Annotated in this window: 50 protein-coding genes and 1 riboswitch (1 of these 51 running past the window's edge); of the genes, 26 read left to right on the forward strand and 24 right to left on the reverse strand. The window is 67.6% G+C overall.

Annotated elements, in window-relative coordinates; translation table 11 throughout:
• The 3 genes in view from ACVWZN_RS15650 to ACVWZN_RS15660 are tightly spaced (at most 32 nt apart) and all read right to left on the reverse strand, a layout consistent with a single transcriptional unit that may run on beyond the window.
• Positions 1-70, reverse strand: the 5' end (the start) of a protein-coding gene (locus ACVWZN_RS15650) for a protein-disulfide reductase DsbD domain-containing protein (protein ID WP_456954622.1). 2,198 nt of this gene lie to the left of the window's left edge; only the first 70 of its 2,268 coding nucleotides appear in the window; it begins with the start codon at positions 68-70; the stop codon falls past the left edge of the window.
• Positions 63-386 carry a divalent-cation tolerance protein CutA gene (cutA, locus tag ACVWZN_RS15655; protein WP_456954623.1) on the reverse strand — a complete coding sequence of 108 codons (324 nt, stop codon included), beginning with the start codon at positions 384-386 and terminating at the stop codon, positions 63-65. Before cutA ends, ACVWZN_RS15650 begins: the two co-directional genes overlap by 8 nt.
• A 32-nt stretch (positions 387-418) precedes the next feature.
• Complete coding sequence (locus ACVWZN_RS15660; RefSeq protein ID WP_051235513.1) at positions 419-820, reverse strand: helix-turn-helix domain-containing protein; 402 nt, start codon at positions 818-820, stop codon at positions 419-421.
• A 589-nt stretch (positions 821-1,409) separates the two neighbouring features.
• Between ACVWZN_RS15660 and groES the strand changes: the two genes are divergently transcribed.
• From groES to ACVWZN_RS15685, 5 genes are all read left to right on the forward strand, one after another.
• Positions 1,410-1,697, forward strand: a complete 288-nt coding sequence (groES, locus tag ACVWZN_RS15665; protein ID WP_456954624.1) for a co-chaperone GroES — start codon at positions 1,410-1,412, stop codon at positions 1,695-1,697.
• 62 nt (positions 1,698-1,759) lie between these two features.
• Entirely contained in the window at positions 1,760-3,400 is a 1,641-nt protein-coding gene (gene groL / locus ACVWZN_RS15670; protein WP_027083773.1) for a chaperonin GroEL, read from the forward strand.
• A 262-nt stretch (positions 3,401-3,662) separates the two neighbouring features.
• Positions 3,663-6,278 (forward strand): S8 family serine peptidase, encoded by a 2,616-nt coding sequence (locus tag ACVWZN_RS15675; protein ID WP_456954625.1) that lies wholly within the window; start codon positions 3,663-3,665, stop codon positions 6,276-6,278.
• Positions 6,279-6,471: 193 nt separating this feature from the next.
• A complete protein-coding gene (gene glnE, locus ACVWZN_RS15680; RefSeq protein WP_456954626.1) occupies positions 6,472-9,261 on the forward strand; it encodes a bifunctional [glutamate--ammonia ligase]-adenylyl-L-tyrosine phosphorylase/[glutamate--ammonia-ligase] adenylyltransferase in 2,790 nt (929 codons plus the stop codon).
• A 4-nt stretch (positions 9,262-9,265) separates the two neighbouring features.
• Positions 9,266-9,706 carry a GNAT family N-acetyltransferase gene (locus ACVWZN_RS15685; protein WP_456954627.1) on the forward strand — a complete coding sequence of 147 codons (441 nt, stop codon included), beginning with the start codon at positions 9,266-9,268 and terminating at the stop codon, positions 9,704-9,706.
• 3 nt (positions 9,707-9,709) lie between these two features.
• On the opposite strand, the gene ACVWZN_RS15690 is transcribed toward ACVWZN_RS15685, so the two are convergent.
• Positions 9,710-10,690, reverse strand: a complete 981-nt coding sequence (locus ACVWZN_RS15690; protein ID WP_456954628.1) for a mitochondrial fission ELM1 family protein — start codon at positions 10,688-10,690, stop codon at positions 9,710-9,712.
• Positions 10,691-10,777: 87 nt separating this feature from the next.
• Between ACVWZN_RS15690 and ACVWZN_RS15695 the strand changes: the two genes are divergently transcribed.
• From ACVWZN_RS15695 to waaA, 8 genes are read left to right on the forward strand one after another with little or no spacing between them, the layout of a single operon-like run.
• The gene (locus ACVWZN_RS15695; RefSeq protein ID WP_456954629.1) at positions 10,778-11,368 is read left to right on the forward strand and encodes a malonic semialdehyde reductase; all 591 of its coding nucleotides are present in this window, start codon (positions 10,778-10,780) and stop codon (positions 11,366-11,368) included.
• Between the two features lie 24 nt (positions 11,369-11,392).
• Positions 11,393-12,001 (forward strand): YceI family protein, encoded by a 609-nt coding sequence (locus ACVWZN_RS15700; protein ID WP_456954630.1) that lies wholly within the window; start codon positions 11,393-11,395, stop codon positions 11,999-12,001.
• Between the two features lie 5 nt (positions 12,002-12,006).
• Positions 12,007-12,714, forward strand: coding sequence for a pirin family protein (locus ACVWZN_RS15705; RefSeq protein WP_456954631.1), 708 nt, complete (start codon positions 12,007-12,009; stop codon positions 12,712-12,714).
• A gap of 58 nt (positions 12,715-12,772) precedes the next feature.
• Positions 12,773-12,985 (forward strand): zinc-finger domain-containing protein, encoded by a 213-nt coding sequence (locus tag ACVWZN_RS15710; protein WP_027083766.1) that lies wholly within the window; start codon positions 12,773-12,775, stop codon positions 12,983-12,985.
• A 22-nt stretch (positions 12,986-13,007) separates the two neighbouring features.
• A complete protein-coding gene (locus ACVWZN_RS15715; protein WP_456954632.1) occupies positions 13,008-14,129 on the forward strand; it encodes a glycosyltransferase in 1,122 nt (373 codons plus the stop codon).
• The gene (locus ACVWZN_RS15720) at positions 14,110-15,435 is read left to right on the forward strand and encodes an O-antigen ligase family protein (RefSeq protein ID WP_456954786.1); all 1,326 of its coding nucleotides are present in this window, start codon (positions 14,110-14,112) and stop codon (positions 15,433-15,435) included. The genes ACVWZN_RS15715 and ACVWZN_RS15720 overlap by 20 nt, the downstream gene beginning before the upstream one ends.
• The gene (gene lpxL / locus ACVWZN_RS15725) at positions 15,432-16,352 is read left to right on the forward strand and encodes an LpxL/LpxP family Kdo(2)-lipid IV(A) lauroyl/palmitoleoyl acyltransferase (RefSeq protein ID WP_456954633.1); all 921 of its coding nucleotides are present in this window, start codon (positions 15,432-15,434) and stop codon (positions 16,350-16,352) included. The genes ACVWZN_RS15720 and lpxL overlap by 4 nt, the downstream gene beginning before the upstream one ends.
• Positions 16,352-17,656 carry a lipid IV(A) 3-deoxy-D-manno-octulosonic acid transferase gene (gene waaA / locus ACVWZN_RS15730; RefSeq protein ID WP_456954634.1) on the forward strand — a complete coding sequence of 435 codons (1,305 nt, stop codon included), beginning with the start codon at positions 16,352-16,354 and terminating at the stop codon, positions 17,654-17,656. The genes lpxL and waaA overlap by 1 nt, the downstream gene beginning before the upstream one ends.
• Before the next feature lie 84 nt (positions 17,657-17,740).
• Here waaA and ACVWZN_RS15735 read toward each other — a convergent pair whose 3' ends face one another.
• From ACVWZN_RS15735 to ACVWZN_RS15745, 3 genes are all read right to left on the reverse strand, one after another.
• The gene (locus ACVWZN_RS15735; RefSeq protein WP_456954635.1) at positions 17,741-19,159 is read right to left on the reverse strand and encodes a TolC family outer membrane protein; all 1,419 of its coding nucleotides are present in this window, start codon (positions 19,157-19,159) and stop codon (positions 17,741-17,743) included.
• 94 nt (positions 19,160-19,253) lie between these two features.
• Positions 19,254-19,907 (reverse strand): protein-L-isoaspartate O-methyltransferase family protein, encoded by a 654-nt coding sequence (locus ACVWZN_RS15740; RefSeq protein ID WP_456954636.1) that lies wholly within the window; start codon positions 19,905-19,907, stop codon positions 19,254-19,256.
• Between the two features lie 134 nt (positions 19,908-20,041).
• The gene (locus ACVWZN_RS15745; protein ID WP_456954637.1) at positions 20,042-20,707 is read right to left on the reverse strand and encodes a TetR/AcrR family transcriptional regulator; all 666 of its coding nucleotides are present in this window, start codon (positions 20,705-20,707) and stop codon (positions 20,042-20,044) included.
• An 87-nt stretch (positions 20,708-20,794) separates the two neighbouring features.
• Here ACVWZN_RS15745 and ACVWZN_RS15750 point away from each other — a divergent pair, with 87 nt between their 5' ends.
• Together ACVWZN_RS15750 and ACVWZN_RS15755 are read left to right on the forward strand one after the other, a co-directional pair.
• Positions 20,795-21,889, forward strand: coding sequence for an efflux RND transporter periplasmic adaptor subunit (locus ACVWZN_RS15750; protein ID WP_456954638.1), 1,095 nt, complete (start codon positions 20,795-20,797; stop codon positions 21,887-21,889).
• A 10-nt stretch (positions 21,890-21,899) separates the two neighbouring features.
• Positions 21,900-25,112, forward strand: a complete 3,213-nt coding sequence (locus tag ACVWZN_RS15755) for an efflux RND transporter permease subunit (RefSeq protein WP_456954639.1) — start codon at positions 21,900-21,902, stop codon at positions 25,110-25,112.
• Here the strand turns inward: ACVWZN_RS15755 and ACVWZN_RS15760 are convergent.
• Genes ACVWZN_RS15760 through ACVWZN_RS15790 form a run of 7 tightly spaced genes read right to left on the reverse strand, consistent with a single transcriptional unit; the run spans position 25,104 to position 33,208 of the window.
• Positions 25,104-26,096 carry an alpha/beta fold hydrolase gene (locus ACVWZN_RS15760; RefSeq protein ID WP_456954640.1) on the reverse strand — a complete coding sequence of 331 codons (993 nt, stop codon included), beginning with the start codon at positions 26,094-26,096 and terminating at the stop codon, positions 25,104-25,106. The genes ACVWZN_RS15755 and ACVWZN_RS15760 overlap by 9 nt on opposite strands.
• A 1-nt stretch (position 26,097) precedes the next feature.
• Positions 26,098-27,147 carry a hypothetical protein gene (locus ACVWZN_RS15765; RefSeq protein WP_456954641.1) on the reverse strand — a complete coding sequence of 350 codons (1,050 nt, stop codon included), beginning with the start codon at positions 27,145-27,147 and terminating at the stop codon, positions 26,098-26,100.
• Positions 27,144-29,396: an FAD-binding protein gene (locus ACVWZN_RS15770; protein WP_456954642.1), complete on the reverse strand. Its 2,253-nt coding sequence runs from the start codon at positions 29,394-29,396 to the stop codon at positions 27,144-27,146. The genes ACVWZN_RS15765 and ACVWZN_RS15770 overlap by 4 nt, the downstream gene beginning before the upstream one ends.
• A complete protein-coding gene (locus tag ACVWZN_RS15775) occupies positions 29,383-29,760 on the reverse strand; it encodes a DUF805 domain-containing protein (protein WP_456954643.1) in 378 nt (125 codons plus the stop codon). The genes ACVWZN_RS15770 and ACVWZN_RS15775 overlap by 14 nt, the downstream gene beginning before the upstream one ends.
• 54 nt (positions 29,761-29,814) lie before the next feature.
• Positions 29,815-31,098, reverse strand: coding sequence for a threonine synthase (gene thrC / locus ACVWZN_RS15780; protein ID WP_456954644.1), 1,284 nt, complete (start codon positions 31,096-31,098; stop codon positions 29,815-29,817).
• A complete protein-coding gene (locus tag ACVWZN_RS15785; RefSeq protein ID WP_456954645.1) occupies positions 31,095-32,063 on the reverse strand; it encodes a homoserine kinase in 969 nt (322 codons plus the stop codon). Before ACVWZN_RS15785 ends, thrC begins: the two co-directional genes overlap by 4 nt.
• Entirely contained in the window at positions 32,060-33,208 is a 1,149-nt protein-coding gene (locus ACVWZN_RS15790) for a homoserine dehydrogenase (RefSeq protein WP_456954646.1), read from the reverse strand. The genes ACVWZN_RS15785 and ACVWZN_RS15790 overlap by 4 nt, the downstream gene beginning before the upstream one ends.
• A gap of 329 nt (positions 33,209-33,537) precedes the next feature.
• Positions 33,538-33,632, forward strand: a riboswitch (TPP riboswitch).
• A gap of 72 nt (positions 33,633-33,704) precedes the next feature.
• Between ACVWZN_RS15790 and thiC the strand changes: the two genes are divergently transcribed.
• From thiC to ACVWZN_RS15805, 3 genes are read left to right on the forward strand one after another with little or no spacing between them, the layout of a single operon-like run.
• A complete protein-coding gene (gene thiC, locus ACVWZN_RS15795; RefSeq protein ID WP_456954647.1) occupies positions 33,705-35,579 on the forward strand; it encodes a phosphomethylpyrimidine synthase ThiC in 1,875 nt (624 codons plus the stop codon).
• Between the two features lie 43 nt (positions 35,580-35,622).
• Positions 35,623-37,329, forward strand: coding sequence for a sulfotransferase family protein (locus ACVWZN_RS15800; protein WP_456954648.1), 1,707 nt, complete (start codon positions 35,623-35,625; stop codon positions 37,327-37,329).
• A gap of 29 nt (positions 37,330-37,358) precedes the next feature.
• Positions 37,359-38,303, forward strand: coding sequence for an aspartyl/asparaginyl beta-hydroxylase domain-containing protein (locus tag ACVWZN_RS15805; RefSeq protein WP_456954649.1), 945 nt, complete (start codon positions 37,359-37,361; stop codon positions 38,301-38,303).
• A gap of 54 nt (positions 38,304-38,357) precedes the next feature.
• Here the strand turns inward: ACVWZN_RS15805 and ppa are convergent, their stop codons facing one another.
• The 3 genes from ppa to ACVWZN_RS15820 all read right to left on the reverse strand — a co-directional run bounded on the left by ppa (position 38,358) and on the right by ACVWZN_RS15820 (position 42,914).
• Positions 38,358-38,906, reverse strand: a complete 549-nt coding sequence (ppa, locus tag ACVWZN_RS15810) for an inorganic diphosphatase (RefSeq protein WP_027083751.1) — start codon at positions 38,904-38,906, stop codon at positions 38,358-38,360.
• A gap of 140 nt (positions 38,907-39,046) precedes the next feature.
• A complete protein-coding gene (locus tag ACVWZN_RS15815) occupies positions 39,047-40,702 on the reverse strand; it encodes a mechanosensitive ion channel (RefSeq protein WP_456954650.1) in 1,656 nt (551 codons plus the stop codon).
• Between the two features lie 148 nt (positions 40,703-40,850).
• Positions 40,851-42,914, reverse strand: a complete 2,064-nt coding sequence (locus ACVWZN_RS15820) for a sodium-translocating pyrophosphatase (RefSeq protein WP_456954651.1) — start codon at positions 42,912-42,914, stop codon at positions 40,851-40,853.
• Positions 42,915-43,115: 201 nt separating this feature from the next.
• Between ACVWZN_RS15820 and ACVWZN_RS15825 the strand changes: the two genes are divergently transcribed.
• Entirely contained in the window at positions 43,116-43,619 is a 504-nt protein-coding gene (locus tag ACVWZN_RS15825; protein ID WP_456954652.1) for a hypothetical protein, read from the forward strand.
• A gap of 95 nt (positions 43,620-43,714) precedes the next feature.
• Here the strand turns inward: ACVWZN_RS15825 and ACVWZN_RS15830 are convergent, their stop codons facing one another.
• Genes ACVWZN_RS15830 through ACVWZN_RS15840 form a run of 3 tightly spaced genes read right to left on the reverse strand, consistent with a single transcriptional unit; the run spans position 43,715 to position 46,205 of the window.
• Entirely contained in the window at positions 43,715-44,245 is a 531-nt protein-coding gene (locus ACVWZN_RS15830; protein WP_456954653.1) for a hypothetical protein, read from the reverse strand.
• A 16-nt stretch (positions 44,246-44,261) separates the two neighbouring features.
• Complete coding sequence (locus tag ACVWZN_RS15835; protein WP_456954654.1) at positions 44,262-44,924, reverse strand: carboxypeptidase-like regulatory domain-containing protein; 663 nt, start codon at positions 44,922-44,924, stop codon at positions 44,262-44,264.
• Between the two features lie 27 nt (positions 44,925-44,951).
• Positions 44,952-46,205 carry a 6-phosphofructokinase gene (locus ACVWZN_RS15840; protein ID WP_456954655.1) on the reverse strand — a complete coding sequence of 418 codons (1,254 nt, stop codon included), beginning with the start codon at positions 46,203-46,205 and terminating at the stop codon, positions 44,952-44,954.
• Positions 46,206-46,317: 112 nt separating this feature from the next.
• On the opposite strand from ACVWZN_RS15840, the gene ACVWZN_RS15845 reads away from it, so the two are divergent.
• From ACVWZN_RS15845 to mpl, 3 genes are read left to right on the forward strand one after another with little or no spacing between them, the layout of a single operon-like run.
• Positions 46,318-46,896 carry an adenylate kinase gene (locus ACVWZN_RS15845; protein ID WP_456954656.1) on the forward strand — a complete coding sequence of 193 codons (579 nt, stop codon included), beginning with the start codon at positions 46,318-46,320 and terminating at the stop codon, positions 46,894-46,896.
• Positions 46,897-46,915: 19 nt separating this feature from the next.
• Positions 46,916-47,296 carry a lysozyme inhibitor LprI family protein gene (locus ACVWZN_RS15850; RefSeq protein ID WP_456954657.1) on the forward strand — a complete coding sequence of 127 codons (381 nt, stop codon included), beginning with the start codon at positions 46,916-46,918 and terminating at the stop codon, positions 47,294-47,296.
• A 40-nt stretch (positions 47,297-47,336) separates the two neighbouring features.
• Positions 47,337-48,734, forward strand: coding sequence for a UDP-N-acetylmuramate:L-alanyl-gamma-D-glutamyl-meso-diaminopimelate ligase (gene mpl / locus ACVWZN_RS15855; protein WP_456954658.1), 1,398 nt, complete (start codon positions 47,337-47,339; stop codon positions 48,732-48,734).
• 15 nt (positions 48,735-48,749) lie between these two features.
• On the opposite strand, the gene ACVWZN_RS15860 is transcribed toward mpl, so the two are convergent.
• Positions 48,750-50,735, reverse strand: a complete 1,986-nt coding sequence (locus tag ACVWZN_RS15860; protein WP_456954659.1) for a VTT domain-containing protein — start codon at positions 50,733-50,735, stop codon at positions 48,750-48,752.
• A 70-nt stretch (positions 50,736-50,805) separates the two neighbouring features.
• Here ACVWZN_RS15860 and ACVWZN_RS15865 point away from each other — a divergent pair, with 70 nt between their 5' ends.
• The 4 genes from ACVWZN_RS15865 (at position 50,806) to ACVWZN_RS15880 (ending at position 54,097) form a co-directional block, all read left to right on the forward strand.
• On the forward strand, positions 50,806-51,480 hold the full coding sequence (locus tag ACVWZN_RS15865) for a serine/threonine protein kinase (protein ID WP_456954660.1): 675 nt from the start codon (positions 50,806-50,808) through the stop codon (positions 51,478-51,480).
• 22 nt (positions 51,481-51,502) lie between these two features.
• On the forward strand, positions 51,503-52,318 hold the full coding sequence (locus tag ACVWZN_RS15870) for an SDR family oxidoreductase (RefSeq protein WP_456954661.1): 816 nt from the start codon (positions 51,503-51,505) through the stop codon (positions 52,316-52,318).
• Positions 52,319-52,327: 9 nt separating this feature from the next.
• The gene (locus ACVWZN_RS15875) at positions 52,328-52,747 is read left to right on the forward strand and encodes a VOC family protein (protein WP_456954662.1); all 420 of its coding nucleotides are present in this window, start codon (positions 52,328-52,330) and stop codon (positions 52,745-52,747) included.
• Between the two features lie 108 nt (positions 52,748-52,855).
• Positions 52,856-54,097: an aspartate aminotransferase family protein gene (locus tag ACVWZN_RS15880; RefSeq protein ID WP_456954787.1), complete on the forward strand. Its 1,242-nt coding sequence runs from the start codon at positions 52,856-52,858 to the stop codon at positions 54,095-54,097.
• Here the strand turns inward: ACVWZN_RS15880 and ACVWZN_RS15885 are convergent.
• The 3 genes from ACVWZN_RS15885 to thiE are packed head-to-tail and all read right to left on the reverse strand — an operon-like array spanning position 54,082 to position 56,614.
• A complete protein-coding gene (locus ACVWZN_RS15885; RefSeq protein WP_456954663.1) occupies positions 54,082-54,696 on the reverse strand; it encodes an HAD-IA family hydrolase in 615 nt (204 codons plus the stop codon). The genes ACVWZN_RS15880 and ACVWZN_RS15885 overlap by 16 nt on opposite strands.
• Positions 54,693-55,976: a glutamate-1-semialdehyde 2,1-aminomutase gene (hemL, locus tag ACVWZN_RS15890; RefSeq protein ID WP_456954664.1), complete on the reverse strand. Its 1,284-nt coding sequence runs from the start codon at positions 55,974-55,976 to the stop codon at positions 54,693-54,695. The genes ACVWZN_RS15885 and hemL overlap by 4 nt, the downstream gene beginning before the upstream one ends.
• Complete coding sequence (gene thiE, locus ACVWZN_RS15895) at positions 55,973-56,614, reverse strand: thiamine phosphate synthase (protein WP_456954665.1); 642 nt, start codon at positions 56,612-56,614, stop codon at positions 55,973-55,975. Before thiE ends, hemL begins: the two co-directional genes overlap by 4 nt.
• Positions 56,615-56,668: the final 54 nt, after the last annotated feature.

The raw sequence follows: 56,668 nt of genomic DNA on the forward strand, positions 1-56,668 counted from the left end.
GCGCGCGCAACGACACCGCGGCGAGGAGCAGGAAACAGGTGCCGGCGATCCGGCGCAACAGGTCAGGCATTCGGTCGGCTCTGGGCGATCACCCAGTCGAGGTAGGCGGGTGCGCCGGCCGTCGCATCGAGCGCGAGCAGTTCGGACACGTCATAGGGGTGCAAGGTCTGTACGCGACCGATGACGTCGGGGATGCGGTCGTCCGCCGTCTTGATCAGCAGCAGGATCTCGTCGGCGCGTTCGACGCGGCCTTCCCAGCGGTAGGTCGAGCGCAGGCCGGGCAGTTGCTGCACGCAGGCGGCGAGGCGTTCGTCAACCAGCGCGGTCGCGATGCGATCGGCCGTCGCCGCGTCCGGGCAGGTGCAATGAAGGACGACGGCGTGCATGCGTCGATTGTAGCGAGCGGCCGCGCGCGGCCTCAGGTTTCGCGCTTGGAACTGCGGGAGCGGCCGGTGCGCAGCGCGGCCATCTGTTCCATCAGTTCCACCAGTGGCGCCTGACTGCGCGGCGGCAGGCTACGGAAGGCGGTGAGCATGCGCAGCTCGAGCGGCTCGTCCACCATCGTGGCGTCCACCGCGGCGACGCCGTCCATCGCGTCGTCGGCCGACAGCGCCATGCGGCCGCGGCCCGTCGCTATCCATTCGAACTGCACGCCGGTCACCGTCGCCACGCGGCGCAGGTTGGACATGCTCGGGCTCTTGCCCTGCACGGCCTCCCAGTGGCTCACCGCACTGCGCTGGACGCCGACGGCCTCGGCCAGCGCCGACTGCGACAGGCCAGCGTGGCGTCGGGCGAGGCGGATTCGCTGCTGGGAATTCATCGAAAGTGACGCTCCGCGTCAGTGAAAATGACGCCCGAGGGCCGAGTTTACCGTTTTTCACCTCGCTACCAATAAAACCGGCATGAGGTGCGCTTCGGGTCACACTATTGGATGAAGGGTGGATGAAACCCGGGAATGAATACGATTTCATAAATGTCCGGTTTCCATCCGCTACCGGAATCGGACGTCTCTATCGGTAGCGGCGGGGTGGCGCGGGTGACGTGGACCGCCCACAATCGCCCCACGTCGACAGGGACCGTCGGCAGACATGGGGTCACGGGTTCTTGGGGAGACGCGCCGGATCGCGCGAGCTCGGATAGCCATCCTCAAAAGCCGAGAGCGCGTTTCTTCGGGACGCGCTCTTTTTTTGTCTGCGCGTTTCGTACTTGTGACGACCGCAGGCCTCGGGTTCGTCCGAACTTTTTCGCCCGCTGGCCCTTGAAAGCCGCGAGGCGCATCCCATATCCCGCCCCGTCCGCGATGCGGGCGCATCACGCCCGGTGTTTGGCACTCGCGGGCGTCGACTGCTAAAATTTCCCGTCTTTCGCTGTAATTTCAATCACTTAATCGCTTAGCCGGAGGTTCGTGCATGAACATCAAGCCGCTCTACGACCGCGTGGTCATCAAGCGCATGGAAGAAGAAAAGGTCTCGGCCGGTGGCATCGTCATCCCCGATTCGGCCACCGAAAAGCCGATCAAGGGTGAAGTCGTCGCGGTCGGCGAAGGCAAGGCCTTCGACAACGGCAACCTGCGCGCCCCGAAGGTCAAGGTCGGCGACAAGGTGCTCTTCGGCAAGTACAGCGGCACGGAAGTGAAGCTGGACGGCACCGAGTACCTGGTGGTGAAGGAAGACGACATCTTCGCGGTCCTCGGCTGATCGCGTCCTTCCGTACCCGCATCTCCTTTTTGAACACTTTTAGCTGACAGAGGTAATTGCAAATGGCTGCCAAGGAAATTCGTTTCGGTGAGGACGCGCGCGCCAAGATGCTGCGCGGTGTCAACGTGCTCGCCAATGCCGTCAAGGCAACGCTCGGCCCGAAGGGCCGCAACGTCGTGCTCGAGAAGAGCTTCGGCGCGCCGACGATCACCAAGGACGGCGTGTCCGTCGCCAAGGAGATCGAACTGGCCGACAAGTTCGAGAACATGGGCGCGCAGATGGTGAAGGAAGTCGCTTCGCGCACCTCCGACAACGCCGGTGACGGCACCACGACCGCGACCGTGCTCGCACAGGCGCTGATCCGCGAGGGCATGAAGGCGGTCGCCGCCGGCATGAACCCGATGGACCTCAAGCGCGGCATCGACAAGGCGGTCACCGCTGCCGTCGCCGAGCTGAAGAACATCTCCAAGCCGTCGTCGACGAGCAAGGAAATCGCGCAGGTCGGTGCGATCTCGGCCAACTCCGACCAGAACATCGGCGACCTCATCGCGCAGGCGATGGACAAGGTCGGCAAGGAAGGCGTGATCACGGTTGAAGACGGTTCGGGCCTCGAGAACGAGCTCGACGTCGTCGAGGGCATGCAGTTCGACCGCGGCTACCTCTCGCCGTACTTCATCAACAACCAGCAGTCGATGCAGGCCGAGCTGGACGACCCGTTCATCCTGCTGCACGACAAGAAGATCTCGAACGTCCGTGACCTGCTGCCCGTGCTCGAAGGCGTGGCCAAGGCCGGCAAGCCGCTGCTGATCATCGCCGAGGAAGTCGAAGGCGAAGCGCTGGCGACCCTCGTCGTCAACACGCTGCGCGGCATCGTCAAGGTGTGCGCGGTCAAGGCGCCGGGCTTCGGTGATCGCCGCAAGGCGATGCTGGAAGACATGGCGATCCTCACCGGCGGCACCGTGATCTCCGAGGAAGTCGGCCTGCAGCTCGAGAAGGCGACGATCAAGGATCTCGGCCGCGCGAAGAAGGTGCAGGTCTCGAAGGAGAACACCACCATCATCGACGGCGCCGGCGAAACCGGTGGCATCGAAGGCCGCATCAAGCAGATCAAGGCGCAGATCGAGGAGACCTCCTCCGACTACGACCGCGAGAAGCTGCAGGAGCGCGTTGCCAAGCTCGCCGGTGGCGTCGCGGTGATCAAGGTCGGTGCGTCGACCGAGATCGAAATGAAGGAAAAGAAGGCGCGCGTCGAAGACGCCCTGCACGCCACGCGTGCGGCGGTCGAGGAAGGCATCGTTCCGGGCGGCGGCGTTGCGCTGCTGCGCGCGAAGGCCGCGATCAAGGGCCTGACCGGTGCGAACGAAGACCAGAACCACGGCATCCAGATCGCCCTGCGCGCGATGGAAGCGCCGCTGCGCGAGATCGTGACCAACGCCGGCGAAGAGCCGTCGGTCATCGTCAACAAGGTCGTCGAAGGCAATGGCGCGTACGGCTACAACGCCGCGACCGGCGAGTATGTCGACATGATCGAGGCCGGCATCCTGGATCCGACCAAGGTCACGCGTACCGCGCTGCAGAACGCCGCGTCGATCGCCGGCCTGATGATCACGACCGAAGCGATGGTCGGTGAGCTGCCGAAGAAGGACGAGCCGGCCATGGGCGGCGGCGGTGGCATGGGCGGCATGGGCGGCATGGACTTCTAAGTCCCGCTTTCCGCTGCACCGCAACACGAAAAGCCCCGCGAAAGCGGGGCTTTTTCTTTGGGCGACCGGCTTTGGGCCAAGCACGGCATGGCCCGGTCCGAGCCTGCCCGACCGTTCGTCGCAGGGCGTCCGATATGTGACACATGTCGCGTTTCGTGAAGATAGGCTAAATCACGGCTTCCACTTCGTCCTGTCCGGCGTGGGGGCTGCGTTCAACCGCCGTCCAGTGGCTCCCCCTCCCCCGAACTGACGAGGTTTCGCCGTGAAGAAGTCGTCCACCCTCGCTTTATCCGTCCTCGCATGCGCGTGCGTCGCCGCGCTTGCGGCTGACGTGCCGCCTTACATCGAACTGCAATCGCAGGAGTCCGGCCTGACCGCCGACGCCGACAGCACGCCGGTCGACGAGTCGCCGCAGCGCTGGTTCGTCGAGCTCAGCAATGCGCCGCTGGCCGACCGCGGCTCCGCGGCGCAGCTCTCGAGCGAGAAGCAGTCGTTCCGCAACGCCGCACGCAGTGCGGGCGTCAAGTACATCGAGAACTACGCGTTCGACAACCTGTTCAACGGCTTCTCGATCACCGTCTCGCGTGCGCAGCTCGGCACCATCGCGCGCATGCCGGGCGTCAAGGCGGTCTACCCGGTGCAGACGGTGAAGATGCCGGACAGCACGCCGGGCTCGCAGTACAACCCTGACCTGTACACCGCGCTGCAGATGACCGGCGCGGACATCGCGCAGAACAGCCTCGGCCTCGACGGCACGGGCGTGCGCGTGGCGGTGATGGACACCGGCATCGACATCGACCATCCGGCCTTCGGCGGTGGCGGCGTCAATGGTGGCACCCCGTTCCCGAGCGCGCGCGTGATCGCCGGCTGGGACTTCGTGGGCGATGCGTACAACGCCGATCCCAGCTCAGCCGCCTACAACCCGGTGCCGACGCCGGATGCGCGTCCCGATGACTGCGCGGGCCATGGCACGCACGTCGCCGGCATCATCGGTGCGAACGGGTCGGTCAAGGGCGTCGCGCCCAAGGTGTCGTTCGGCGCGTATCGCGTGTTCGGTTGCTCGGGTTCGACCACCGACGACGTGATGCTCGCGGCGATGGAACGCGCGCAGGCCGACCGCATGCAGGTGCTCAACATGAGCATAGGTTCGGCGTTCGACTGGCCGCAATCGCCGACCGCGAAGGCCGCGTCGCGCCTGGTCGACCACGGCATGGTCGTAGTGGCATCGGCAGGCAACGACGCCGCCACCGGCATGTATTCGCTCGGCGCGCCCAGCGTCGGCGACAAGGTCATCGGTGTCGCGTCGTACGACAACATCGGCATCGCGCAGCCCGCGTTCCAGGTGTCGCCGGACAACGCGAAGGTCGGCTTCAATGCCGCCACCGGCGCGCCGCCGCCGCCGAGCTCGGGCACTGGCGTTCTCGCGCGCACCGGCACGACGTCGTCGACTAGTGACGCGTGTTCCGCGCTGCCGGCCAACAGCCTCGCCGGCAAGGTCGCGTTGATCCGTCGCGGCACCTGCTCGTTCTACATCAAGGCGACGAACGCACAGGCCGCCGGCGCGGTCGGCGTGCTGCTGTACAACAACGTGGCGGGCGCACTGAACCCGACCGTCGCCGGTTCTCCGTCGGTCAACATCCCCACCGTGGGTATCAGCGCCGCGGACGGCGCATTGCTCGACGGCCGCATCGCGAGCGGCACGACGCAGATCACCTGGGGCGATTTCCACGTCTCGCAGCCGAATCCGACCGGCGGGCTGATCTCGTCGTTCTCGTCGTGGGGCCTGTCGCCCGACCTGACGCTCAAGCCCGACATCGGCGCACCGGGCGGCTCGATCTACTCGACGTTCCCGCTCGAACTCGGTGGCTATGCCTCGCTGAGCGGTACCTCGATGTCGTCGCCGCACGTCGCGGGTGCCGCGGCGCTGCTGCTGCAGGCACTGCCGCGCACGCCGGCGCAGGCCGTGCGTTCGATCCTGCAGAACACTGCGCAGCCGTCGACGTGGTCCGGCGCTCCGGGTGGCCCGTACATCGAAGCCACGCATCGCGCGGGCGCCGGCATGTTGCACATCGATCGCGCCATCGTCGAAGCCACGCGCGTCGAGCCCGGCAAGCTGTCGCTGGGTGAAGGCCAAGCGGGCCCGCAGACGCGCACGCTGACCCTCAGCAACAACGGGTCGACGCCGGTGACGTATGCGATGAGCGCCGTGCAGTCGGTCGGCACGTTCGGCAGCACGTTCGCGCCGCAGTACTTCATCGGCGGCGGCGTGGCGGCGAACTTCTCCGCTCCGTCGGTGACGGTCGCGCCGCACGGCACGGCGTCGGTCAACGTGACCATCACCCCGGCACAAACCGGCATTGGTTACGACGGCGGCATCTACGGCGGCTACGTCGTCATGACGCCCAACGATGGCAGCAGCACGTTGCGCGTTCCGTTCGCCGGCTACATCGGCGATTACCAGGCGCGTCAGGTGCTGGTGCCGACGGCGAACGGCTTCCCGTGGCTCGCGAAGCTCACCGGCAGCTCGTACTTCAACCAGCCGTCGGGCGCCGCGTACACGATGGCGGGCAACGACATCCCGTTCTTCCTGATCCACTTCGACCACCAGTCCGCCGCGATCCGCATGGACGTGTTCGACGCGGACTCCGGTCGTTCGTGGCACAGCGCGTTCTCGACCCAGTTCTTCGGCCGCAACTCGTCGGCGACGGGCTTCTACGCGTTCTCGTGGGACGGCACGACGACGCAGGGCGGCAGGGCGTACACGGTCCCGAACGGGCGCTACACCGTGCTGCTGCAGGTGCTGAAGGCGAACGGCGATTCCAGCAACCCGGCGCATTGGGAAACCTGGCGTTCGCCGGTCATTACCGTCGCTCGCTGAGAGGGCCGAGCGTGGGGCGACCACGGACGGCCGCCTGAACGGTAAAGTTTTTGCTGCACTGCAGCGTGCATTCACCATCACGTCTCTTTAACGATAGAGCTGCATCCCGACGTGGGGGAGGGAGCAAAGGCCCGCTGGTGGCGACACCAGCGGGCTTTTTTTCGTCCCGGGTTTGCGCAAGGCGCGTGACAGAATGCCGCGCATGAGCGAACCGACCCGCGCCGCGGATGCCGTCGACGCCGCGGTCGAACGCGCGATCCGTCGTCTCGGCGTCGCGCAGAACGCAGCCGATCGAGTCGCGGACGTCGCCCGCACAAGCGACTTCGCGATCGACGTACTCGCACGCGATCCGACGCTTCTCGCGCAACTGCTGGCCGACGACGGTGCATCGCCGGTCACCGAACCCATCCTCGATCCCGCGACGCCGTCCGACTGGCCGTCGCAACTGCGCCGCTATCGCACCGCTGCTTCGACGCGCCTGATCTGGCGTGACGTGCATGGCCTCGACGATGTCGACACGACGCTCGCCGGCAGCACGCAACTCGCCGAGCGTTGCCTGGCGCTCGCGATGGATGCATTGGAAGCGCAGTTCGTCGCACGCCATGGTCACCTGCGCGACGCCGACGGTCGCATCCAGCGACTGGTCGTGTTCGGTCTCGGCAAACTCGGCGGCGGCGAACTCAATTTCAGTTCCGACATCGACCTCGTGTACGCCTACGAGAATGGCGGCGAGTCCGATGGCGCGCGTCCGCTCGATGCCGAAGGCTATTTCACCCGGCTCGGCCAACAGCTCGCGAAGCTGCTCGACGAAGTCACCGCCGACGGCTTCTCGCATCGCGTCGACCTGCGCCTTCGGCCGTTCGGCACCGCCGGACGGATCGCGTGGTCATTCGCCGCGCTCGAGCAGTACTTCCAGCGCGAAGGCCGCGACTGGGAGCGCTACGCGTGGCAGAAGGCGCGGCCCGTCGCGGGCGACGTCGAAGCCGGTGAGCGGTTTCTCGAAACGCTGCGGCCGTTCGTCTATCGCCGCTATCTCGACTTCGGTGCGCTCGACGGCCTGCGCACAATGAAGGCGTCGATCGCGGCGGAAGTCGCGCGTCGCGAGCTGGTCGATGACATCAAGCGCGGGCCGGGCGGGATACGCGAGATCGAGTTCCTCGTGCAGGCCCTGCAGCTGATCCGCGGCGGTCGCGAGCCGGCGTTGCGCGGACGTCGCTTGCTGCCGTCGCTGCGTGCGCTGGTCGAGGCCGGGCATGTCGACGCGGAAACAGGGGACACCCTGATCGCCGCTTACCGCACGCTGCGTCGCGTCGAAAATCGCCTGCAGATGCTCCGTGATGCGCAGACGCATGCGCTGCCCGATGACGAGGCCGCACGTCATCGCATCGCTACCGGGCTTGGTTATCGGGACTGGGACGAGTTCCGCGTCGCACTCGATGCGGTGCGCGCTCGCGTGACGGCCGAGTTCAACGCACTGCTTGCACCGCGCGAACGCTCCGCCGCACCCGATGCACTCGGGGTCTACTGGTGCGCTTTGCCGGCTCGCGGCGACGCGACGACGCTTGCCGACGCCGGATTTCCCCAAGCGAACGAAGCCGACGCGCTGCTGCGCGACTTCGCGCGATCGCCCGCAGTGCACGCGTTGTCGGATGCGACGCGCGCGCGCCTCGATCGAGTAATGCCCGCGCTGCTGCACGGCGCCGCGCAGTCGCGCGAGCCGCTGCTCGCGATGCGTCGGTTGGTCGCTCTGGTCGCGAATGTGCTGCGCCGAAGCGCGTATCTCGCATTGCTGGACGAGCAACCCGTCGCGCTGGGCCGCCTCGTCGACGTGGTCGCGCACAACGCGCTGCTTGCCGAGCGGCTCGCCGCATATCCGCTTCTGCTCGATGAATTGCTCGACGCGCGCATCGCCGGCACTTTGCCCGACCGCGACGAACTGAGCGCGGCCTGCAATGCCGCAGTCGAAGGCATCGACGACACCGAGCACGCGTTGCGCGCGCTCAACGAAGTGCGACAGGCGCTGAGTTTTCGCATCGCAATGGCGGTGCGGGATCGTCGTCAGCCGGCGGACGAAAGTGCGCGGCAACTTGCGTGGCTCGCCGATGCCGTCGTCGACGTCGTGGTTCGCATTGCCGAGAACGAAGTCGCGGCCGCGAGCGGGCGTGTGCCCGGCGCGCGTTTTGCTGTGCTCGGCTACGGCAGTCTCGGCGGCGAGGAGCTCGGCTTCGGTTCCGACCTCGATCTCGTCTTCCTGTACGACGCACCGGCCGACGCAGAGTCCGACGGCGCGCGCACGCTCGACGCGCAACGCTGGTTCGCACGCCTCGCGCAGAAGGTCGTCGCGCTGCTTGGTGCGGCGACGGGTGCAGGACGCCTTTACGACGTTGACGTGCGCTTGCGCCCCGATGGCGCGAAGGGCCTGCTCGTCTCGAGCCTCGCCAGCTTCGCCGCCTACCAGCGCGAGCGCGCGTGGACGTGGGAGCACCAGGCGCTCGTGCGCGCGCGCTGCATCGGCGGTGACAAATCGCTCTGTGCCGACTTCGAGCACGTCCGCGCCGAGGTGCTCGGGCGCGAGCGCGACGTCGCGACGGTGATGGACGACGTCGCGAAGATGCGCCAGCGCATGCGCGCCGAACTCGACCGATCCGACGCAGCGAACTTCGACCTCAAACAGGGTGAGGGCGGGCTCGTCGATCTCGAATTCGTGCTGCAGGCATTGGTGCTCGCACATGCGTCGCACGCGCCGTCGCTGCTGGAGCCGCGCAATACACGCGCGCTGATCGATGCGTGTCGTGCGGCGCGAGTAATGGATGACGCCGTCGCGACGCCACTCGCCGAAGCGCACGCGCTGATGCTGGCCAGCGGGCTGGACTGCACGCTCGACCGTCGGACACGACGTGTTCCGCCCGGCGGCGCGATCGACGCCGCGCGGGCGATTGTCCGCGAAGCCGCGCAAGCCTGTGGCCTGCAATTCCTCGGATGACGCGATGACGACGACCGTTCGCAACGCGCATGTCGACGATGCCCGGGCGATCGCCGCCCTGTCCGGCCAGCTCGGCTACGCCGCGACCGAACAGCAGATGGCCGAGCGCTTGAGCCTGCTTGCCGACGACGTGCATGGCGCGGCGTTCGTCGCGGAAGTCGATGGCGATGTCGTTGGATGGATCGCGGTCGCAAGGCGGCTCACCATCGAGTACGGCATCACGTTCGAGATCACCGGGCTCGTGGTCGACGCCGGCCGCCGCCGCACCGGTGCGGGTCGCCTGCTTGTGCAGGCCGCGGAGCAATGGGCGCAGGCGCACGGCGGCGATGCGCTGGTCGTGCGCTCGAACGCAGCGCGCGAGGTGTCGCACGTGTTCTACGAAGGGATCGGTTTCACGCGCACGAAGACCCAGCACGTCTACCGCCGCGACATCGACCGCGGCTGAGCCTTACTTCGACGGCGCAGGAAGACCGAGACGTTCCCGCAGCAAGGCCGCGACGCGCTGCGTCTCGCGCATCGGCTCCGCATCGAACCGCACCAGCTCGCGTGACAGCGGCTGGATCCGCCCCGACTTGAGCAGTGCGTTCACGAAGCGACGCGGCCGACCGCGGATCTTGCGCTCGCCAGCAACGAACACCGGCGCGCGCGTCGCGGATGCTTCCGACAGCATGTTCACCGAGTCCGCGGTGCAGATGATGCGGTCGGCCCAACCCAGCAGCGCGGCATAGGGATTGCGGCCGTCGACCGAGCCTGTCCACACCACGCCGGGCAAGCCGGCCAGACGCTTCTTCACCCGCGCGACCATCTTCGGCGGCGTGCGACGCGACGTCGTTGCCAAGACGCTGCCGCCTTCGCGTTCGATCAGTGCGCGCACGTCGCGCAGCCATCGATCGAGTCGTTGTACCGAGAGCCGCATGTTCGAGGTCGGCCCACCGATCAGCAGCGTCGTGCGCGGGCCGGGCAACGAACCCAGCGCTGCGAACGCCGCACGCGATGCGCCCAGCCACGTGTCCTGCACGGGGTTGAGCGAGCCGATGAGTTCGATCGCATTCGGCGCGCGCAGACGATCGTGCGCCGGCGAGATCACGACGTCCCAATGCGACGTATCGATGCGCGGGTCGAGGATCTGTACGGCATGCGCACCACGCGTGCGAAGCAGTCGCGTCGCCAGCGCGGCCTGGCGGCCACAACCGATCACCAGCGTCTGCGCGAGGTCCGGATCACGCAATCGCTGCGCGAACTCGTCGCCGAACGCACGCTCGGCATTGCCGACGATGCGCGGCGCGAACCAGCGCCACGGCAGGCGCGGCCTGAGGACGAGGTCCTGCGTCGGCAGCTTCAGGGCGTCCGCCAATGCACGCGCTTGGCGCACGTTGCCGGCGTGGCCATCGGTGACGACGAGGGTTCGGGTTGGGGTCGAACGTTGCACGGGTCAGATCGATCCGTTCTGGGGCGGCCACGGCCGTTTTGCGGGCGTGACTCTACACTGCGCCCACCCCACGTCGAGGAAATGCCGATGTCGCAGCCGCTGTCGAAGGAGGCGCTCGACCAGCTGTTCGTCACCGCCCGCACCCATAACCGCTTCACCGGCGAGGTCAGCGACGAGACGCTGCACAGGCTCTACGACCTGGTGAAGATGGGCCCGACCACCGCGAACGCATCGCCGGCGCGCTTCGTCTTCCTCAAGTCCGCGGAAGCCAAGCAGCGGTTGGCGCCTGCGCTGGACGAAGGCAACCGTGCGAAGACGCTTGAAGCGCCGGTCGTCGCCATCGTCGCGCACGACATGGCGTTCTACGACAAGCTGCCGTACCTGTTCCCGCATACCGATGCCAAGGGCTGGTTCGACACCAAGCCCGAGGCGCAGCTGGAAACCATCGCGCTGCGTAACGGTTCGCTGCAGGGCGCGTACCTGATCCTCGCCGCGCGTGCGCTGGGGCTCGATACCGGCCCGATGTCGGGCTTCGACAATGCGAAGGTCGACGCCGAGTTCTTCGGCGGCACGAAGATCCGTTCCAACTTCCTCGTCAATCTCGGGGAAGGCGATGCCAGCAAGATTTTCGACCGTTCGCCGCGTCTGCCGTTCGACGAAGCAGCGCGAATCCTCTAAGCGACACCACACGGAGCTCCGTCCATGTTCAAGCGCATCGCCCTCGGTTTCGCACTCGCCGGCCTCGCCAGCGTCGCCTTCGCCGCACCGCTCACCTACACGATGGACGCGAACCACACGCAGGTCACCGCGACGTGGACGCACTTCGGTTATTCGCACCCGTTCGCGAACTTCGGCCAGGCCGACGGCACGATCGTCTATGACCCGCAGAACGTGGGCGCCTCGTCGGTGAAGGTGACACTGCCGCTCGCCGGCCTCGACTCCACCATTCCCGCGCTCGACGAACACCTGCGCAGCGCCGATTTCTTCGACGCCGAAAAGTACCCGACCATCACCTTCACCAGCACGAAGGTGGAAGCCGCCGGCGACAAGAAGCTGCGCGTCACCGGCGACCTCACCGTGCACGGCGTGACCAAGCCGGCAGTGCTCGACGTCACCATCAACGGCGCCGGCCCGCATCCGATGAGCAAGCGCGAAGCGGTCGGCTTCGATGCGACGACCACGATCAAGCGCAGCGATTTCGGCGTCACCAAGTACGTGCCGAACGTCAGCGACGACATCCAGATCCGCATCACCACCGAAGCGATGGTGCCGAAGGCCGACGGCGCGCCGATGCCGCCGAAGCAGAAGTAACAACGATGATCATCGAGCGCCCGGGCGATTCACGCGGCCATGCGAAGCACGGCGGTTGGCTCGACAGCCACCACACGTTCTCGTTCGGCAGCTTCTACGACCCGCAGTGGATGGGCTTCGGGCCGCTCCGCGTGATCAACGAAGACCGCGTTGCCGGCGGCGGGGGCTTCCCGCCGCACGGCCACGCGAACATGGAAATCCTGTCGATCGTGCTCGACGGCCAGCTCGCGCATAAGGACAGCGCGGGCGGCGGTGGCACGGTCGGCCGTGGCGAAGTGCAGTGGATGAGCGCCGGCCACGGCGTGCAGCACAGCGAATTCAACGCGTCCAAGACCGAGGCCGTGCATTTCCTGCAGGTCTGGATCCAGCCCGATCGCGTGAACGCGCCTCCGGCCTATGCGCAGCGCGCACCGCAGCCCGGCGACGACAGCGGCGAGTGGGTGCTGCTCGCATCGCCCGACGGCGCCGATGGCAGCATCGCGATCCGCCAGGACGCGCGGCTGCATCGCGTCGAGCTCGCGGCGGGTGCCAGCGTCCACCACACGCTCGACAGCGACCGCCGCTACTGGCTGCAGGTCGCACGCGGCACCGTGATGGCCGCCGACCGCGTGCTGCGAGCCGGCGATGCGCTGGGCTTCGTGGAAGAGGGCGGTCCCCTCGCGATCGAAGCCAACGGCGCGGCCGAGGTCCTGCTGTTCGACCTGCCGCACTGACGGGCCGTCGCGGCCCGGCTGGTAGAATCGCCGGCCTCACCGCACCGTCCTGCCGTCCATGACCGACCGCAACGCCACCAGCGCCCCGCAGACCGCCGAGCCGGCCAATGCCCGCCAGCGCTACGTCGTCGGCGCAAAGGACCTGCCGCTGAGCTGCCCGCTGCCCGAAATGGCGCTGTGGAACTCGCACCCGCGCGTCTACCTGCCCATCGAGGCCGAGCGCGAGTGCCAGTGCCCGTACTGCGGCGCGCACTTCGTCCTGGAAGACTGAGGCGTCCACGGCCTCGCGCCGCATGACGCCCGCTCCGCATCGCCGCCTCACCGTCGTCCAGCTGCTGCCTGCGCTGGAGTCGGGTGGCGTCGAACGTTCCACCCTCGAGATCGCTGAGGCGCTGGTCGATGCCGGGCATCGCGCGGTCGTCGTTTCGCGCGGTGGTCGGCTGGTGCCGCGATTGGAAGCACTGGGCGCGCAGCACGTAACCCTCGACATCGGCGCCAAGTCGCCGCTGGTGCTGCGCCATGTCGGTGCGTTGCGACGCGTGATCGACGGTGCCGACATCGTCCACGCACGTTCGCGCATGCCGGCTTGGGTCGGGCTGATGGCGCTTCGTGGCATCGATGCGTCGCGGCGTCCGCGCTTCGTCACCACGGTGCACGGCCTCAATTCGCCGTCGCGCTACAGCGCGGTGATGACCCGCGGCGAGCGCGTGATCTGCGTGTCGCGCACCGTTCGCGACTACGTGCTGCGTCATTACCCGGCCACGGACACCGCCAAGCTGCGGGTGATCCCGCGCGGCATCGATGCGACTGCATTCCCGCGTACACCGCATCCGGATCGCGATGCGCGCGCCTGGGCGGCGTCGCAACATTCCGCGTTGCAGGGCAACGGCCCGCTGCTATTGCTGCCCGGCCGCGGCACGCGCCTGAAGGGACACGGCGACGGACTGGCGCTGCTCGCGAAGCTGCGCGGCGACGGCATCGACGCGCGCCTGTGGTTGCCCGGCGCGCGCGAAGCGGGCCGCGAGGCCTACATCGCCGAGCTCGAGCGCGACGCGGAGCAGCTGGGCATCGCCGACGCGATCGCGTTCACGCCGCCGACCGACGCCATCGCACGCGCCTACGCCGCCAGCGACCTCGTGCTGCAGCTCTCGCGCAAGCCGGAGTCGTTCGGTCGCACGGTGATCGAGGCGCTGTCGGTCGGCCGCCCGGTGCTGGGTTGGGCGCATGGCGGCGTCGGCGAACTGCTCGATGACTTCGAGCCGCACGGCGCGGTCGCGCCGTTCGATCTCGACCGCCTGCACGCCACGGCGCGCGATCTTCTCGCGCAGCCACCGGCACTGCCGGCTAGCATTCCGCTCACGTTGCAGGCCATGCAGGAGTCGACGCTTGGCGTCTATCACGAACTCGCCGGCTGACGGCGTGCCCGAAACCGGCTGGCGCTGGGCGCCCGCGTGGGTGCTCGCGTTCGTCGCGCTGTGGCCGGCGCCGGGCTATGCCGAAGCGGTGCTGGTCATCGGCGCGCTGATCGCGATGTACATGCTCGTGCGCGCGCGCTTCCGTGGCGGCACGCGGCTGCTGAGCGGTCAGGCCTGGGCGCTGACGACGCTGATGTTCGCGGCCTACTGGGTGCCGCGACTGGTCTCCGCGTTCGACACGTTCGACCCACCGCGTTCACTGCTCGACGCCGCTGCCGACCTGCGCCATCTGCCGTTCCTGTGGCTTGTCGCCGCGTCGGTCGCGAATGCGGAAAGCCGCCGTCGCACGTTCGCGGGCCTCGGCATCATCGTGCTGGTCTGGGTCGCCGACGCGCTGCTTCAGGCGATGACGGGCATGAGCCCGATCTTCAACGTGATCGATCACGCCAAGCATGCGATCAGCGGGCACGGCATGTGTCCCGCCGACGCCGCGATCGCCGTCGATCGACTCAGCGGTTTCCTCGGCCCGTGCAACCTCAAGCTCGGCCAAGTCGTCGCCAGCCTGTCGCCGTTCCTGCTCTACGAAGCCGCGCGACGTTTCCGTGCGACCGGTTGGCTCGTCGCCGCGGCGGGCATCGGCATGGTGATCGTGCTCGCCGGTTCGCGTGCATCGTGGATCACGTATGGCCTTGTGCTGCTGCTGTCCGGCTGGCGCCTGCTCGGATGGAAGCGCCTCGCGGGCGTGTTCGCATTCGGCGCGGTCGCGCTGGCGCTGCTCACGGTGAGCGTTCCGCAGGTGCGCGAGCGCATCCAGCGCACGACGCTCGTGCTCGCCGGCGACCATCGCGACGTCGACAGCGCGCTCTCCGGCCGCGGCCGCATCTGGTCGGCGGCGACGTGCATGGTGCGCGAGCATCCGGTCAACGGCATCGGCGTGCGTCGTTTCCGCCAAGCATTCCCGTCCTGCGACCCGCTACCGGGCCAGCGCGCGGAGTGGGGCGACGGCCCGGCACTGCACGCGCACCAGATCGTGCTCGAGATCCTCAGCGAGACCGGCATCTTCGGCCTCATCCTGTGGCTCGCGGGCGCCGCGCAGGCATGGCGTGCATGGCGTTACGCAACGCCCGAGGCGCGACGCCGGGCATTGCCGGCGATGTACGCGCTGGTCGTCACCGTGTTCCCGTTCAACACGCACCTCGCGTTCTATTCCACGTTCTGGGGCGGGCTGACGCTGATGCTGTTCGCGCTGTACGCCGGCAGCCTGTACGCGACGGATCGCGACGTCGCCGCAACGGTCGACGCATGACGGACGCCGCGAGCCCGACGTCGCCCGGACCGGTGCCGCGCGGTGCGCGTTACTGGCCGATGCGCGCGTGCGTTGCATTGTTGACTGGTGCCGCGCATCTGCCGTGGGGTCTGCAGCGTGCACTCGGTCGCGCGCTGGGTGCGGTTGCGTTCCTGCTCGCATCGCCGCGCAGGCATGCAGCGCGCGTGAATCTGCGCCTGTGCTTTCCCGAACTCGACGAAGCGACGCGCTCACACCTGCTGCGCGAAACTTTCCGCGACTTCGGCATCGGCCTGTTCGAATTCGCGCGTGCGTGGTGGGGCGAGATTGCGCCGATGCGTCGCGACGTCGTCATCGAAGGCCTCGAGCACCTGCGCGAGCTGCAGGCGCAGGGTCGCGGCGTGCTGATGATTTCCGGCCATTTCATGACGCTGGAAATGTCGGGACGTCTGCTCTGCGACCACGTGCCGCTCGCCGGCATGTATCGCCGCTACCGCAATCCGGTGACGGAGTGGGCGGTCAAACGTGGCCGCCTGCGCTACGCCGCGGCAATGTTCGCGAACGACGAAATTCGCGCCGCGATGCGCCACCTCAAGCAGGGCGGTTTCCTCTGGTACGCGCCGGATCAGGACATGCGCGGCAAGGACACCGTGTTCGCGCCGTTCTTCGGCGTGCCGGCGGCGACGATCACCGCGACGCACCAGTTCGCGCGACTCACCGGTTGCGCCGTGGTGCCGTTCTTCCATCGACGCGAGGGCGACCGCTACGTGCTGCGCATCGCGCCGCCGATCGACAACTTTCCATCGACCGACGCAGCGACCGGCAGCGCGCGCGTCAATTCAGCGATCGAAGCGATGGTGCGCGAAGCGCCGTCCCAGTACCTGTGGATCCATCGCCGGTTCAAGCGCCGTCCCGACGGCGAGGCCGCGCCGTACTGATGGACGCGCCCGTTCGCGATCGTCTCGAACCGCTGCTGCGCGCGCTGTATTCGCTCGCGCTGTACGTGTTGACGCCGATCACCGTCTATCACCTGATCTGGCGCGGCTTCCGCCAAGCCGCGTACTTCGAGCGTTGGAGTGAGCGTTACGCGAGCTTCGGTGCGCCGCGCGACCATCGCGTGCTGTGGGTGCATGCGGTGTCGGTGGGTGAAGTGAATGCCGCGATTCCGTTGGTGGACGCACTGCTGCAGCGTCGACCCGACCTGCGCCTGCTCGTCACCACGATCACGCCGACCGGTTCGGCGCGCGTTCGATCGCTGTGGGGCGATCGCGTCGACCACGCCTACCTGCCGTACGACCTGCCGGGTGCGGTGTCGCGCTTCCTGCGCCACTTCCGCCCGTATGCGGCGTTGATCATGGAAACGGAGCTGTGGCCGAACCTGCTGTTCGGTTGCCGCGATCACGGCGTTCCCGCGTATGTGCTCAATGGGCGGTTGTCGGCGCGATCGCTGCGTGGCTACCGCGTGCTTGCACCCCTCGTGAGTCGCGCGGTGCGCACACTGCGTGGCGTGGGCGCGCAGTCGCATGCGGATGCGCGGCGTTTCGTTGCGCTCGGTGCCGACGCGGAACGCGTGCACGAGACCGGCAACCTCAAGTTCGACATGGCGCTGCCGGCAGCCGTGCACGCGTTCGGGCGTGACTGTCGCGCACGTCGAGCGGGGCGTCTTGCATGGATCGCCGCGAGCACGCATGTCGAGGAAGAAATCGCGGTGCTCGCCATCCATCGACGCCTGCGTGGCCGTTGGCCCGACCTGCTGCTGATGTGGGCGCCGCGCCACCCCGAACGTTTCCGCGCTGCCTGCGAACAGTCGACCGCCGCGGGCTTCCGCGCGTCGCGCCGATCCGAAGACCGCTGGGCGACGCCCGACTGCGACGTCTTCGTAATTGACACGCTGGGTGAGCTGCTCAACTTCTACGCCTGCGCGGACGTCGCATTCGTCGGCGGCTCGCTGCAGGCGGTCGGCGGCCACAACCTGCTGGAACCGGCCGCGACCGGTACGCCGATCACCACCGGCCCGCACCTGCACAACTTCGCCGACATCTCGCATCGTCTTGAAAGCGCCGGCGCGCTGCGCATCGCGCAGGACGAAGCCGGCGTCGCCGATGCATTGGCCACGATGCTCGGCGATGAAGTGCTTCGCGCATCGATGGCGGATGCGGGTCGAGCGTTGGTCGAATCCGGGCGCGGTGCACTCGAACGCACGCTTGAGCTGGTCGACGCGGACATCCCGCCGCGCAGCTGATTCGGGCGCCGAGCCGGCCCATGCCGCACAAACAAAAAGGCCGTCGTTTCCGACGGCCTTCTGCATTGCGGATGTGGCTTGCGCTTACGGCGTCAGCGCGACCGGCGTCGGCGCGGTGACCGTCAGCAGGCGGTTCACTTCCTGCAGGTCATCGAGGCCGAGCGTGCCGACCGACTGCGCCAGCAGCAGACGCGCCTGCAGGAACGTGTAGCGGGCCTGCGAGTAAAGACGCTGTGCGACGAACACGTTCTGCTGGTTGTTCAACACGTCGAGCACGGTGCGCGTACCGACTTCGAGACCGACCTGCGATGCCTCGAACGCGGCGCGTGCCGAAATAAGCGCGGCGCGGCGCGATTCGACTTCGGTGATACCTGCGGCCAGCGCCTGGTACGCCGCATTCGTGTTGCGGATCAGCGCGCGACGCTGCTGCTCGACCTGGTCGGCGACGACGTCGCGATTGGCAAGCGCCTGCCGGACGCGCGAGGACGTGGCGCCGCCGGAGAAGATCGGCACATTGAGCGTGACGCCGACACTCGGGCCGCGGCTCTGGTTTTGGGTATCACTGGGAGACGTGACACCGAGCCGCTGGAACGTGCCGTCAGTTGTCGAGTTGCGATCGCCATACGAACCGTTGAGGTACAGGGTCGGCCAATGACCCGAGCGCGCCGTTTCGACATTCTCGTTCGCCGAGGCGAGCTGTTCTTCGGCCGCGTGCAGCGACGGATTGTTTTCGACCGCACGGCTCACGAACGACTCGGCGTTGCCGTGTTCGGGCAGCGTCGGCTGGAAGTTTTCCGGCAGCGCCTTCAATGCACCCGGCGGCTTGCCGGTGATCTCGGCCAGAGCCTGATAGGAATCGAGCACCGCGTTGCGCGCGACGATCGTGTTGGCGCGCGCGCTGTCGTACTGGGCACGCGCTTCGTGCACGTCAGTGATGGGCGCGAGGCCCACTTCGAGGCGCTTGGATGCGGCCTCGAACTGCTTCTTCAGCGCGGCTTCGGATGCCTCGGCCGCAGTGAGCGTCTCGATCGCAACCAGCGTGTTGAAGTAGGCGGCGGAGGTGCGCGTGATCAGCGAATCGTCCGCGGCCTGCAGGTTGAAGTCGCTCGCGCGGCTCAAGGCCTGCTCGCTCTTGAGGACCGTGAAGCGCGAGCGGTCGAAGACCATTTGTGAGACGTCTACGCCGAGCGAGTGGCTGGTCGTAGTTCCCGAAGAGTCGCTGGCGAACGTGACCAACTGGCCGGTGTTCGTATCCAGCTGTGTTTGGGTGGACGAGCCGTCGCTGCGCGACTTGCTGTAACTCGCGGTTCCGTTGATCTGCGGCAGCAGCGCAGCACGTGCCTGCACCTCGCCTTCGCGGACCGCCAGCCGGTTGGACTGCGAGGCCGCGAGTTGCGGGTCGTTGTCGCGTGCGAGCGAATAGACCTGCAGCAGGTCTTCCGCGGAAGCGGCCACGGGGGCCAGGGCAAGCACAAGGGCGAGGACGAGCGGACGGCGGATCATGTCGGGAGCTTCCTGGAAAACCGCGCGTTCGGCGCGGCGTCGTCATGGCAAACCGGGGGCCGGTGCCCGCATGGTCCCCGTGCGGGCATCGGAATCAGAACTGGAACACCGGCACCGGCGCAGCGCCGGCGAGGTAGGGGATATCGGTTTCGAACAGCGATTCGATGCGCGGCGTGCTGTTTTCGTTGCGCACGCACACCGCTTCCATCGCCGGCGCGCGACCGCGGACGATGAACATGCGGCCGCCGGGCTTGAGCATCGCGACGAACTGCTGCGGAATCGTGTCGACCGCCGCGTTGACGCAGATCGCGTCGAACTGGCGATCGGTATTCCACGACAGCGCATCGGCGACTTCGAAGCGCACGTTCGCGGCGCCCATCTGCTCGACGCGCGCACGCGCGGCGTCGACGAGGTCGGCATGGCGATCGATGCTGGTCACTTCGCGCGCGAGTTGTGCGAGGCAGGCGCTGACGTAACCGCTGCCCGTGCCGATCTCCAGCACGTCGTCGGTGTCCTTCGGGCGCAGCGCTTCGAGCGCGCGACCGGCGACCACCGGCTTGAGCATGTATTCGCCATGCGCGAGCGGAAGCGCGACGTCGGCATACGCGGCGCCGAGATACACGGTCGGCACGAACAGCTCACGCGGCACCGCGGCCAGCACGGCGACGACGCGCGGGTCCAGCACGTCCCAGGGACGGACCTGCTGTTCCACCATCATTTCGCGAGCGTAGGCGTAGTCGGGCGTCATCGGCGTGGATCGGAGGAGAAAAGGACGGCAATTCTACCGGGAGGGACCCGTGGCTCCGGGGTGTTCAGGATCGCGTGCGGCCGCCTGAATACCCGAGTGCCGGAAGTCACCGGGACTGCGGTCACGATCCAAGCTCACCGACGGCCGTACGCGCGAAGGAACATTTCCACGCTTGCGGCAACGTGCGCGGCCGGGGTCAGGTTGACGTCGCCGCCGCATCCGCAGCCGAACACCATGCGTGCATGCGGCTCGCCCTTGAGCAGCGTGAAGAACTGCGACGAGGCGAGCGCAGTGTCGGGAATGTCGAGTTCACCGGTCGCGACGCGTGCATCGAGCAGTGCTGCGAACCCTTCCTGCACGCGACGCGGGCCGGACTCCCAGAACATCTGCGGCAGGTCGGAGTTCGCGAGCTGCGGGCTGCACAGGATGCGATGCCCGGCGATGGCTTCGGGCGACGAAATCATCGCGTAAAAGGCCGTCGCGATCTCCAGCAGGCGCTCGCGCGCAGGCGTTTCCGGGCGGTCCTCGAACAGCGAGGCGGGCATGCCGTTAGCGCAATGCGATTCGACGGCGGCGGCGAACAGCGTCTCCTTGTCGCCGAAGTGGCTGTACACGGTGAGCTTGCTGACGCCAGCTTCGGCGGCGATCTGGTCCATCGACACCGCGTCGAAACCCAGCTGCACGAACAGCTTCTTCGACGCCTCGAGGATGGCCTCGCGCTTGGCGAGGTCCTTCGGACGGCCGGGACCGGCCGCGCGGGTGGCGGTGTCGTCGGCACGGTAGGGGCGGATCGGGGCCATTGGTCGGAATCCTACTCGAAATACTGGACCGGGGCGTTCGGTAATTTTACAGTACCGACCGGTTCATTAATTGCCGCTGAGGCTGACATGCGTCTGCTCCCCCTCGTTACCGGCCTCGCCGTCGCCACCTCGACTCTCGCGTTGTCCGGCTGCGGCGACGCCCCGGCGGCCGTCGAACGTCCGCGTCCCGTGCTCGTTGTCCATCCGGACAGGGCCGACGTCGCGTCCGCCTCGTTCGCCGGCGAGATCCGCGCCGCGGAGGAGACCGTCTTGTCGTTCCGGGTCGGCGGCAACCTGATCGAGCGCCGGGTCGACATCGGCGACCGCGTCCATCGCGGCGACGTGTTGGCCGTGCTCGACGCCGGCGACCTGCAGGCCCAGGCACGCGCCGCGCAGGCCCAGCTGGCCGCGGCGCAGGCGCAGCTCGACCGCGCCCGCTCGGACCAGTCTCGCTACGCCAAGCTCGGCCACGACCAGCTGGTCAGCCGCTCCAGCATCGACGCCCAGAACGCCGCCGCGGCCGCCGCGCAAGGCGAGGTCAACGCCGCGCGCGAAAACCTGCAGGTCGCGCGCAACCAGGCGGGCTACACCCAGCTGCGCGCGCCACGCGATGGCGCGATCGCGACCCGCCAGGCCGAGGCCGGGCAGGTACTTGGCGCCGGACAACCGGTCTTCACGCTGGCGGCGGATGGCCGTCGCGAGGTGTCGTTCGCCGTGCCCGAGGGCGCGGTGCGCAAGGTTCGACCGGGCGATACGGTGCAGGTCGAGCTCTGGTCCGCGCCCGGTACGCGGATTTCGGGCCGCGTGCGCGAGATCGCACCCGCGGCCGACCCCGCTTCGCGCACGTTCGCGGTGCGCGCCACGCTCGACGACGGCGCCTCCGCCGAACTCGGTGCCAGCGCCCGCGTCTACCTGCAGGGCGACGGCGATTCGACGGTCAGCGTGCCGCTCGCCGCGCTCCAACGCAGTGCATCCGGTGGCGACGCCGTGTTCGTGGTCGACCCGCGCACCTCCACCGTGCACCTGCGCCCCGTGCAGGCCGGTGCGTTCGGCAGCGACCGCGTGCCGGTGCTGCGCGGCGTGATGTCGTCCGACTGGATCGTCGCGGCAGGCGGGCATCTGCTTCGCGACGGCGAAGCGGTGACGCCGGTCGATCGCGACAACCGCCCCGTTCGCCGGTAAGGACACCGACATGCGCTTCAATCTTTCCGAATGGGCGCTGCGCCATCGCAGCCTGGTCGTGTACGCGATGATCGTGCTCGCGATCGCCGGCACGCTCGCGTATCTCAAGCTCGGCCGCAGTGAGGACCCACGCTTCACCTTCAAGGTGATGGTCGTGCGCACGATGTGGCCGGGTGCGACGGCCGACGAAGTCGCGTCGCAGGTCACGGACCGCATCGAAAAGAAGTTGATGGAAACGGGGCAGTACGAGTTCATCCGCTCGTACTCGCGCCCGGGCGAATCGCAGGTGATCTTCGCCGCGAAGGATTCGCTGCATTCGGACCAGATCGCGCCGCTCTGGTACCAGGTGCGCAAGAAGGTCGGTGACATCAAGCCGACGTTGCCGCGCGACGTGCAGGGCCCGTACTTCAACGACGAGTTCGGCGACACGTTCGGCAGCATCTACGCGCTGACCGGCAAGGGTTTCGATTACGCGGTGCTCAAGCACTACGCCGAGCGCGTGCAGCTGCAACTGCAGAAAGAACCCGACGTCGGCAAGATCGAGCTGTTCGGCGTGCAGGACGAGAAAGTCTGGATCGAGCTCGACAACACGCGGCTCGCGACGCTGGGCATCCCTGCACAGGCCGTGTTCGATGCATTGAACGCGCAGAATGCCGTCGCGCCCGCAGGCTTCTTCGAAACCGGTTCGTCACGCATCGCGCTGCGCGTCGACGGCCGCTTCGATCGCGTCGACGACATCGCCGCGTTCCCGATCCGCGTCGGCGACCGCACCTTCCATCTCGGCGACATCGCGACGGTGCGACGCGGCTTCGCCGATCCGCCGGCGCCGCGCATGCGCTTCATGGGTCAGGACGCGATCGGTATCGGCGTGTCGATGAAGGACGGCGGCGACATCCTCGCGCTCGGCAAGACGCTGGAAGCGCAGCGCGACAAGTTGCAGCAGATGCTTCCGGTCGGCATGGAGCTGCGCAAGGTGTCGGATCAGCCGGCGGCCGTTGAAGAGTCGGTCGGCGAATTCATCCGCGTGCTCGCCGAAGCGGTCGGCATCGTGCTGCTGGTGAGCTTCTTCTCGCTCGGCGTGCGCACCGGTCTCGTCGTCGCGCTGTCGATTCCGCTCGTGCTCGCGATGACCTTCGCGGTGATGAGCTATTTCGACGTGGGCCTGCATAAGATTTCGCTCGGTGCGCTCGTGCTCGCGCTCGGCTTGCTTGTCGACGACGCGATCATCGCCGTCGAGATGATGGCCATCAAAATGGAGCAGGGATACAGCCGCCTGAAGGCCGCGGCGTTCGCCTGGGAATCCACCGCGTTCCCGATGCTCACCGGCACGTTGATCACGGCGGCGGGTTTCCTGCCGATCGCGACCGCGCAGTCGAGCACCGGGGAATACACGCGCTCGCTGTTCCAGGTGGTGACGATCGCGCTGCTGGTGTCGTGGGTCGCGGCCGTGATGTTCATTCCGTACCTCGGCGATCGCCTGCTGCCGGATCACGGCCATGCGGGTGCACCGAAGCCGGGTTCGATCGCTGCACGCTGGCAGGCGTATCGACTGCGTGTAGCGGATCGTCATCCTGCGTTCGCCGACATCATCGCGCCGCTGCCGACGCCCGACGACGGACGCGCGCACGATCCATACGCGACTAAGTTCTACACGCGCTTCCGCGGCTGGGTGCTGTGGTGCGTGCGCCGACGCAAGACCGTGCTGGCGATCACCGCCGGCGCGTTCGTGCTGTCGATCGTGATGTTCCGTTTCGTGCCGCAGCAGTTCTTCCCGGACTCGGTGCGACCGGAGCTGATGGTCGACGTCGAACTGGCGGAAGGCAGTTCGCTCCGGCAGACCGCGACGCAGGTCGAGAAGCTCGAGAAGGTCCTCGCCACGCGCAAGGATCTCGCGAGTTACGTCGACTATGTCGGCACCGGCTCCCCGCGCTTCTACCTGCCGCTAGACCAGCAGCTGCCCGCCGCCAACTTCGCGCAATTCGTGCTGACGCCGAAGGACATCGCCGCGCGGGAAGCCGTGCGCGAATGGCTGATCAGCGACGTGTTCCCACGCTTTCCGGACCTGCAGCTTCGTGTGACGCGCTTGGAGAACGGTCCGCCAGTCGGCTACCCGATCCAGCTGCGCGTATCGGGCGAACACATCGAGGACGTGCGCCGCATCGCCGGGCAACTCCGCGAGAAGGTGCTGGCGAATCCGCACGTCACCAACGTCAACCTCGACTGGGACGAGCCGAGCAAGGTGGTGCGCCTCAAGCTCGACCAGGAACGCGCCCGTGCGCTGGGCATCAGCTCGTCCCAGCTCGCGCAGTCGCTGTCGGCTGCGTTGTCGGGCACGAATGTGGGCACGTATCGCGAAGGCACCGAGCTGATCGGTATCGATGTGCGTGGCTCGGCGCGTGATCGCAGCGACCTCGACGCATTGCGATCGCTGATGATTCCGACATCGACCGGCCACAGCGTGCCGATCACGCAGGTCGCCACGCTCGACTACGGTTTCGAGGACGGCATCATCTGGCATCGTGATCGCCAGCCGACGATGACCGTGCGCGCCGACATCCGTGACGCGCTCACGCCGCCGACTGTCGTCGAACAGCTGATGCCGACGGTCGAATCGCTGCGTGCGCAATTGCCCGCGGGTTACTCGATCGACATCGGCGGTACGGTGGAAGACTCCGCGCGCGGGCAGAACTCGATCAACGCCGGCGTGCCGCTGTTCGTCTTCGTCGTGTTCACCCTGCTGATGCTGCAGCTGCGTTCGTTCTCGCGCAGCCTGATGGTGTTCCTCACCGCACCGCTGGGCCTGATCGGCGTGACGTTGTTCCTGCTGGTATTCCGCGTGCCGTTCGGCTTCGTGGCCATGCTCGGCACCATCGCGCTGGCCGGCATGATCATGCGCAACTCGGTGATCCTGGTGGACCAGATCGAGCAGGATCGCCACGACGGCCGCGATGCGTGGGAAGCGATCGTCGAAGCGACGGTGCGACGTTTCCGGCCCATCGTGCTGACCGCGCTCGCCGCGATCCTCGCGATGATCCCGCTGTCACGCAGCGCGTTCTTCGGGCCAATGGCGGTAGCGATCATGGGCGGCCTGCTGGTCGCCACGTTCCTGACGCTGCTGTTCCTGCCTGCGCTGTACGCCGCATGGTTCCGGGTGAAGGTGCCGGCGGATGCGACGGCGCGTGCACCCGCGCTGGACGACGACGCGCTGCCGCAGTCAGCGTGATGGCGGCGGCGTCCTTGCGAGCACCTGCAGCAGCAGCGGCTCGAAGGACGCCGGATCCTCGATGTGCGGGATGTGGCCGACGCCATGCAGCACATCGAGCTGCGCGCTGGGAACGAGCGCGTCGAGTCGCTGCGCCTGCGCAAGCGGCGTGATCGTGTCGGCATCGCCCCAGATCAAATGTAGCGGCACGGCGAGACGCGCAACGTCGTCCGGTCGCGTGCTAGCGCCCGTGCGTGGCGCGCAGGCGAAGTCGTGCGCCCACACGCCGAGCGCATTCGTGCTGCCCCGCAGTTGCAGCGGTTCGCGGTACGCGGCAAGGCGCGCGTCGGTCACCGCGTCCTTGCGCGCGACGAAGCTGCGCAGCAGCGTGCGCGCCCACAACGGGTTGGTCGCGGTGGCCGCGACGACGGCCACGCGCCCGCGATGCGCAAGCAGGCGGCAGGCGAGGGTGTGCGGGTCGTTCGGTGCGGCATCCAGCGCGATCGCAGCGTCGACGAGCACGAGCCGTTCGACCCGCTGCGGCGCCGTCAGCGCAAGTTCCAGCGCAGGCCCGCCACCGAACGAATGACCGACCACGCGCGCCTTGCGCGCCTGCAACGCGTCGAGCACCGCGAGCAGTCGTGACGCCTGCGCGGGTCGCGAGAAATCCGTATCGATAGCCTTCGACGAATAGCCGAACGGCGGTAGGTCGACCGCGATCACGCGGTAGCCGGCTTTCGTCAGCGCGGGCACCAGCGAGAACCACGTGCCGCTCCACGCACCGGTGCCGTGCACCAGCATCACGGGCGCGCCATCCGCCGGGCCACTGACCTGCACGAACACCGGCACGCCGCCGGCGTCGACGAACTGACCGCTGCGCGGCGCTGTATCACGCGCGTTCCCGTGCTCGTGCTGGCCGACCCACGCCACGCTGATCAGCACGTAGGCGACAAGGGTCGTAATGACGACGAATGCGGTGCGGCGCATGACGCGCAGGATTTTCATGTCAGTAGTCGAATACGTGTTCGACTTCGTCGCCGGCTGCATCGCGTGCGACGAGCAGCGGTGCAAGGCCAGCGACCGACGTCACCAGTGCGCGGCGTTCGTAACCGGGGCGGGTGAGGACGGGTTGCCGGAACAGCAGGCGCGTACCGGGGGGCGCGTCGGCGGTGGCGGGCATCACCACGCTGACGAGCAGGTCACCGCGGTTGCCGGCGATGTCGCGGAACGTGCCGCCGTCGCGGGCGATCGCGGTCGCGTACGGCGTGAATGCCTGATAGCGCGGCAACGTGACGCGCGCGACGTCGCCATCGCGTGCGAGGACGTGCATCTCCGGGAGTTTCGCTTCGATGTCAGATGGCAGCGACGCGACGACCGCGCTGGTCGTCGGTTTCGCCGCTTCGAACGCCGTATGCGTCGCCTTCTCGATCAACGCCGCATAGCCGGCCTTGATCAGCCACTCGCTGGTGAGCAGGTAGCGGCGTCCCCACTTGCGGACAAAGTGCGCGCCGGTCGCCGGCGTGTCGCGCCACAGCGTCTTCAGCGGCGTGACGAAATCGAACTCGTACCACGGTCGCACGCGGATGAACTCGACGTAGTCGCGCGCTTCCTTCGCGGCCAGCCGGTCTTCGGGCGTCGACAGCGGTGGTGCCCCGAGTTCACCAAGTCGACCGATCAGCGTTTCGTACGCGCCCTTGAGCCCGTATTCGACCGTCGTGCTGGCACCGATGACGACGATCATCGTGTGGTACTCGCCGTTGAACGCCCAGCGGCCGCGCACGGAGTCGATGACGCGACCGTAGGCCTGCCAGAACTGCCCGATGTGTGCGAAGAACGGGAAGCGGCTCGGCGACTGACGCGCCTCCAGCATGTCCGCATATTCGTCCGGGCTGAAGACGAGGAACCACTCAGGAAACGTCAGGAAGGTCTGGTCACCGGTGCGCTGCTCGGCCGCCGGAATGGCGAGGGGATCGGGCGCCGACGCGGGCACCGCCGCCGCGACCGGCAGCAGCGTCAGCAACGCGGCGATTGCGAGGGCAGTGAGCGCGCGCTTCACGTGCGTCGGAACGCCAGCAGCGTGTTGAGCGTCGGGTCGTGGTCCTGAAGCAGGCCTTCGCCCATCGGCTCGAAGCCGTGTCTACCGAGGATCTCGATCCATTCGGCGACGGTGCGGAAATGGCGCAGTTCCTTCGCGTTAGTCTCCCACGGCACGCCGAGCCCCGCGTTGAACACCGCGTGCGCCAGGCTCACCAGCGCATTCATCGGTGCATCGGCGACGTCGTGGTCGCGCAGGATGAACACGCCGTCCTTGCGCAGCACGCGACCCAGCGACGCGATGAACGCATCGAGCCGGTCGAGCGGAATGTGGTGCAGCCCAATCAGGCAGGTGACGAGGTCGAGGCTTTCGTCAACGACAGCTTCTTGCGGGATCGGCGCGTAATCGTCGAGCGGCACGTAGCGACCGAGCTTGCGCAGGCCGCCGCGTTCGACGATGTCGACCGGCGAATACGTTGGCGCTGCTTCGTGCAGGACGACGAGATCGCCGCACAGCTCGACATGCTTGCGCAGGTCGCTGGCGTAACGCCCGACGCTGCCGATTTCCATGTGCCCGTCGAAACGTCGGCGGCTGCCGAGCAGTTGCAGCATCTGCCGCGACATCTCCTTCTTCTGCTTCGACAGCGACGGCACCGCGTACGTCAGCTCCGACAGGAACGGCTTGATCGACGGCAGCTTCGCCTGGAGCGTGCGGTAGATCGCTTCGTCGTCGCCGCTCTCGCGCACCGCGTCACGAATCAAAGTGTGGAAGCGGTCTTCCGGATACAGGCGGTAGATGTTCTGCAGGAAGCGATAGAAGGCGTCGCTGCCGGTCGTGGTGCCGTAGACGGCGTGGAAGTCGCCCGCGGGCGTGGCAGCGGTGGTGTCCATCGGGTTCTCGTTAGCGTGCGGCGCGTAGTAGGTGTCCCAGAGGACGTTGCGCCAGCGGAAGTCGGGGTCGAGCCGACGCTTGAGCGTGAACAGCTCCTTCGCGCGCCGATAGGCGCGATGGAATTGCTCGGGCGTGGCGTGCGGCTGGTAGGGCAGGTAGTAGGTGCCGCCGCAGGCGAGCGCGGCGTCAATCAGCTCGCGCGTCCACACCGCGACGCGCGCCTTCGCGTTCTCGCGCGTACGCTGCTTGTGGTACAGCACGAACGCGAACGTCTCGCCGCGCGCCCACGCCATCAATGAACCCGGATCGGTGAACGCATGACGCACCGACACGTTCACCGCGTTGACGCGATGCCGCGCGAGGATCTCGGCCATGCGCGGCACGAATTCGTCGAACCGTTCGACCGGCACGAAGTATTCCTGCAGCACGTAGGTCGATTTGCGGCGTGACGCGGGCTCGAGCTCGGCGACGTCATAGCCGGCTTCGTAGTTGCGCCAGTGCACGGGCTTCGACAGGTACAGCAGCGGCTCGAGCAGGCGCTCGCGGCGGAACTTGCCGCCCGGCGTCTCGGTGAATGCCCACATGAAGTAGCGGTGCAGCGGAAAGTAGCGGCGCATCGGCTGCAGGCGATGCTGCACGGTGGCCGCGCGTTCGGTGCGTCGCCAGGTCAAGGCACGTGCGCGGCGGTAATGCGGCGGATACAGGTCGGCGTTGTGAAAGACGGATGCGGGATCGTTGCGCACGTTCTCGCGGAACCAGCGCGCGTAGTTGGAGGTCGGCATGCAGGCGTGCACGCGTTCGACCCGCACGTTCTGGTCCAGCGACAGCTCCGCCTCGACGATCACCCCCAGCCCGCCGTAGCCGCCGATCGCGCCGTAGAAGATTTCCGCATTGTCATGCGGGCTCGCATCGACGACATCGCCGTTCGCGAGCACGATGCGGATCGAGCACACCGACAGGACCAGCGGTCCGAGTCCGATGTAGCGACCGTGCACATTGACGCTCAGCGACCCGCCCACCGTGAAGTTGGCGTACGTCTGCATGATCCGCACGGAGAGATCATGCGGATCCACGAAGCGCTGGATGTCGCACCAGCGGATGCCCGTCTGCACGCGGATCGTGCGCGCGACCGGATCGAAGCGCAGCACGCTATTCATGCGACGCATGTCGAGGTGCAGGCTGTCCGGGCTCGCGGTCTGCCCGCCCATGCTGAAGTGGCCGCCACCCACCGAGATCGGCCCATCCGAACGACGGATCGCTTCGACGACCTCCTGGGTCGACGTCGGCGTTGCGACGGCCCAGACGCGTACGGGATTGAGCCGCGTGACGTCGTTTACGATCACGCCGGTGCTCGTCGCCGGGACGTCAGGCCGGTTCATGGATCGCCACCTGCAGGTAGTCGTAGCCGCGCAGTCGCGGATCGTCGCCGTACTGGTTCGTGCCATGCGTGCCGCGCGTGAGCAGGAGTCGCCACGCGAGGATCAGCGGACCGAGCACGGGAATGATCGGCACGAGCAGCCACCACGCCGATCGCGCCTGGTCATGCAGGCGGCGCGTCATCAGTGACGCGAGCACGACGAAGTACGGCGGATACAGCACGAGCGTGCTGTCGTAACCGACCATGCGATCGAGGAAAACGAACAGCACCACGAACACGAGCGTCGCGATGACGAGCCGCGCGAGGAAATCGCGACGCCGCAACCGCCCGCGCCAGCGCGTCCAGCCGAGAACTCCCTGTGCCATCGAGCGACCTCCCCGTCGCGACCGCGGACGCCGCCATGGTAGCGGCGTCGCGGGTCAGGCGAGCAACAGATTGCGAAGGGCGTTGTAGTCGACCGGCATAGGTTCCGCGTGGGCCGGGCGCGCGAGGCAGTCAGCGAGCGATGGTGGCAACTCCACGGCGCGGCCGATGCGCGGTTCCACCACTGTTTCGAACTTCGCGGCGTGCGCTGTGGCGACGATGGCCCACGGGCGCTCGTCGCCATTTTCGCGAAGCGCTTGCAATGCATCGAGAGCCGTCGCCGTGTGCGGGCAAGGCGCGTAGTTCTGCGCGTGGTCCGCTCGTTCGATGGCATCCAGGATGCTTGCGTCACTCACGCTCAGCGCGCGCATCGCACCGCGCAACGCGTCGTCGCCTGCATGCCACGCGCGCAGGCGCTCGAAGTTGCTCGGCGCCCCGACGTCCATCGCGTTCGCGAGTGTTGCGCGGGTGTCGGCGGGTGCGTAAATCTCGCCGGCGAAGTAGCGCGGCAGGACGTCATTGGCGTTGCAGGCGAGCACGATGTCGCCGATCGGCAGGCCCATGCGTCGCGCGAGCCAGCAGGCGGTCGCGTTGCCGAGGTTGCCGGTGGGGATGATGAAGTTGAGCGGTGCGCCGTGGTCGCGCTGGAAATCGAGCGAGGCCTGCGCGTAGTAGGCGGCTTGGGGCAGCAGGCGACCGAGGCTGATGCTATTGGCGGAGCCGAGCGCGACCTTCTCGCGCAACGCCGTGTCGGTGAGCGCCTGCTTCACCAGCCGCTGGCAGTCGTCGAACGTGCCGTCGACGCGCAGTGCGCGGACGTTGTCGCCCCAGCAGCCCAGACCATGCGCCTGTCGCGGTGATACGCGGCCGTCGGGATACAGCACGACGACGCGGAAGCCGGGTCGACGATGGAAGGCGGCCGCGACTGCAGCGCCGGTGTCGCCCGACGTCGCGACAAGAATGGTCGTCTCGCGATCGTCCGGTCGACGCAATGCACCGAGTGCACGCGCGAGGAAGCGCGCGCCGAAATCCTTGAATGCGGCGGTCGGCCCGTGGAACAGCTCGAGGACGAATGTGTTGCGATCGAGTTCGCGCAGCGGCGCCGGGAAATCGAAGGCGTCGTCGCAGATCGATGGCAGGGCGTCGGCGATGCACGAGCCTTCGAAGTAGGGCGCGAGCAGTGACGCCGCCGTGCGTGCAAGTCCGTGGGATGGATCAATCGACGCCGCGGCAGGAATGGTCTCGGGAATGTAGAGCCCGCCGTCCGGCGCCAGACCTGCCGCGAGCGCACTATCGACATCCACCGCCGGCGCGTTGCCGCGCGTGCTGAGGTACCTCATGCAACGATTTCGGCGCGTGGGCCGTTGACGGGCGACACGTAGGCGCGGCTGTTGAGGCCGGCGCTGCCGAAGGCGTCGACCATCGCGGCACCGCCGCTTTCGGCCTGCGTGCGCGTGTCGAACCAACCGAACACGGTCGGGCCCGCGCCGGAGATGCTTGCGCCGAGCGCGCCGGCATCGATGGCCGCTTGCTTCACCTGAGCGAACCCGGGTATCAGCGAGGCACGACGCGGTTCCACCAGCACGTCGCGCAAGCCTTCGGCGATCAGCGCACGATCACCGCGCGCCAGGCCGGTGAGGAACAGCGCGAGATGCGACGTCTGGTGGACGATCTCGCCCAACGGATACGGCGCGGCAAGCACGGCGCGTGCGTCACGGGTTTCCAGCACATACGCCGGATGCACCGCCGCGCAGAACAGCTCGGGTGCGTCGAGACGAATCGCACGTGTTTCGGTCGCCAGCACCACGCCGCCGAGCAGCATCGGCGCGACGTTGTCGCCGTGCAGGCTGCCGCTCGCGACGGATTCGCCGGAGAGTGCGAACGGATACAGCGCTTCGCGCGACAGCGGCACGTCGAGCAACGCATTCGCCGCGACAAGCGCAGCAACACACGATGCCGCCGACCCACCTAGCCCCGAGCCCAGCGCGATGCCCTTGTGCAACGTCAACGCAAAACCATGCTTCAAGCCGAGATGCGCGCGCAGGTCGATCAACGCGCGGCCCGCGGTGTTGCGCTCGGCGATGAGCGGAATACGCGACAAGCCCGGCACGTCGCCGTCGATGCCATCGATGCGCACGACCGGCTCGTCGATGATGCGCACGGTCGCCGAATCGCCCGGCCCTTCGATGGTGTGGCCGAGCAGGTCGAAGCCGACGCCGATGTTGCCGATGCTGGCGGGCGCGAAGGCGCGGGCGACGCGGCGCAGGTCGGTCACGTCGCGCGGGCTGACATCGGGTTGGTTCACAGGCGGGCTCCGAGATACTGGGCGATCGCGAGGACGTCGCCGAACACACCGGCGGCCGTGACCTCGGGGCCCGCGCCGGGCCCTTGCACCACCAGCGGATTATCCGCGTAGCGGCGGGTGCGGAAGCGGATCAGGTTGTCGGTGAGCCGGCCGTGCGCCGTCGCGTCGTCCGGACCGGGCATCACCAGGCCGACCCGCGCGTCGCGACCGTCGAAGCTGGCGACGTAGCGGAGTGTGCGGCCTGACGCGCGGGCGGCGTCGAATCGCGCCTGCATCGGTGCATCGAGCGTGTCGAGTTTCGCGAGGAATGCGTCGCGCGGCACGTCGCGCAGGTCGGCGGGCACCAAGCTTTCGACGTCGACATGGTCGAGTTCGATCGCATGGCCCGCCTCGCGCGCGAGGATGACCAGCTTGCGGGCGACGTCGAGGCCCGACAGATCATCGCGCGGATCGGGCTCGGTGTAGCCGAGATCCAGCGCCTCGCGGACAAGTTCCGAGAACGGGCGCGTGCCGTCGAAGCGATGGAAAAGCCAGGCCAGCGTGCCGGACAGCACGCCGTCGACGCCCAGCAGGTCGTCGCCCGTGTCGAGCTGGCTGCGCAGCGTCTGGATTACTGGTAGGCCGGCGCCGACGCTGGCTTCGTGGCGGAAGCGCGCACCGTTGCGGGTCGCGTCGCGGATCGCGAGCCAGCGTTCGAGCGGGCCGCTGCCGGCGCGCTTGCTCGGCGTCACCACGTGCACGCCCTGACCGAGCCAGCGCGCGTAATGGTCGACCACGTCGTCGCTGCCCGAGCAGTCGATGATCACCGCCTGCACGCGGCCTTCGTCGACCAGATGCGGCGCGAAACGGTGGACGTCGGGGGCCGGCGCCGCATCGAACTCGCGCATCACGGCGTCGAGGTCAGCGCGTGCAGCGCCGAGCCACAGATGGCGACGATCCATAACGCCGCGCAGCACGAGGTCGATGCCCTGCGCGCGCAGGCGCGGTGCGACGTCAGCCCATTGCGTCAGCAACGCGCGGCCGACTTTGCCGGGGCCGACCAGGCCGAGCGCGATCGTGGTGGTGGCGGTCCGCGCGCACGCGCCACGCGGCGCGTGCTGCGGTAACGGGGCGGGTCGTCGGCGTTCGGTCAGTACGGCGGACATGGCAGGGCACTCCTTGGCAGGAGCCCCGTGTCCGTTGGGATGCATGACCGCCGCATCCGGATCGGATGCGGGGCGGGTGGCGGACGGTCAGTCCGGAATCACGCGCAACCGCATCCGCCACGGAGTCGTGGTGGTGCGGGTGCTGGTACCGAGGCCGTTGCGCATGGCGCCGCACGTCGCGGAGGTCGCGACGGAAGATGCGGCGGCAGGGGCGCGAAGGGCGGTCACGACCCGAGTAAACGCCCGCCGCGCCGGGCTTGTCAAAGGCTTTGTCGCTATGGCCGCTTGGCCCGGCCGGTGGCCTGGGGGCGGCGCGCGTGTTGAAATGCGCCTCGAAGCGGGGGTACCGGCCGGGCCGGTTGAGAGAGTCCCTTCGAACCTGATGCGGTTGAGACCGCCGTAGGGAAGCTTCGCGGGGCGCATTGCGCCCGCGCGCCGCCCGCTCGCAGTGAACGTCGACCTTCGACGTTCGACCTCCCATGCAGCGGATGACCCGATGAACGCAGTCGCCACCGAACTCCTCCAGCAGGCCGAAAAGCTTTCGGCCGACGTCGTCCGCCCGATTCCGGGCTCGCGCAAGATCCACGTCGAAGGCTCGCGCCCGGACATCCGCGTACCGATGCGCGAAATCGCGCTGGCGCGCACGCCGACCTTGTTCGGTGGCGAAGAGAACGCACCGCTCGCCGTGTACGACTGCTCCGGCCCGTACACCGACGCGACGGCGACGATCGATCTGTCGACCGGCCTGTCGGCACTGCGCGCGCAGTGGATCGCCGAGCGCGGCGATACCGAAGTACTTCCTGGCCTGTCGTCCGAGTACGGCCGCGCGCGTGAGCACGATCCCAAGCTCGCGCATATCCGCTTCGGAAATCGCGCGCTTCCGCGTCGTGCGATCGGCGGCGCGAACGTCACCCAGATGCACTACGCGCGAAAGGGCATCGTGACGCCGGAGATGGAGTTCATCGCGATCCGCGAAAACCAGCGCATCGAGGCGATCCGGGAAGCGCACCTGCTGCGCCAGCATCCGGGCGAAGCGTTCGGCGCGAACATCCAGAAGCTGATCACGCCGGAGTTCGTGCGCGACGAAGTGGCGCGCGGCCGCGCGATCATTCCGAACAACATCAACCATCCGGAAAGCGAGCCGATGATCATCGGTCGCAACTTCCTGACCAAGGTCAACGCGAACATCGGCAACTCGGCCGTGTCTTCCGGCATCGCGGAAGAAGTCGAGAAGCTGGTGTGGTCGATGCGCTGGGGCGCCGACACGGTGATGGACCTGTCGACCGGCAAGCACATCCATGAAACGCGCGAGTGGATCATCCGCAATTCGCCGGTGCCGATCGGCACGGTGCCGATCTACCAGGCGCTGGAGAAGGTCGATGGACGCGCCGAAGAACTCAACTGGGAGATCTTCCGCGACACGCTGATCGAGCAGGCGGAGCAGGGCGTCGACTACTTCACCATCCACGCCGGCGTGCTGCTGCGTTACGTGCCGCTGACCGCGAGCCGCGTGACCGGCATCGTCTCGCGCGGCGGTTCGATCATGGCGAAGTGGTGCCTCGCGCATCACAAGGAAAACTTCCTCTACACGCACTTCGAGGACATCTGCGAAATCATGAAGGCGTACGACGTCGCCTTCTCGCTGGGCGATGGGCTGCGTCCCGGCTCGATCGCGGATGCAAACGACGCCGCGCAGTTCGGTGAACTCGAAACGCTCGGTGAGCTCACCAAGATAGCGTGGAAGCACGACGTCCAGACCATGATCGAAGGCCCCGGCCACGTGCCGATGCAGCTGATCAAGGAGAACATGGACAAGCAGCTCGCCGAATGCGGCGAGGCGCCGTTCTACACGCTCGGCCCGCTGACCACCGACATCGCGCCGGGCTACGACCACATCACCAGCGCCATTGGTGCGGCGATGATCGGCTGGTTCGGCACCGCGATGCTCTGCTACGTCACGCCGAAGGAACACCTCGGCCTGCCGAACAAGAACGACGTCCGCGAAGGCCTGATGGCGTACAAGATCGCCGCGCATGCCGCCGACCTCGCCAAGGGCCACCCCGGCGCGCAGGCCCGCGACAACGCGATGAGCAAGGCGCGCTTCGAGTTCCGCTGGGAAGACCAGTTCAACCTCGGCCTCGACCCTGAACGCGCCCGCGAATACCACGACGAAACCCTGCCGAAGGACGCGCACAAGGTCGCGCACTTCTGCTCGATGTGCGGCCCGCACTTCTGCTCGATGAAGATCACGCAGGACGTGCGCGACTACGCGAAGGAGCACCCGGAGTCGGTCGCCGATATCGAGAAGGGCATGGCGGAGAAGTCGGCGGAGTTCCGCGCGACGGGCGCTGAGGTCTATCACAAGGCGTGATGCACGAATCGCGAGGCGTCATGGGAGGTAACGGAGAGCCCGCATGAGGCTTCCGCGGCCGTGGATGGCGTTGCCGTTTGCCGCACCCGCGTCCACGCTGCTGGACGCGGCGCGCGGCATCGACGAGTCAGCGTGGCGTGCGGTTGACGGCGTCGGTGAGCGCGCGGCGATCGCGCTCGTCGGCCCCGAGGCCGCGAACGTGGCCGTGGCACAGGATGACGCGTTCACGCAGTGGCTCGCGGCGTTCGACGTGGCCTGGGCGGACGCACACGTGCTTCGCTTCGAGGCCGGCGCGCACACACCGCTGCAAACCGATGCACGGCGCGTCGCGCGTGATCGAATGCAGGTGCTGGTACCGCTCACGCCCGGCTGGACACTGGACATCGACGGCGGCCGCGTCGCGTTGCAGCCCGGTCAGCTGGGTGCGATCGACACGTGGCGTCCACACCGACTCGCGAATCTCGGCAACGATCGAGGGTTCGCGCTGGTCGCCGATGCCTGCGGTATGCCGGAGCCGTACGCGTCGCGAAACGGCGGCGAGTTTCCGTCGTTACGACTCGGGCGCGAGGAACGGATGCCTGACCCCTGGGAAATCGAATCGACGATCGGTGCATTGCTTGCCGATGTAGTCCGTCCCGGCGTCGATCGGATTCAACCGGTGCTCTCGCGGTTCGTGCGTGCGTGGCGCGGTGATTGGGCGGCGACAGTCGACACCGCCGCGCGGGCACGGAATCGCGCACTGATCGACGACGCGCGCGTGGGACTGCAACGCGCTGGCGCGGACGCGGCCAGCCTTCGCAACGGGCTCGGTTTCGCGGCGGTGCTCGAGCGCCAGGTGTTCGCTTGGTTAGACGGTTCGGCGGACGCGAGCAGCCGCGATCGGCTGGCCGCACTTGAGACGCGCGATCCGCAATTCGACCGCCCGGTCTTCATCGTCAGCCCGCCGCGCGCAGGTTCGACGCTGCTATTCGAAACGCTGGCGCGGGCCCGCGGTGTTGTCACCATCGGCGATGAAAGCCATTCGCTGATCGAAGGCATCGAGTCGCTGACACCTGCGGCGCATGACTTTGAATCGAACATCCTGCGAGCCGGCGATGCGATTCCGGCCGTTTCCGCAGCGCTGCGAACACGCTTCATGGACCAGCTGCGCGATCGCGACGGCCACCGCGTCGACGGCATGTCGCCGGTGCGCATGCTGGAGAAGACGCCGAAGAATGCCCTGCGCATTCCGTTCCTGCGGGCGGTGTTTCCCGAGGCGCGGTTTGTCTACCTGCATCGCGACCCGCGACAGGTGATCGCCAGCATGCTCGAGAGCTGGGAGTCGGGGCGATTCCGCACGTATCCATCGCTGCCGGGCTGGGACGGCCCGCCGTGGTCGCTGTTGCTCGTGCCCGGATGGCGCGAGCTGTCCGGCCGACCGCTTGCCGACATTGTTGGGCACCAGTGGGAAGCAACAACGCGCGTGCTCTTGGACGACTTGGCCGCCCTCGAACCGGACCGCGTGCTCGGAGTCGACTACGCCGCACTGCTCGATGACCCCGATGCAGAGCTTCGACGCGTATGCGACTGGGCCGGCTTCGAATGGGACCGCCCGCTCACCGGCGACCTGCCGCTATCCCGCTACACGACGACGAAGCCCGACGCGTCGAAATGGCGCCGCCGCGAGGCGGAAGTCGAGGCGCAACTCGCGACCCGAGGCGAGCTGGCGAAACGGGCCGCGGCCGCGGCCGGTCGCAGCCTCGCGGAGTAGGATGACGGCGATCTCCCGTTCCGACACCGATGAAACTCCACGCTCCGTTTATCCAGTTGCCGCTGCGTTTCGACGCTGAGGCGCTCGCACGCGAAGTCGATGCACTCGGCGAAGATGCGTGGATGCCGCATCCGCAGGGATTCGCCGGCAACTCCATGCTGCCGCTCGTCGCCGTCGACGGTAATCCGCACGACGAGTCGTTTACCGGCGTGATGCGTCCGACGCCCGCGCTGCAGCGTTCGCCGTACCTGCGTCGCGTGTTCGCCAGCCTCGGTGCGACCGTCGGCCGTAGCCGGCTGATGCGCCTTTCCGGCCATGCAGAAGTCACCCGCCATGCCGACCAGTTCTATTACTGGGCCGAGCGCGTCCGCGTGCACGTTCCCATCGTCACTCAGCCGACCGTGCGTTTCGAATGCGGTGGCGCCGCGATCAACATGGCCGCCGGCGAGTGCTGGATCTTCGATACGTGGCGGCAGCATCGCGTGCTCAACGATGCCGTCGAGTCGCGCGTCCATCTCGTTGTCGACACGGTCGGCGGCGGTGCGTTCTGGGACTTCGTCGCGCGCGGCCGTCGCCATGACGAGCGACGCGCGGACTGGTCGCCGACGCTAATCGCGCCTGGTGAAGGCGATGCGGACGTCGAGTTCGCCTGCGAGGCGCGAAACCTGCCGACGGTGATGAGCCCGTGGGAGATGACCTCGCTGTTTGGCCTGCTGTTCTCGCACGCGGTGCCGCATCCGGCGTGGCGCGCCGTGCATGAACTCACCGCGCGGTTCGCGCGCGAGTGGCAGGGCCTTTGGTTCGAATTCGGCGATGAGCCGGTCGGCCGCGAGCGGTTTCGCGACGCGTTGCGTCGCTACGTCGACGCGGTCACGCCGATCAGCCAGTCGCTCGCGCTCGATAACGAACTCGCCTGGCACGGGGCGATGCTCTCGACGATCGCGCAGGTCGCGGTGCGACCCGACGCCGCATGACTCCCGAAACGAAAACGGCGCCCAAAGGCGCCGTTTTCGTCAAAGAACGACCGATCAATACTTCGGCTTATCGCTCGAATCGTCGTAGCTCTTCATCGCCTCGGCGAGGATCTGCTTCGCGTCTTCCGCGCCGCCCCAGCCGGAGATCTTCACCCACTTGCCCTTCTCGAGATCCTTGTAGTGCTCGAAGAAGTGGCCGATGCGGTCGCACCAGTGCGGCGAGACCTGGTCGATGTCGTTGATGTGCGAGTAGCCGTTGAACACCTTGTCGACCGGCACCGCGAGGATCTTCTCGTCCGAGCCGGCTTCGTCCGTCATCTTTAGCACGCCGACCGGGCGGCAGCGGATCACCGAGCCCGGGATCAGCGGCAGCGGGAGGATGACGAGCACGTCGGCCGGGTCGCCGTCGCCGCAAACCGTGTGCGGCACGTAGCCGTAGTTGCACGGGTAGCGCATCGGCGTGGAGAGGATGCGGTCGACGAAGATCGCGCCGGTTTCCTTGTCCACCTCGTACTTGACGGGCTCCGCGTCCTTCGGAATTTCGATGATGACGTTGATCTCGTGCGGCGGGTTCTTGCCGGTGGGGACGAGGTCCAGGCCCATGGCGGTTGTGCTCCAGATAGCGATGCGCCCGCCGGTCGGCGGGCGCGGGTGGCGGATTTTAGCGGTCCTTGTGCTGCACTGCAGCACCGGGCCCCGGCCGGCGGATGACGTCGACGAGGTGACGTCATCCGCCGGCGCCCTCAATGCGGTTCGTCCGGCGGGCGGCGTTCGAGGTAGTCGTCGGCCCAGCGGCGGGTGATGCGGCCTGCGGCGTCGCGGCCGCCCAGGCCGAACGCCAGCGCGAACGCGATGGCCACTGCGCCCAGCACCAGCCCGAAGGCGAGGTTGACGATGTCGTCGGCCACGCCCATCGCGCGCAGGCCCATGGCGATGACCAGCCCAAGGATCGCGAAGCGCACGATGCGGGCGAGTCCGCGGCCTTCCGGGTTCGCGCGCTCGATCGCGCGCGCGGCGACGTCGGCCAGCCACCAGCCGACGGCGAGGATGACCAGGCCCAGCAGCACGTCCGCGCCGAAGTCGATGAATTGCTGCAGCAGTGCGTTGATGCCGGCGAAGCCGAGCAGCGAGGCGGCCTCGACCGTCGCGAACAGCATGATGAAGAACAGCGCCAGCTTGCTGCCGAACGCCGACAAAGTGCCGGTCGACGACGACGCGCGCGTTGCGGCGATCGTCGAGGTCGGCGTCGACTCCGGCGTGCGCGCCATCGCATCGGTCGGCGTCGGCAACGCGTCTTCGGCTTCCGCGGCGCGTTCCATGGTCGACGTCGCCATCAGCACGTCGGATGTGGCGTCAGTGGTCGCGGTCGACGTCGCGTCCGGATCACTGAACGCATGGCCGAGGCCGAGTCGCGCGGGCAGGCGGTCGAAGCCGAGGTCGGAGAGCAGACGCTCGACCAGGCTGGCGACGAAGCGGCCGAGGAACCACGCGAGGATCAGGATCGCCGCCGCCGCGAGCAGGTTCGGGATCGCGTCGAAGAAGATGCTCAGCATGCGCGTGAGCGGCGCGGAGATCGCGGTGATCTTCAGCGCGTCGAGCGCGGCGATCAACGCCGGCACGATGACCATGACGAACGCGAGTGTGCCGCCGAGGTCGGACAGCTTGAGTCCGCGCGTATCGGGATGCTCCTGGCTCCAGCGGTCGATGCCGGTGCTGGCGAGCAGGTTGCTGACCAGGCCGCGCACGGCCTTCGCGATCAGCCAGCCGACGCCGCCGATGATCGCCGCGGCGAACAGGTTGGGCAGCATGCCGAGCAGGGTCGACGTCATGCCGGTGAGCGGCGTCATCAGCCCTTCGATCTGCAGCGCGCCGACGATCGCGGGCAGGAACAGCAGCAGCACCAGCCAGTAGGCGACGTTGCCCATCGACTGCGACAGCGGCTTCATGTCCGCGTTGCGCGCGAGCTTTTCGTCGACACGCGTGGTGGACAGCGTGCGGTTGACCAGCGTGCGCACGACGGTCGCCACCAGCCACGCCACGACAGCGAGCGCAGCCGCGACCAGAAGCCGCGGCACGTACAGCATCACCGTCGTCGCCAGCGTGTTGAGCGGGCCGGATACGCCGTTGATGCGCAGCACGCTGAACATGCCGATCAGCGCCAGCAGCATGATCAGCCAGAAGACGACGCGGCCGGCGATGCGCTCGAAGTCGACATGGCTCTGCGTATGCGCGCCGACGCGCTGGTTGGTGCCCATCGCGGCAAGGGCACGTCGCGTGGCCGTGGCCGCTACCAGCGCGATGATCCAGCCAACCAGCAGGATGGCGATGCCCCCGAGCACGCTCGGCAGGTAGACGCCCAGGGAGTTCTGCAACGAGGCCTGCCAGTTGGTGTCGTTCACGTCGGGCTCCACGAAAGCCATGCGGCGCACGGCAGCCCGGGACCGTAGCGAAGCGACGATCAACGTCGCGTTGAGCTTTTCTCAGGTCTCTGAAATGGCGAAGGGCGACCCGCAGGCCGCCCTTCGCTTCACGCGTTGAGTCGATGCATCAGGAGCCGAGCAGCGGCACCAGCAGCAGCGCGACGATGTTGATGATCTTGATCAGCGGGTTGATCGCCGGGCCCGCCGTGTCCTTGTAGGGATCGCCGACGGTGTCGCCGGTGACCGCCGCCTTGTGCGCCTCGGACCCCTTGCCGCCGAAGTGGCCGTCCTCGATGTACTTCTTCGCGTTGTCCCATGCACCGCCGCCGGTGGTCATCGAGATCGCCACGAAGATGCCGGTGACGATCGTGCCGATCAGCAGGCCGCCGAGCGCCTTCGGACCGAGCACGAGCCCGACCACGATCGGCACCGCGACCGGCAGCAGCGACGGGATGATCATCTCCTTGATCGCCGACTTGGTCAGCATGTCGACCGCCTTGTCGTACTGCGGCTTGCCGGTGCCTTCCATGATCCCCGGGATGTCGCGGAACTGGCGGCGCACTTCCTCCACCACGGCACCTGCTGCACGGCCGACGGCTTCCATCGCCATCGCACCGAACAGGTACGGGATCAGGCCGCCGATGAGCAGGCCGATGATCACGTAATGATCGGAGAGATCGAAGGTGATCGGCGTTGCCGCGACACCAGCAGCCGCCGCACGCGCGGCGTTGGCGACGTCGAGGTTGTGCGTGTAGTCGGCGAACAGCACCAGCGCCGCGAGAGCCGCCGAGCCGATCGCATAACCCTTCGTGACCGCCTTGGTGGTGTTGCCGACCGCGTCGAGCGGATCGGTGACATTGCGCACTTCCGGCGGCAGTTCCGCCATCTCGGCGATGCCGCCCGCGTTGTCGGTGATCGGGCCGTAGGCGTCGAGCGCGACGATCATGCCCGCCATCGAAAGCATCGACGTCGCCGCGATCGCGATGCCGTACAGGCCGCCGAAATAGTGCGCACCCCAGATTGCGAGGCACACCGCGATGACCGGCATCGCCGTCGACTTCATCGACACGCCGAGGCCCGCGATGATGTTCGTGCCGTGGCCGGTGGTCGATGCCTGCGCGACGTGCTGCACCGGCTTGTACTGCGTGCCGGTGTAGTACTCGGTGATCCAGACGATCGCGCCGGTGAGCGCCAGGCCAATGAGCGCGCAGTAGTACAGCGACATCGCGCCGTACTTCGAATCGCCCATCAGCTGCTGCGTCACGAAGAAGAACGCGATCGCCGCGAGCACCGCCGACACGATGACGCCGCGATACAGCGCGCCCATGATCGAGCCGCCTTCCTTCACCTTCACCACGAAAGTGCCGAAGATCGAGGCGATGATCGACACGCCGCCGAGCACAAGCGGGTAGAGCACGGCGTGCGTGCCGGCTTCGGCCGACATCAGCCCGCCGAGCAGCATGGTCGCGATCACCGTCACCGCATACGTTTCGAACAGGTCGGCCGCCATGCCGGCGCAGTCGCCGACGTTGTCGCCGACGTTGTCCGCGATCACCGCGGGATTCCGCGGGTCGTCCTCTGGAATGCCTGCTTCGACCTTACCGACCAGGTCCGCACCGACGTCTGCACCCTTGGTGAAGATGCCGCCGCCCAGTCGCGCGAAGATCGAGATCAGCGAACTGCCGAACGCGAGGCCGACCAGTGCGTGCAGCGACGCTTCCTCGCTGTAGCCCATGTGCAGGTGCAGGATCGCGTAGTAACCGGCGACGCCGAGCAGGCCGAGGCCGACCACCAGCATGCCGGTGATGGCCCCGCCCTTGAACGCGACGTTCATCGCCGGGCCGATGCCGCGCCGCGCGGCTTCGGCCGTGCGGACGTTCGCGCGCACCGACACGTTCATGCCGATGTAGCCGGCCGCGCCCGAGAGCACCGCGCCGACCAGGAAGCCGATCGCCGTGGGCCAGCCGAGGAAGAAGCCGATCAATGCGAACAGCACGACGCCCGCGATCGCGATCGTCATGTACTGGCGGTTGAGGTAGGCCCGGGCGCCTTCCTGGATCGCGCCCGCGATCTCCTGCATGCGTTCGTTGCCCGCAGGCTGAGCGGTGATCCACCGCGCTGAAATGATCCCGTACAGGATCGCGACGACGGCGCAGATCACCGCCAACATCAAACCGTACTGCTCCAGCATGAACCCCCTCCCCAACTAGAAAGTGGACATCGGACAACGGTGTTTTGAGCTCCTGGCGGCCTCGACCGCACGGACCGCCGGACTATGGCACAGGCATTGCGACAACGAATGTTGCGCTGCGTGATGACCCGCCAGCGGCCGGTGAACGCCCGGTTCAGTGCATCCGTGCGAGGCTCGCCGCCATTCGACAGGAGACCGTCCATGCGCGCAGCCGTCCTTTCCTCGTTCCTCGTGCTGGCGACCGGCCTCGCCACCGCCGCGACCCCGGAGATCCAGCGCCCCGCCAGCGCGCCGCAGGCGAACGGCGTCACCCATATGGTCCGCGCGATCCCCGAGGCCTGCGCGTGGCTGGAAGGCACCTTCACCGGCAACGCGTCCGCGCCGTACAAGTTCGCGCCGGTGCGCAGCAGCCCGACCTGCCAGGCGCGTGCTCGACTGCTGAATCCGGAGAAGGCCAAGCCGAGCGAAGCATCGGGTTGGAAGCTCAACGACGTCGTGCGCATTCCGTCGAAGGATTGCCCGGGGCTGCAGGCCGTCGTCGAAATCTGGCGTCTGACCGCAGATGGCAAAACCCTGCAGCTCGACGCCCAGGGCCGCGCACGCCTCTACCTGCAGGATGCCAAGGCCAATGCCGCAAAGGCCGCACCGACGCCTGCGTACACGGCGAAGGTGGCGGTGGAAGGGAAGGTTTGCGGTGGCGCGTAAGCGGGCGCGAAACGGTTACGGCTGCCGACGTCGCTAGTAGACGCGGGTCGTCAGCCACCGCATTTGACGGCTACGCAGCACATCGGCTGTCCGTGTCAGCGATATAGCATCTCCTGCCAGAACGCCTGCCGGGCGAGCGCGGCCGCATCGACATCCCGGTAGATCTCGGAAAAGAAGCTCATCTGTAGTCGCTCGGGCGAAGACTGAGCCGCCGGGTCACAGGCGAAATCGACTGCACGTTGGATCCAGCTCTGCGGCGCCGCCCGCCAATCAAGGACGTTGTCCTTCGTCATGAATTGGCTGTTGGTGGCAGCCGCGAACATCCGCTCCACCTTTATCTGTCGCGTCCCGCAGCGGACGGCAATCGAGTAGGTCACGTAGTCGCTAGGCGAAGGCGTTTCGAACACCTGCGTCACGGCGACGCGTCGCTCATCGCCGTCTTGTGCGCCCACGCGCCGGGCAAGGAACAGGTCACGTTTCGGTGTATCGCCCGTGCCAAAGATTACGTACCAACAGCGTGGGCCTTGCGTACAGCCTTCGCGAGCGAATGCAGGTAGCGCGGCGACGGTGCCGAGAACAAAAAGGACGGCGGGAAGTGCTCGAGTTAGGCAGTTGTGGCGGTTCATGTCGACTTCCTTGTCATTACTTGATGGCGTCGAGAACTGTGGGCTTTCCGGCTTGTACGTCAACGACCATGTTGACGTAGTGCTCGAGATCCATCTTGATCGCGGTTTCGTTGTAGATCGGGCTCGATGTCGCGGTTCCGTTCCAGTAGTCAATGTTGTATTGGCGCTTGCCTGTCTCTTCGCGTCGCACTCCATCCACCGAATACGGTACGGATGCGTGCAGGAGGTAGCGGCCGGGTTGAAGACCACGGATCTCGAAACGACCGTTTTTGTCGGTTATCACGCGCGCGGTGTAACGCGCCGCATCATCCGACATGAATGTCATTCCGATCACCATGTCGGTCTGGTACTTATCGAGCCAGCTCTTCAGATACGTGGTCATCGGAAACAGCGTGACGAGTTCGCGGTCGGCGTACACCACCTGCTTTCGCGCGAGCAGCCCGGGTTTGGACGCGAGCATCAGGACGCCGCTGAGACTGCCTGTGCCCGGCTCCAGAAGTCTCTCTGCTTCGGCGGTATCGAAGAGCCCGTCACGGTGCTCGACCGTGTCATGGCGTGAGCGCGAATAGATGTGTTGGGCCGATGCCGTGCCCACGGCGCACATCGTCAACAGCGCGGCAGCAACCGCGATCCTTGCAGTGTTCATGGCGTCCTTGTCTCGAGTAGGCCCGCGCAGCAAGCGCGGTCTCGGAAGTCTAGCAGCGCGTTATGGGAACGCGGAAAGGCGTGGCGGCACGAGAGAGAGATCCACCTGCACGTACTTCGGTATCCCATTGCGCCCGTACGGCGGTGGCGCTTCGCCACGGATCAGCGGTTCAAGGTATCGACGCGCGACATCGGTGATGCCGTAGCCGTCCTCGCGAATGAAGTCGTCCGGCATCGTGCGTTCGTGGTTCGCGATGTCCGACAACGCGGCCGGCGCGACGGTCCATCGATACGGGCGATCCTTCATGCGCACGATCACCGGCATCACCGCATTGCGGCCCTTCATCGCGTAGTCGACCGCCGCGCGGCCGACGGCGAGCGCCTGCTTGAGATCGGTTTCCGATGCGAGATGCCGCGCCGAGCGCTGCAGGTAATCCGGCAGCGTCCAGTGCACCTTGTAGCCCAGCGTGTCTTTGACGCGCGCGGCGAGATGCGATGCGACGCCACCCAGCTGCGTATGCCCGAACGCGTCCTTGCCCGCGCCCGCATCGGCGACGAACGTGCCGTCCGCAGTGCGAATGCCTTCGCTCGCGACGACGACGCAGTAGCCGACGCGCTCGACCACTTCGTGCACCTTCGACAGGAAGGCCGCCTCATCGAACGCGCGCTCCGGAAACAGGATGAGATGCGGCGCGTCGTCGGGTCCGCGACCTGCGAGTCCACCGGCGGCGGCAAGCCAACCCGCATGCCGCCCCATCGCTTCGTACACGAACACCTTGGTCGACGTATCGGCCATCGCGGCGACGTCGAGCGCGGCTTCGCGCACCGACACCGCGGTGTACTTCGCGGCCGAGCCGAAGCCGGGGCAGGTGTCGGTCACCGCGAGGTCGTTGTCGACCGTCTTGGGCACACCGACGCAGGTCAGCGGGTAGCCGAACTCCGCGGCCAGCTGCGACACCTTGAGCGCGGTGTCGGCCGAATCGTTGCCGCCGTTGTAGAGGAACCAGCGCACGTCGTGGGCGCGGAACACGTCGATCAGCCGCTCGTACTTCGCACGGTCGGCGTCCAGCGACTTGAGCTTGTAGCGGCAGGACCCGAACGCGCCGCCCGGCGTGTGGGCGAGCGCCTTCACCGTGGACGCCGACAACGGGGTGGTGTCGACCAGTTCCTCGCGCAGCACCCCGAGGATCCCGTTGCGGCCGGCGAGCACGCGCACGCCGTGCTGGCGGCCCGCCTGGATGACGGCCGAGGCGGTGGCGTTGATGACGGCGGTGACGCCGCCCGACTGGGCGTAGAGCAGGGTTCCGGCGGCCATGGGTGTCGAGGATTCGGGACGGTATGCGGTAAGCTGCCGACATCATGCCGGCATTGGCGTCGCCCCGCGTGGAGCGGCTGCGAACAGGTCGGAGATCCATCAGGAGCGACGAATGCGATTGGTACTTCTGGGAGCCCCGGGCTCGGGCAAGGGCACGCAGGCCGCGAGGCTCAGGGAGCACCTGCAGGTACCGCACATCTCCACCGGCGACCTGCTGCGCGCGGAAGTCGCCGCCGGCAGCCCGCTCGGGCTGGAGGCGAAGGAAATCATGGCGCGCGGCGAGCTCGTCAGCGACGGCATCCTGCTCGGCATGCTCGAGGACCGCTTCTCGCGTCCCGACACCCGCGGCGGTTTCATCCTCGACGGCTACCCGCGCAACCTCGCGCAGGCCGACGCCATGGGCACGCTGCTCACGCGTATCGGCCAGCCGATGGACCACGCCGTGTTCCTCGACGTGCCGACCGAGCTGCTGGTCGAGCGCATCGCCGGCCGCGCCAAGGCGGAAGGCCGCGCCGACGACTCGCCGGACGCCGTGCGCAAGCGCCTGCAGATCTACAACGATTCGACCGCGCCGGTCGTGGAGTACTACCGCCAGCACGGCCAGCTCAAGGTCGTCGACGGTGTGGGTTCGCTGGACGACGTGTTCACCCGCATCGTCGAGACGATCGCGCCGGTGAAAGAAGTCGGCTGATTTTTCCAAGGAGATGCACATGAAAGGATTCATCGCTCTCGCATTGTTCGCTGTGTCCGGCGCCGCGTTCGCGAACTCGGCCTGCGACCGCGTCAACAACGATTTCGACGGCCTGTACTGCCTCAACAAGGTCTACCAGCAGGCCGACACCGACCTCAACGCGGCGTACAAGGCGCTCAACGGCAAGCTCGACGCCGCCGGCCACACCGCGCTGAAGGACGGCCAGCTCGCGTGGATGCGCCAGCGCAACGAGCAGTGCTCGATGCGCAAGGGCGACGGTTTCTACGTCGACCTCGACTGCGCCACGCGCACCACGATCGAGCGCACACGCTTCCTGCAGGATCGTGTGCGCGAATGCGTGAGTTCGGGCTGCCGCAACAGCCGACTCGCCACGCCTTGACCCGTCCCCGCGTCGCCGGGGACCGCACGACGGATTCCCTATGAAGCTTCACATCCTCGGCATCGCGGGCACGTTCATGGGCGGCGTCGCCGCGCTCGCCCGCGAACTCGGCCACGACGTGCAGGGCACCGACCAGGCGATCTATCCGCCGATGTCGACGCAGCTCGAGCAGCTCGGCATCCAGCTAGCGCAGGGTTACTCACCCGAATGGATCGACGCCGACTGCGACCAGGTGGTCGTCGGCAATGCGCTGTCGCGTGGCAATACCGCCGTCGAGCACGTGCTCGATGCGCAGATGGACTACACCTCCGGCGCGCAGTGGCTCGCCGAGAATGTGCTGCCGGGCCGCGAGACGCTCGCCGTCGCCGGCACGCACGGCAAGACCACGACGACCACCATCCTCGCGTTCCTGCTCGAAGCCGCGCATCGCGATCCGGGCTTTCTGATCGGTGGCGTCGCTGAAGACTTCGGCGTATCAGCGCGCATCGGCACCGGCAAGGAATTCGTCGTCGAGGCGGACGAGTACGACACCGCATTCTTCGACAAGCGCAGCAAGTTCGTGCACTACCGGCCGACGGTCGCGATCCTCAACAACCTCGAGTTCGACCACGCCGACATCTTTCCTGATGTCGCCGCGATCCAGCGCCAGTTCCACCACCTCGTACGCACGGTGCCGCGTCGCGGCCGCCTGATCGTCAACGGCGAGGACGCGCGCATTTCCGAGGTGCTGGAGATGGGCTGCTGGACGCCGGTCGAAACCTTCGGCCTGGCCGATGCCGACGTAAACGCGAAACCGTTCGACTGGACGGCACGACTCACCGAACCCGACGGTTCGAAGTTCGTCGTGCTGCACAAAGGCAAGGAACAGGGCGAGGTGCACTGGTCGCTGCTGGGCCGGCACAACGTGATGAATGCGCTGGCTGCGCTGGCCGCGGTGCATGCGGTTGGGGTCGAGCCGCGCAAGGTGATTCCGTCGCTCGCGCGCTTCAAGAGCGTCAAGCGACGCATGGAAGTCGTCGGCGTGGTCGGCGACCTCGCGGTGTACGACGACTTCGCGCATCACCCGACCGCGATCGAAACCACGCTCGAAGGCCTGCGTAGCAAGGTCGGCGATGCGCGCATCGCGGTCGCGATGGAACCGCGCAGCAATTCCATGCGCCTCGGTGCGCATTCCGATGCGCTAGCGCCTTCGCTGGCGCAGGCGGACATCGTGGTGTTCCTGCATCGCCCGGAATTGCCGTGGGATGCGACCAAGGTGGTCGGCGCTTTGCGCGGCGATGGGCTGACGGTTCCTGACGTCGACACGCTGATGCGCGAGCTGCACAACCGCGTGCACCCGGGCGACCACGTGGTGTTCATGTCGAACGGCGGTTTCGACGGCGCGCCGCGTCGCTTCGTCGAGCTGCTGCGCGCGGAAGGCGTACTGCCCGCGGGTTGACCGCCGCGATGACGCTCAGCGCGTCGTGCGGATCCGCAACACGGACGTGCCGTCGCCTGCGTCCTGCGTTTGCGACGGCAGCGCGCCAAGTGCATCGAACGTGAGTTGCGCATCGGTCTGCGTGAACCGCTGCGGCCGCCACAGCGCGAGTGCATCGAACGGTCGCGTCAGCACGAGTCGTTGCGCGGTGCCGACCCACAACGGCGTGCCATCGCCAAGCAGCGCTGGTGCGCGCCACAGCCGCAGCACGAAGCGTTCGTCGAAACGCGCGCCGTCGTGGACCATCAGCAACGTCTCGGCGCGTGCACCGAAGCTGGCTGGCAACACGGGCTGACGTTGCGGCGGCACATCGTCGTCGAGCAGGCCGAGCACGGCCTTCCAGTCCGCCTGCGGCTGCACGCGCCAGCCGCGTGATTCGAGCGTCCGGCGCACCGGCGCGAGATCGCCCGCGACCTGCACGTTGAACGGCCAGCCGCCGAGGCCACCCGCATCCTCGCGGGCGGCGGGCAGCTGTCGCCAATCGGTCGTCCACCATGCGTTCGCGTCGAGCACCAGCGTCGCTTCGGGCGGCGTGAAGCGCGCGAGCAAGGGTGCCGATGCGCGCGGCGCATGCCATAGCGCGCCGGCCAGCAATGCGACGTAGAACAGCGTCGCCAGCGGGCGCATCCAGAACGAACGCGCAACGTGGCGCCGGTACGCGAGCCCGAGCACCAGCAACCACACGATGCCGAACACTGTGCCGCCGATGATGTCGCTGGTCCAGTGCGCGCTGAGGTACAGCCGCGCGAAACCGACCAGCGTCGTCAGCACGCCCGCAAGCAGGTACGGCCAGACGCGGCGTCGACCCGGCAATTCGCGTGCGATCAGCACGGCGAAGAAGCCCAGCACGACGGTCATCATCGTCACCGCGACCGACGGAAACCCGAAGCCCGGCGGTGCGGTAGGCGGACGCGGCATGTCGACCACTGACTCGAGCATCGCAGTGAGCGCAAGGCCGAACACCACCGCGGCAAGCCAGTGCGCCGCGGCCATCCAGCGGCGTCGCCACAACAGATAGAGCAGCGCGACTGCCGCGGCGGGCCCGAGCACCTGCGCATCGCCGAGGCTCGCGAGCCCGGCCATCAACTGGTCGGCCAGCGGATTGCGCAGCGACATCATCATGTCGTGCACCCGGTAGTCGATGCCGAGCGGGCCACCGTTCGCGAGCAGCAGCGCGACCAGCGAGAACCACACCCAGCTGATCGCGAGCAGGCACACAGCCAGCATCAGCAGCGACGGCGATTCGGGCCGGTTCGGATCGACCAGTGCGATCGCGTAGCGCTCGAACAGCGGATGGCGCCGCGACCACGACAGCAGCCGCGCGAGCAGCGAGTCCGCATGCCCGGCGAACCAGCGCCACGTGTACAGCACGACGGCCCACGCGATCGCCACCGCGACGAGCAGGGCACCGAGCACCAGTGCCAGCCGATCCGCGACCGCTTCCACCGCCTCGTACGACGCGCCCAGCACCCAGCCCGGCGCGAGAAACGCGACCGCCCAGCCAACGCATGCGATGGCGCTGGGCACGAGATAGCGCAGCGTCGGAACATGCAGCATCCCCGCGATCGCCGGCACGAACGGCCGCACCGCGCCGACGAACCGCGCGATGAAAATGCTCTTGGTGCCGTGGCGACGGAACATCGCTTCGCCGCGCTCCAGCCACTGCGGCCAGCGCGCGAACGGCCCGCGCGTGCGCAGCTGCGGCCCCCAGCGTCGCCCGATCCAGTAGCTCATGCCGTCACCGATGAACGCGCCCAGCGACGCGCTCGCGACCGCGTACGGTCCGTTGACGTGGCCGAGCCCGATCAGCGTGCCGACCGCGAATAGCAGCGGCAGCGCCGGCACCACGATGCCGAGCACGATGACGGCATCGCAGAACGCGACGAGGAAGATCAGCGCGCCCGCAGCGAGCGGATGCGCGCTGATCCAGGCGGTGGCGGACGCGAGCCAGGCGGATGTCATCGACCCGATTATCCCCAGCAGCCGCTGTATCGGAAGCGGCAGCGTCGATGCGACCCGTACACTTCGCACGATGGATGCCGCATCGCCCACCGTCGCGCCGATCGAAATCGAGGCGCTCAAGGCCGACAGCTTCGGCCGCATCGCGCTCATGCGCGACGGCGAGCGCGTGTTCGTGCGTCGCGATCTCGCGCACGTGCCGCTGTGGTTGCGCCTGCCTGCGTGGTGGCTGGCGCGACGCGAAGCGCGCGGACTCGAGGCGGTGCGCGGGCTCGACGCCGTTCCGCAGCTGCTGCGCTGGGACGGACGACGCCTCGATCGCAGCTACATGAGCGGCGCGGCGATGTACCAGCGCCCGCCACGCGGCGACGTGGCCTATTTCCGCGACGCGCGGCGCCTGCTGCAGCGGCTGCACCGTCGCGGCCTCGCGCACAACGATCTTGCGAAGGAAGCGAACTGGCTGGTGCTCGACGACGGCTCGCCGGCAGTCATCGACTTCCAGCTGGCCAGCCGCGGCCACGCGCGATCCAAGTGGATCCGCCTGCTCGCGCGGGAGGACCTGCGCCACCTACTCAAGCACAAGCGCACGTATTGCCCGGACGCGCTGACCCCGACCGAGCGCCGCGTGCTCAAGCGCCGCTCATGGGTGCGCGAGTTCTGGTTCGCGACCGGCAAGCACGCCTACCGCTTCATTACCCGGCGCGTCCTGCGCTGGGAGGACAACGAAGGGCAGGGGCCCAAGCCCTGAGCCACCGACCACGGACGCATCGATGAGCACCCTTTCCGGCAAGACCGTCTTCATCACCGGCGCCTCGCGCGGCATCGGCCGCGCGATCGCACTGCGCGCAGCGGCCGACGGCGCGAACGTCGCCATCGTCGCCAAGTCGAACGTCCCCAATCCCAAGCTGGCCGGCACGATCCACACCGTCGCCGAGGAAGTCGCGAAGGCCGGCGGTCAGCCGCTGGCGCTGCAATGCGACATCCGCGAAGAGGACGAGGTACGTGCGGCCGTCGCCGCGACTGCCGACACGTTCGGCGGCATCGACATCCTCATCAACAATGCCAGCGCGATCTGGCTGCGCGGCGCGCTCGACACGCCGATGAAGCGTTTCGACCTCATGCAGCAGGTCAACGCGCGCGGCACGTTCCTTGTCACCCAGGCCTGCCTGCCGCAACTGCTGCAATCGCCGGATCCACACGTGTTGACGCTCGCGCCGCCGCCCAGCCTCGACCCGAAATGGTGGGGGCCGCATGCCGCCTACACGCTGGCGAAGATGGGCATGAGCTTCGTGACGCTCGGCCTCGCGGCCGAGTTCCGCGAGCAGGGCGTCGCGATCAACGCGTTGTGGCCGAAGACGATCATCGCGACCGATGCGATCAACATGATTCCGGGTGTCGACGCCGCACAGTGCCGTCGTCCCGAGATCGTCGCCGACGCCGCGCACGCGATCCTGACGCGACCGGCACGCGAGGCCACCGGCCGCTTCTTCATCGACGAAGAGGTGCTGCGCGAAGCCGGCGTCACCGATTTCGCACGCTACGCCGTCGATCCTTCGCAGCCCCTGTTGCCCGACCTGTTCCTCTGAGGTGAGTCGATGAAGTACCTGCACGCCATGGTCCGCGTCCGCGATCTCGACGCCTCGCTGCGCTTCTGGTGCGACGGCCTCGGCCTCGTCGAGAACCGGCGCCGCGATGTTCCGCAGGGCCGCTTCACGCTGGTCTATCTCGGCGCGCCGGAGAACCCGGAGTCGGAGATCGAACTGACCTGGAACTACGACGACGAGGACTACGGCACGGCGCGCAACTTCGGCCACCTCGCGTTCGCGGTCGAGGACATCTACGCGACCTGCGCGCAGCTGCTGTCGATGGGCTACACGATCAACCGCCCGCCGCGCGACGGCCACATGGCGTTCGTGCGCTCACCGGACCTGATTTCGGTCGAACTGCTGCAACGCGGCGATGCGCTAACGCCGCAGGAGCCGTGGGCGTCGATGGCGAACACCGGCGTGTGGTGATGCGCCCCCTGCGGGACGCTATGTAGCGGCGGACCGCGCGCTACGTCGCGCCGCCGCCGATCGCGATCGACGACAATGCCGCTGCGCCGAGTGGGCGTTCCGAAGTCGATAACGATGTCCGATTCCGATTCGCTGCTCGGCCTGGCCGACCGCTACTACGTCCCCGTCTACCGCCCGCGCCGCATCGTGCTCGACCACGGCCGCGGTGCGCGGGTCTGGGATCGTGATGGCCGCGAATACGTCGACTTCGGCGCGGGCATCGCGGTCAACGCGCTCGGCCATGCGCACCCGGCACTCATCGAAGCGCTGACCGCGCAGGCCGGCAAGCTCTGGCATACCAGCAACGTCTTCGTGTCGGAACCGCCGCTGCGCTTGGCCGAGGCTCTGGTCGAGGCGTCGGGTTTCGCCGAGCGCGTGTTCCTGTGCAACTCCGGCGCGGAAGCGAACGAAGCCGCGATCAAGCTCGCACGCCGCTGGGCGACGTCGAAGGGCCGCGAGCCCTCGCGCCGCACCATTCTCACCTTCGAAGGCAGCTTCCATGGCCGCACGCTGACCACCGTCACCGCGACGGCGCAGCCCAAGTACCACGAAGGTTTCGAGCCGCTGCCGCCGGGCTTCCGCTACGCGCCGTTCAACGACATCGACGCCGCGCATCAGGCGATGGCGGCAGGCGACGTCTGCGCAGTGCTCGTCGAGCCGGTGCAGGGCGAAGGCGGCGTCATGCCGGCGACGCCCGAGCTCCTCGCCGCGCTGCGCGAGCTCTGCGATACGCACGGCGCGCTGCTGATGTTTGACGAGATCCAGTGCGGCATGGGCCGCACGGGCCGTCTGTTCGCGTGGCAGGACTACGGCGTGCGCCCGGACGTGGTGACGCTCGCCAAGGCGCTCGGCAGCGGATTCCCGATCGGCGCGATGCTCGCCGGTCCGAATGCAGCCGACACGCTGCAATTCGGCTCGCACGGGACGACGTTCGGCGGCAATCCCCTCGCGGCGTCGGTCGCGCTGGCGGCATTGCGCGAGCTGTCGTCGGATGCGGTGCTCGGCAATGTCGCGAAGCAGGCAGCTGCGATTCGCGACGCGCTCGCGTCGTTCGACCGCGAGTTCGGTCTGTTCGACGATGTGCGTGGCCGCGGACTCATGATCGGCGCCCAGCTGCGGCCCGCATTCGCCGGACGCGCCGCCGAAATCCTCGACCGCTGCGTCGGCCACGGCTTGCTGTTGCTCCAGGCGGGCCCGGATGTGCTGCGTTTCGTTCCTGCGCTCAACATCAGCGATGCCGACGTCGCGGAAGGTCTCACGCGCCTGCGCGCCGCGTTGCAGGACTTCGCGGCGCCTCAGCCGAGTCCGTAAGTCGACAGCACGCCGGCGAGGTTGGCCGGCATCGCCACGTGCGCGGCCTGCAAACCTGCGCGACGGGCACCGTCGACGTTAGCGACCGAGTCGTCGAGGAACAGCGTTGATCCCGGCGCGTGGCCGAGCATCCGAACCGCTTCGAGATAGACGCGCTCGTCGGGCTTGCGCACACCGAATCGGCCGCTGCACAGCGCGCGATCGCCAAATGCGGCCGCCAGCGACGGTGCGATCTGCGGCAGCAGTTCGACCAGCAGTTCACCGTTGTTGGTCAGCACCGCGATGTCGGCATGTTCGCGGGCGGTGGAAAGAAGCGCGGGAAGCGTGTCATCGACATCCATCGCGGCGCATCGCGCAGCCGCCCAGAGTTTCCGGTCCACGCGCGCGCCGAGTCCCTCACCGAGCTCGAGGAGATACGCATCCGCGCCAATCTCGCCCGCATCGAAACGATCCTCGAGCCCACTGTCGAACAGCGCCGACCACACCGCATCGACGCGCACGCTCAAGGAATTTGCGAGATGCGCCACCCGAGTGGCGCGGTCATACGTGGCAAGCACGCCGTCGAGGTCGAACAGAACCAGCGACGGCGTCGTGCTCACAGTTCTGCGAACGCCTCGCGTGCGGCGGCGATCGTGTGCGCGATCTCCGCATCGCCATGCGCGCTCGACATGAAGCCGGCTTCGAATGCCGACGGCGCGAGATAGACGCCGCGCTCCAGCATCGCGTGGAAGAAGCGGTTGAAACGCGCGGTGTCAGACGCCTTCGCGTTTTCGAACGTTTCGACGGGACCTTCGCGGAAATACAGGCCGAACATGCCCGGCGCACGCGTGGTGTGGAACGCGACGCCCGCATCGCGGGCCGCCGCTTCGAGGCCGTCGCATAGTGCGTGGGTCGAACGCTCGAGCGCATCGTGGAAACCGGGTGCTTCGATCAGTTCCAGCGTCGCAAGCCCGGCGGCCATCGCCACCGGATTGCCGCTCAGCGTGCCGGCCTGGTAGATCGGGCCGGCTGGCGCGATCTGCTGCATCAGGTCGCGACGCCCGCCGTACGCGCCCACGGGCATGCCGCCGCCGATGATCTTTCCGAACGTCGACAGATCAGGCGTGATGCCGTAACGCTGCTGCGCCCCGCCGAGCGCGACGCGGAAGCCCGTCATCACTTCGTCGAAGATCAGGATCGTGCCGTGTTTCGTGCACAGCTCGCGAAGGTGCTGCAGGTAGCCGTCGCGCGGCAGGATGCAGTTCGCATTGCCGACGATGGGTTCGATGATCAGCGCGGCGATTTCGTCGCCGGTGCTGTCGAACAGCGCGGTCGCGGCATCGAAGTCGTTGTAGGGCAGCGTCAGCGTGAGGTCGGCGAGCGCCGCCGGAACGCCCGGCGAATTCGGCAGGCCCAGCGTCATGACGCCGCTGCCGGCTTTCACGAGGAAGCTGTCGCCGTGGCCGTGATAGCAGCCTTCGAATTTGACGATGCGCGTACGGCCGGTCGCACCTCGCGCGAGGCGGATTGCCGACAGCGTCGCTTCGGTGCCCGAGTTCACCATGCGCACCATTTCGCAGCTCGGCACGATGCGCGTAATCGCTTCGGCCATGTCGACTTCCAGCGGGTTCGGCACGCCGAAACTCAGGCCGTTGCGCATGGTGCGTTCGACCGCTGCGAGCACACGCGGATGCGCGTGGCCGGCGATCATCGGCCCCCACGAGCCCACGTAGTCGACGTAGCGATTGCCGTCGACGTCATGCAGATACGCACCTTCGGCGCGCTGTGCGAAGAACGGCCTGCCGCCGACGGACCGGAACGCGCGTACGGGCGAGTTCACGCCGCCCGGCAGCAGTTCGGAAGCGCGGGCGAACAGTTGCTCGGACGTGGTGTGGTTCATGCGGGATCCTTGAAGCAGTCGATGTAGGCGCGCGCAGCGGCGCTCGGGTCGGGCGATTCGAAGAGGCCGCCGATTACGGCGATGAGATCGGCGCCGGCGTCGATGACGATGCGGGCGTTCGCGGGCGTAATGCCGCCGATCGCGACGCGAGGCAGCCCGAGTTGCGCACTGTCGCGCAGAAGCGCGGGTGTTGCGCGGCGTGCGTTCGGCTTGGTACCGGACGGGAAGAATGCTCCGAACGCGATGTAACTCGCGCCAGCATTCGCGGCGTCGCGCGCACGGTCGAGGCTGTCGTAACAGGACGCGCCGATGATTGCCGAGTCGCCAAGCGCGCGCCGCGCTTCACGTACGTCGCCGTCGTCGCCACCGAGATGTGCGCCGTCTGCGCCAATGTCCAACGCAAGCCGCCAGTCGTCATTGGTGATCAAAGGCACGCCATGCGCTCGGCACAGCCGCTGCAGTGCGACCGCCTGCTCGCGACGCAGCGCTTCATCGGCCTGCTTGTTGCGATATTGCAGCACCGCAGCGCCGGCCTCGAGCACAGGCGCAACGCGAGCGACGAGTAGCCCGGTGTCGGCTTCGTCCGGCGTGATCGCATACAGGCCGCGACGCGGCCACAGCGGCAGGGTGGGAGACATGCTTTCCGCGAAGTGTGGCGGGTGGGACAATGCGCGCCCGCAATCCACGCATTA

It is taken from the genome of Lysobacter sp. HA35 (assembly GCF_054061195.1).

Excerpts from the sequence above, each read along its gene's own strand:
- cutA (WP_456954623.1), bottom strand. The coding sequence starts at position 386 with ATGCACGCCGTCGTCCTTCATTGCACCTGCCCGGACGCGGCGACGGCC.
- ACVWZN_RS15660 (WP_051235513.1), bottom strand. The coding sequence starts at position 820 with ATGAATTCCCAGCAGCGAATCCGCCTCGCCCGACGCCACGCTGGCCTG.
- groES (WP_456954624.1), top strand. The coding sequence starts at position 1,410 with ATGAACATCAAGCCGCTCTACGACCGCGTGGTCATCAAGCGCATGGAA.
- groL (WP_027083773.1), top strand. The coding sequence starts at position 1,760 with ATGGCTGCCAAGGAAATTCGTTTCGGTGAGGACGCGCGCGCCAAGATG.
- glnE (WP_456954626.1), top strand. The coding sequence starts at position 6,472 with ATGCCGCGCATGAGCGAACCGACCCGCGCCGCGGATGCCGTCGACGCC.
- ACVWZN_RS15685 (WP_456954627.1), top strand. The coding sequence starts at position 9,266 with ATGACGACGACCGTTCGCAACGCGCATGTCGACGATGCCCGGGCGATC.
- ACVWZN_RS15695 (WP_456954629.1), top strand. The coding sequence starts at position 10,778 with ATGTCGCAGCCGCTGTCGAAGGAGGCGCTCGACCAGCTGTTCGTCACC.
- ACVWZN_RS15700 (WP_456954630.1), top strand. The coding sequence starts at position 11,393 with ATGTTCAAGCGCATCGCCCTCGGTTTCGCACTCGCCGGCCTCGCCAGC.
- ACVWZN_RS15705 (WP_456954631.1), top strand. The coding sequence starts at position 12,007 with ATGATCATCGAGCGCCCGGGCGATTCACGCGGCCATGCGAAGCACGGC.
- ACVWZN_RS15710 (WP_027083766.1), top strand. The coding sequence starts at position 12,773 with ATGACCGACCGCAACGCCACCAGCGCCCCGCAGACCGCCGAGCCGGCC.
- ACVWZN_RS15715 (WP_456954632.1), top strand. The coding sequence starts at position 13,008 with ATGACGCCCGCTCCGCATCGCCGCCTCACCGTCGTCCAGCTGCTGCCT.
- lpxL (WP_456954633.1), top strand. The coding sequence starts at position 15,432 with ATGACGGACGCCGCGAGCCCGACGTCGCCCGGACCGGTGCCGCGCGGT.
- waaA (WP_456954634.1), top strand. The coding sequence starts at position 16,352 with ATGGACGCGCCCGTTCGCGATCGTCTCGAACCGCTGCTGCGCGCGCTG.
- ACVWZN_RS15735 (WP_456954635.1), bottom strand. The coding sequence starts at position 19,159 with ATGATCCGCCGTCCGCTCGTCCTCGCCCTTGTGCTTGCCCTGGCCCCC.
- ACVWZN_RS15740 (WP_456954636.1), bottom strand. The coding sequence starts at position 19,907 with ATGACGCCCGACTACGCCTACGCTCGCGAAATGATGGTGGAACAGCAG.
- ACVWZN_RS15745 (WP_456954637.1), bottom strand. The coding sequence starts at position 20,707 with ATGGCCCCGATCCGCCCCTACCGTGCCGACGACACCGCCACCCGCGCG.
- ACVWZN_RS15750 (WP_456954638.1), top strand. The coding sequence starts at position 20,795 with ATGCGTCTGCTCCCCCTCGTTACCGGCCTCGCCGTCGCCACCTCGACT.
- ACVWZN_RS15755 (WP_456954639.1), top strand. The coding sequence starts at position 21,900 with ATGCGCTTCAATCTTTCCGAATGGGCGCTGCGCCATCGCAGCCTGGTC.
- ACVWZN_RS15760 (WP_456954640.1), bottom strand. The coding sequence starts at position 26,096 with ATGAAAATCCTGCGCGTCATGCGCCGCACCGCATTCGTCGTCATTACG.
- ACVWZN_RS15770 (WP_456954642.1), bottom strand. The coding sequence starts at position 29,396 with ATGAACCGGCCTGACGTCCCGGCGACGAGCACCGGCGTGATCGTAAAC.
- ACVWZN_RS15775 (WP_456954643.1), bottom strand. The coding sequence starts at position 29,760 with ATGGCACAGGGAGTTCTCGGCTGGACGCGCTGGCGCGGGCGGTTGCGG.
- thrC (WP_456954644.1), bottom strand. The coding sequence starts at position 31,098 with ATGAGGTACCTCAGCACGCGCGGCAACGCGCCGGCGGTGGATGTCGAT.
- ACVWZN_RS15790 (WP_456954646.1), bottom strand. The coding sequence starts at position 33,208 with ATGTCCGCCGTACTGACCGAACGCCGACGACCCGCCCCGTTACCGCAG.
- thiC (WP_456954647.1), top strand. The coding sequence starts at position 33,705 with ATGAACGCAGTCGCCACCGAACTCCTCCAGCAGGCCGAAAAGCTTTCG.
- ACVWZN_RS15800 (WP_456954648.1), top strand. The coding sequence starts at position 35,623 with ATGAGGCTTCCGCGGCCGTGGATGGCGTTGCCGTTTGCCGCACCCGCG.
- ACVWZN_RS15805 (WP_456954649.1), top strand. The coding sequence starts at position 37,359 with ATGAAACTCCACGCTCCGTTTATCCAGTTGCCGCTGCGTTTCGACGCT.
- ppa (WP_027083751.1), bottom strand. The coding sequence starts at position 38,906 with ATGGGCCTGGACCTCGTCCCCACCGGCAAGAACCCGCCGCACGAGATC.
- ACVWZN_RS15820 (WP_456954651.1), bottom strand. The coding sequence starts at position 42,914 with ATGCTGGAGCAGTACGGTTTGATGTTGGCGGTGATCTGCGCCGTCGTC.
- ACVWZN_RS15825 (WP_456954652.1), top strand. The coding sequence starts at position 43,116 with ATGCGCGCAGCCGTCCTTTCCTCGTTCCTCGTGCTGGCGACCGGCCTC.
- ACVWZN_RS15830 (WP_456954653.1), bottom strand. The coding sequence starts at position 44,245 with ATGAACCGCCACAACTGCCTAACTCGAGCACTTCCCGCCGTCCTTTTT.
- ACVWZN_RS15840 (WP_456954655.1), bottom strand. The coding sequence starts at position 46,205 with ATGGCCGCCGGAACCCTGCTCTACGCCCAGTCGGGCGGCGTCACCGCC.
- ACVWZN_RS15845 (WP_456954656.1), top strand. The coding sequence starts at position 46,318 with ATGCGATTGGTACTTCTGGGAGCCCCGGGCTCGGGCAAGGGCACGCAG.
- ACVWZN_RS15850 (WP_456954657.1), top strand. The coding sequence starts at position 46,916 with ATGAAAGGATTCATCGCTCTCGCATTGTTCGCTGTGTCCGGCGCCGCG.
- mpl (WP_456954658.1), top strand. The coding sequence starts at position 47,337 with ATGAAGCTTCACATCCTCGGCATCGCGGGCACGTTCATGGGCGGCGTC.
- ACVWZN_RS15860 (WP_456954659.1), bottom strand. The coding sequence starts at position 50,735 with ATGACATCCGCCTGGCTCGCGTCCGCCACCGCCTGGATCAGCGCGCAT.
- ACVWZN_RS15865 (WP_456954660.1), top strand. The coding sequence starts at position 50,806 with ATGGATGCCGCATCGCCCACCGTCGCGCCGATCGAAATCGAGGCGCTC.
- ACVWZN_RS15870 (WP_456954661.1), top strand. The coding sequence starts at position 51,503 with ATGAGCACCCTTTCCGGCAAGACCGTCTTCATCACCGGCGCCTCGCGC.
- ACVWZN_RS15875 (WP_456954662.1), top strand. The coding sequence starts at position 52,328 with ATGAAGTACCTGCACGCCATGGTCCGCGTCCGCGATCTCGACGCCTCG.
- hemL (WP_456954664.1), bottom strand. The coding sequence starts at position 55,976 with ATGAACCACACCACGTCCGAGCAACTGTTCGCCCGCGCTTCCGAACTG.
- thiE (WP_456954665.1), bottom strand. The coding sequence starts at position 56,614 with ATGTCTCCCACCCTGCCGCTGTGGCCGCGTCGCGGCCTGTATGCGATC.